Genomic DNA, 50,752 nt, shown 5'->3' on the forward strand with positions numbered 1-50,752 from the left:
TTTTCGGCGACCGGATGCTGATCGCCAACGCCACCGGCTGCTCTTCTATTTATGGCGGCAACCTGCCCACCACCCCGTACTGCAAGCGCGGGGACGGACGCGGCCCGGCCTGGTCGAACTCGCTCTTTGAGGACAACGCCGAGTACGGTTTCGGCATGAGGCAGAGCGTCAACAAGCTGGCCATGCAGGCCGCCGAGCTGCTGGCGCAGGCCGCTGCCGAAGGCTTGGTGAATCAGGAGCTTGCCGACGCGCTGCTCACGGCATCGCAGAAGACGCAGGATGAGATCGAGGCCCAGCGCGGCAGAGCACAGGCCACACCGCCAGGCCGAGGAAGGGGCTGTTCTGCACAGCCGGATAGCTGCTCCAGCTGCTCTTACTCGTAGGTCACGACTAACTGCGCCGCCTGGCTGGCCGCGCCTTCATACGCTTCAGCGGTGCGCTCGCCGGTGCCCGTGATGATGATCGCCATGCCGTTGTTGGCTGACCAGCCGCTGCGGTTGACGATCTCCTGCACGATGTCCTTCAGGTCAGGGGTGCGCTGATCCGCGCCTGCTGCGCCGACAGTGTTCCAAGCCGCCGGTGTCCACGACACGGAAGCCGTGGTGGTCGGACGGCTGCTGACGTTGTTGGAGGCCGTGGTGAAGGTGGCCGCATTGTCAGCAGCCTGGCCTTTGATGGTCAGCGTGGTTGCGCCGGAGTTCTTCTCATCCACGGTGAACTGAATGTAGGCGTTGGTGATGGTCGCGCCCTGCGGAATGCCGAGGTTGGCGAAGCGCATCCCCACGTACTGATTGCCGGTGGTGGTTGTGTCATAGACCAGCTCCAGATCAGAGCTGTTCAGCGTCACCACGCCGTCGGTCTGCTGCTGCTCGGCATCGTCGCTGCCGGTTGCCACCCGTGCGGAAACAGTAGTGCTGCCGCCGCCCGCCGCGCCGTTCATGGAGATCGGCGAGGAGATGGCCTCGTCGCCGTCCTGCTGCGTGACCTTCACATAATAGTAGTCGCCTGCGGCGGCGGTCACGTTGCCGGTGATGACCGGGTGCGCCTGATTGGGATTCCACGTCTGGGCAACCGCGCCGTTCTTGATCAGCTGGACAGTGGTGAAGACCTCGTTGTTGCCGTCATTGGCCTCGATGCGCAGGGCGTGGGTGCCGGGATCCAGCACTGAACCCATCTCCGCGCCAGCCAGCGTGAAGGAGAGGGTCAGGTTCTTGTCGAGCGTGGAGAACATCCGGCGGGCCTGCAAGGCCTCCATGATTGCGGCGCGGGTCTTGGCGGTGGCCAGCACGGCCAGACGGTAGTCGGTGTCCGTGCCCCAGGTGGCCGTATGGTTGTCGTCGCCGCCTGCCGCGCCGATGTCCCAGCCACGGGAAATGGCCTCGTCAAAGAAGCTTTTGCTGCCGTCGTTGGTGTAGTAGCCGTCGTTGTAGTAGTAGGTGTCGAAGTCGTCGGCCTTGTTGAACAGCTCCATGCCCACGAACTTGTCGGACGGCGTGGTGGCGAAGTGGCTGAACTCCCGGCTCTGGCCGTCCTCGCGGCCTGGATGGTTGAAGAAGGCCACGCCGCTGCGGGCATTCAGCCAGGTCACCAGCTCCGGGAAGGTGTCGGTGGCTGTGCTGCCAGATGTGCAGTAGTCGTCCGTGCCGATCACGGTCACATGGCCGTAGTTGCCGCTGGACGACCACTCAAAGCCCCACAGGGCGACAAAGCTGCCGTCATTGTTGTACGAGTTAGCCGTGCTCTTCAGGTCAGTCCATTCGGTTGAGCTGATGCCGGAGTCATGATCAGCCAGGCTGAAAAAGTCCAGCCCGGCGGTGTCCCGCGCATAGGCATACGCCTGAGCAGGCGTGCCGGTGCCGTCCGAGACGTTGGAATGGTTGTGCAGGTGGCCGTAATAGACGTTGTACGCCGCCATTGCCGATGACCCGCCGAACAACACGCCCATGCAGGCACCCGCCAGAACAGAAATCCCCAGTTTGCTGCAGCTCTTTTGCATAGCCTTGTCCTCTCTGAATGATTGAAGCCGTCTGCTGCCTGATCGCAGCAATGCCGAATCTAAAAAGGACAGGTTCGCCTTTGATAAAGAATCCATGAGATTTTGATGAGGGACGCAATCACCCGCCAATCCGCGACATCCGTCCGTGGCAGCCGCCTTCCTGCTCGCGCAGCCGCTCTTCCATGCGGTGGCCCTGCGGCTTGCTGCGGACAGCGGCCAGCAAGGTTTCGCAGATATCCTCATCCGAGCAGCCCCGGCGCAGGACAGCGCGGAGATCAGTTTCCGCATCGTGGAGCAAACAGGCGCGGAGCCGTCCTTCCGAGGTCAGGCGGAGGCGGTTGCAGCGGTCGCAGAAATGATGGCTGATCGGGCTGATGAAGCCGATTTTGCCCTTCGCGTTTTCGCCCAGCCGAAACATGCTGGCCGGGCCGTCCGTCTCGCTGCGCGGCACCGGAATCAGCTCGCCCAGATGGCTGATCCGCTCCTTGATTTTGTCAGAGCAGAGATAGGTGTCGCGGTTCCAGCGCGATTGGGAGCCGACCGGCATGAATTCGATGAAACGCACATGCAGGCTGGTGTCGCGGGAAAGGCGGGCGAACTCTTCCAGCTCGTCGTCGTTCACGCCGCGCATCACCACCATGTTCAGCTTGACCGGCGCGAAACCGACGGCCTGCGCCTTTTCAATCCCCCGCCAAACTTGGGCGAAGGAGTCTGCGCCGGTGATTGCCGCAAACCGCTCTGGCTTCAGGCTGTCCAAGCTGATGTTGATCTTGCTGATTCCGGCGGCCTTCAGTCCTTCCGCGTATTGTTCCAGCAGCACGCCGTTGGTGGTGATGCGGATGTCCCGCAGGCCGTCAATTTCGCCCAGCCGCTCGACAAAGCCCATGATGCCCTTGCGCACTAACGGCTCGCCGCCGGTCAGGCGCAGCTTAGTCATGCCAAGGCTGACCGCCGCCCGCACCACCCGCAGCAGCTCTTCGTAAGTGAGCAGCGCGTCGTGGGCAAGGCAGGGCGGCTGGCCCTCCGGCGGCACGCAGTAGATGCAGCGCAGATTGCAGCGGTCAGTGAGCGAAAGCCGCAGATAGGAGATGGTGCGGCTGAAGAGGTCGGCAGGAGCGGCAACGCTTTTTTGCGAGGACATGGCTGGTTTCAGTTGACCTTGATTTGTGTGTCACGACCCGGATGATTGCACTCCGGTTTTTTAAACAATTCTGGAGATCAGATTTTAAATTCCGTGCCGTCTCATGCAGCGGTCAAGAGCGGAGCGCAACATCTTCGGATATAAGAATTTACGCGTAACAACAAGGAGATCATCGATTAGAAGCAGCAGGGATGTCCGCAAGTTAATCACAACCGCCTCCTGACAAGATGTGAGGATCGTGTTCCAATATACGGCGCAGGCGAATAATTTTCAAAAATTCTAAGGCGTTTCCACTCGCGGACTGTGTCCTTGCTGATGCTGTATTTTACCGCCATATTTTATTCAGATAGCTTTTCCTGTTGAATTTATTTGCAAATATACGAATTCGTCCGCGCTCATTTGTGCAGGCTGATGTTCATGATGGCAAACCGGACTGTTCATGTTCTGATAAAATGCCGCTGTTCCGCTCCCAAGCTCTGAATAACGGCCAGCTCTTTTCTGGTATATTATCATCCGGGTCTTCAGCAGTGCCAGTGCAAAAAAGAAAAAGGACGGAACCAGCTCGGCTCCGTCCTTTTGATGCGGGACGAACAGATGTTACAGCAACAGCAGTTTAGCGGCTTTTTTTCTTAGGCGGCTTCATGCCGCTGCCGTGGCAGCGGGCGCAGCTACCTTGATCAGTGGCAGCAAAAGCGGTGAGGCCGTCGTGGCAGGTGCCGCAGTATTTGCCTTTCTCAAAGCTGCTCATGGTGAAATCGCCCGCCGCTTTGGCCGAGCCGCCTGCCTGCTCAAACAAGCTGGTGTGGCAGTCAGCGCAGCCGAAACCCACTTTGTTGACATGAAAGTCATGACTGAAGCGGGAAACATCAGAAGTTGGCATGGCTGCGGGCGGAGCAGCAGCTTGCTGTTGCTCCGCTGAGGCAGGTGCGCAGGCTGCGAGTTCAAGGGCCAGTACTCCCCTGAAAACCAAGCTCTTTGCTGCCATGCCGAGCTTCTTATTCGTGCTTGCTGCTGATTTCATTGCTGCTCATGCCGCGTGGCAGATCCGGCGGCAGTTCAGGCTTGACGGGATTAAAGCGGCGCACCTGAACGGTATGGGGATTATGACACTCGGTGCAGGTCCACCACCGTTTTTTCCCACCCACTTTCCATTCGCCCGTGCGCTTGCCGTGGAGACCCGTCCGCCATTTGCTGTAGGTGTCGCCGTGGCAGCTGCCGCAGAGCTTTTGGGATTCATCAAAGCTGACCTCTTTCTTACGGCGGTCAACAAGGGTGTCGCGGTTGGCGGTGTTATGGCAGTCCAAACACCAGATTGCGCCCCGGCCATGCTGCAATTTTGTGGCATCACTGACGATGTCCTGATGCATTTGGAGCTGGCGCGGCTCATTCGGTGGAGCGGAGGCTTGATCTGCGCTGGGATGACAGCCGCTGCACTGCATGGTTGTTTTGAAGTGCTTCATGCGGGGCCGGATGACCGCTTGGGCAAAGTCGCCGTCCGTCTCATCGCCGAACTTCGGCATTTCCCCCATAGGCACAGTATCCGTGTAGGGATCGCCGTACCACAGCACCGCGCCGGTGGTCGGTGAGCACTTCACATTGGGATAGCCGAACTTAGGGTTCGCGTTCTCCACCTTTGCAAGATTGGTGGAGTCTTTGATGCTCTCATAGCACTCAACTGATGCAGTGCTGGGCTGGCCTTGTTGCTGTTGCGCTGCTGCCGCCTCAGGCTTGCCTTCTTCCGCCGCCGCCGTGTGAAGCGTCAGCACAACCAAAAGGCCGCAGTACGCCGCTGCTTTTACGTAACTCATTTCGCACCTCCACTTGCTGCTACGGTTTTGGTGTCACGCACCTCGCCGGTCAACACACCAACCGTTCCCTTGAGTACCATGGTCAGCAGTATAAAGCCGGTCGCCCAGACGAACAGGACGTTGAAGATTTCAATCAAGGTCGGATGATATACGGCATACTCACCCAAGGGGGTCGGGCTGAAGGCCGGAAAGATCAAGATAGAGGGTTTTTCTATCAGGACGCTCAGGAAGACTGACAGGCAGATCAGCGGCAGCAGGAAGTTGTAGCTCTTCCGCACCTTGCTGTTGAGCAGCAGGAAGAACTGTAGCACAAACACGGTCATAACTGCCCAAAACCACGGCACATAGGGTTCCATACCGTTGTGCCCCATAATCGCATACTTCAGGGGAGCGGCATGATGGGTGTCTGGATAGAGTTCCGTAAAGAACTCCACCGCAAACATCAGGATGAGGACACCCAAACCCCAGATAATGACTTGGGAAAAGAAGTCAATTACGGAGTCTGCAATTTCCAGTTTGGTGAACTTGCGGATCACCAAAAATATTATGATCACCAAGGCTGGTCCAGCTGAAGCTGCCATGGCTAAAAAGGAAAAGGGCATGAGCGCGGTATGCCATACAGCGAGCCGCGCATTGCTGCTGAGGATGAAGGCGGTGATGATGTGAATGAACGGTCCCCATGCCACGGCAAAGTAGATCAGCGGAGTATAGAACGTGGTGTTTATCGGCTGGTCGACATAGTGTTTGTACAGATAATAGAAGACCGCCACAGCGTTAAGAACGAGGTACACGTTCAGCACGATGATGTCATAGGTAAGCACCGAACTGGGAAAGTTGAAGATGCCTATCCCAGGAACCGCGTGCCACGACCGGTCTGGCCGACCCATGTGGTAGAGGATGAAGTTGATGCCGATAATCACGAAGACCATGGCGATGGCCTCGCCGATGACGGCCAGCTGCTTCATATCTTTACGCTTGTAGATATAAGCAGGGGTCACCACCAGCACTGCCGCCGACGCTATGGATGGACAGTGGATAAAATTGGAAACGAACAGCTCCCAAGAGATTTGGTCTGTGGCTCCGGTGACGATAAGGCCGGTTGTCATCTGTATGTAGGTGGTGACAAGGCCGACAATCGCAAAAAAGGAAAGGAAGAGCAACCAGCCGTAATAGAGTTTTCCTCCTTTGACGGCATAAAGACAGAAGTCGCGGGTGAAGGCTATGGGCTTCTGGGAAGAAGAAGCGATTTGCTGTTTCATGGTCATTATCAATACCTCTCTAATCCATGTAATAGAAAAATTTTGGATAGGTGCTGAACTCTTCCTTGAACCGGAACACCTTCTTGGTTGCCAAAACCTTCCTCACTTCGCTTTCAGGATCAAGCAGGTTGCCGAACTTTCTTGCACCCACAGGGCAGGCTTCCACACAGGCCGGATAGCGTCCATCTCTCACCCGCTGCAAACAGAAGGTGCATTTTTCCATGACCCCGCGCATACGCGGACGGTTGCCCAGATAATGGGTCTTGGGATTCATGTCCTCGTTCGGCAGCACCGGCTCGCCCCAGTTGAAACGGCGCGCCCAGTATGGACAGGCCAGCTGGCACATCCGGCAGCCAATGCACCAGTTGTAATCAATCACAACGATGCCGTTGGGATCCCGATATGTTGCCCGCACTGGACAGGCTCTGACGCAAGCCGGTTTTTCGCATTGCTGGCACTGCACCGGAAAATAAAAGGCATTGTCTTCCGGCACCAGCTCCGGGTTGTAGTAATGCTCGGCATCGCCGGAAATGCCGACAGGTTTATCGGCATGGCCGCCGGCTTGGATGCCGTAGTCTCCCAAGGGACTGCTGTCGGGAAAACCCTTGTTCCAATTTCCCAATTCAAAGGTTTCAGTGCCTCGCTCCATCCGCAAGACCCGAATCCACTGAATTTTGGGGTCACGGGATTGATTGTTTTCTCGAACGCAGGCTTCAACACAGCGGCGGCAGCCTATACATTTGGCAATGTTGAGCGCATAACCAAAGAGCACGCCCTCTGGGGCAGGCGTGTTAGCCACTGTGACTTCCTTGCCGAACTGTTCTTTGTAGCGTTCTTCCAAGCGGGCAATGGCCTCTTGCTTTTGCTCGTCACTCATCAGCTCAAAGTGCCCTTGCAAATGCTCGGCTATGCTTGCGGCCTTGGCCGCAGCTGCCGGGGCTGCTGCTGTCGCAGCGGCGGCAATGCCCAGCTTTTTCAGGAAATCGCGGCGGGATTCTTTCACCGTACCGTCGTCCTGTTCATCAACTATCGTTGTTTTATCTTCTGACATTGTGCATCGCCTCCGTTATGGAATAGGAATATCCTCAAGACACCGTCTGATGATGGTTGCGCAGGAGATTGTCCAGCATCTGCTGCTTCTCTTCCTCGGTCATGATGAGCAACTCTTTGCCGCTCATGGTCTGCTGCTGCCGCAAATCCTCCTCGGCGGCGTGGCTGCGGACGTTCGACCCTTCGGCTTTTTGAGCGGATTTCACAACCGCCGCTCCAGTCAGACCGGCAGCCGCCACGACACCCAGCGCAGCCGCAGCCCGCTGGAAAAAGACCCGTTTGGCGGCAACCACCTCGTCCTGCTTTTTCCCACTCACCATCTGCTCTTCAGCCATAACAGCCTCCTTATTTTGTGTTGCAAATTACGTTGAAAAACAATTTTTTAATGTATATCAGCGCAAATACCGTCACGGTGTTCACAGGCACAGAATTAACAACGTCAAAAAAGGGGAGATTAAACTGCAAACCACGCGAGCCGTCAAGGAAAAAAGCTGCCGTCGCAGGAAAAAGAAGAACTTGGCAGCAGAGTCCGCTGCATGTTGGAGGGGCCTAACTGACAACGGGCTGCGGGAGGAGCCTGACCAAACAACAGGGTGGGAAGAAAAGTGATGGGGAAACTGAAAGTAAAAAACGAAGAAACAATTTTGTTTCTTCGTTTTTGTCGCGGAGCGAATGCAGGAACTTTTCAGTACGAAAAGCTGATGGACATGCCGCCGTAGAAGGTGTTTGGATTTTTGTCGCCCAGTTCACTGCTCCGGGCCGCCGCGTCAGTCTCTAAGGCATGAGACCATTGCAGCTCTGGTGTCACCTTCAGGAAATTGCCATACGAAACCGGCAGATTGAAGGACATGCAAACGGCCTGCCCATTGTTGTTCTTGTCCTCATTCTGCAAAGCAGGTGCGGCGACCAGCATGGTTCTGGAATCAACGCCTAAGGCAACGCTGTCGCTGACCTTGAAATCCTTGGCCAGATTGAACGTGACATACCACGGCTTTTCACCGCTCTCGTGCAGGAGATTTTTGTTGTGCTGACCGTCCAATCCGTCGAGCAGAACTGCTCCAGATTCCGGGCTGTTTTCCGGGGCGGTGTACAGATAACCGGCAGAAAAGCCAAGCCGCCCTTCAGAGCCGTTGTAGGACAAGGTGATGTCCTGCCCGTCAATCTGACCTTGCTCGGCGAAGATACCTTTGAAGTTCTTGGCCGATTCATTCAGCGACAAATCAACGCCGCCCGCAGAAGTGCTGTTCAATCTGCCATACATGTCAGCCGCCAACAGCAGGCTGCTGACCGCCGCGCCGCTGTCGCTGCACTCAGCGATGCAGACCGACGACGGCTGGGCCGCCAAAGCCGGACTGCTGCTGACCAAAGCCGCAAGCAGATAAACGCAGTGTGTTCGAGTCATGTTCTTCATCTCAAAAGAATTAAGACCTTCCCCTGCCAAAAACAGATGCAGGTCTTCTGCATTTAGTATAGCTTTGGCCAGCGGAAATGACAATGCAAAAAGCTGTACCTGCCGCAAAATATTTTATACCACGATGACGGCAAACTTCAGCCCAAGCGGCCCTGCGCAGCGATTGCGGCGGCCAAATCGTCAATCGTGTACCGCTCCGGCTGGATGTCCACCTTCAGGCCTCGCTTGCGCACCGTCTCCGCCGTGACCGGGCCGATGACCGCGATTTTGACCGGATCAAGGAGCTGATGCAGTTCCGCCTCGTCCTGCGCGTCCACCATGTCGAGAAAGTTGGTGACGGCGGAGGAGCTGGCGAAAGTGACCACATCAATACCGCGCTCCAGCAGGCGTTTGCGCAGCTCATCCTTGCGGCCCTGCGGCGGCACGTTCTGATACACCGGCGCGACCGTGACAGAACCGCCCGCGTCTTCCAGCAGCTCCGGCAGCGTCTCCATCGCCTTGAGAGCGCGGGGAAGCAGGAAGCGTTTTCCCTGCGCTTCGCCAGCGGCAATCAAAGCTTCGGCCAAGCCTTCGCCGGTGAATTTTTCCGGGATCATATCCGCCCGCAGGCCGTATTTGCCGATTTCATCCGCCGTGGTTTTGCCCACCGCGCCGATTTTGCAAGGCGCAAGGGCGCGGCTGTCCAAACCTTTCTCGTGCAGCCGCTTGAAGAAATACGTCACCGCATTCAGGCTGGTGAACAGCAGCCAGTGGTATGCGGCCATGTTTTCCAACGCCGCATCTATGATGCTGCAATCCGCCACCGGCTCGATGTGAATGGTCGGATATTCAAGGCATTCCGCGCCGTATTCCTCCAGCTTGGAAACTAATTCGCTGGCCTGCTCGCGGGTGCGGGTGACAGCGATCCGCTTGCCGAAGAGCGGACGGTGCTCGTACCAGTCAATGATGCCGCGCAGTTTGACCACCTCGCCGACAATCACCAAGGCGGGCGGAGTGATTTTCGCCTGCGCCACCACCTCGCTGATCGTCGCCAGCGTGCCGACCACCGACCGCTGCTGCGGAGTTGAAGCCCAGCGCACCACAGCCACCGGCGTGTCCGGCGAGCGACCATTTTCGATCAGCTTCTGGCTGATAAGCGGCAGATTTTTGATCCCCATATAAATAATGATCGTGCCCGCGCCGGTCGCCAGTTTGTCCCAAGCGATATTCGATTCCTCCTTCCCGTCCGCCTCGTGGCCAGTGACAAAGGCCACCGAAGCCGTGTAATCGCGGTGGGTTATCGGAATGCCCGCATAGGTGGCAGCAGCAGTGGCCGAGGTCACGCCCGGCACCACTTCAAAGGGAATGCCCGCCTTGACCAATTCTTCAATCTCCTCCGCGCCCCGGCCAAAAATGAAGGGATCGCCGCCCTTGAGCCGCACCACCCGCTTTCCGGCCAAACCCAGTTCGACCAGCAGCCGGTTGATGCCCTCCTGCGGCAGGGTGTGCTGATTGCTTTTTTTGCCGACATAGATCAGCTCGGCCTCGGCAGGCGCATGAGCGAGCAGCTTGACGTTGGCCAAGTGATCATAAACCACCGCTTCGGCCCGTTCGAGGAGGAATTTGCCGCGCAGCGTGATCAAACCAGGGTCGCCCGGCCCTGCGCCGACGAGATAAACTTTGCCTTTTTGGGATGCAGATTGCGTATTTTTCACGGTTTGTTTTCTTCTGTAGTTACTGATTTTAAAGTTTTTTCGGGAAGTTTTTTAATTTCAGGAAGCATTTCTTCAATGTTATTTTTTGAAAAATCAGGCAATTTATTTTTAATTTCACTTGGAGATGTTGATGAGGGGAAAAATTTTAGACCTTTGTCGATAAGGACGTTCAGTTCATTGATGCAGAATTTGACTCGTGAGATATACTCTTGATTGTTTTTTTCCGCGCCTGCTTCAAAAGCTATTTTAGCTGCCTGTTCTTCTAATAATCTTCCATTTTCATCAAGAAGTTGTTTGCTGAGATTTTCGTATATGTCGTTTGAAATCCTTCTGTTCCTGATAACTTCAAGAGCCTCTTTGTTTTTGATGTATTCACGATGTAAGTAAATAACAGAATATACAACTGACACAACAACACTTGCTGCTTTTGCTGAATTAAATACAACCTCTAACCATTCTGACCCAGTGTCAAAATTTTGCAGGCGTGTTTCACCTTGGATAAAATCATTCACAAGCAGCTGATCAAATATTTTTCCTAACTTCTCTGATATATAGGCTGTATCTTTCAAATCATTAATCTTTGGAAGTTTAATGCTTATGGAATTTTGATCTTGAACAGGAAGTACCGCCGAAAGAACCGCTGTGGCAATATTTAATTTGTTCTGTAGCTTGATAGACAATGAGTTAAGCCTGCTAGATATATCTTTACTTAAAGCAACAGAATCATCATGAGTTATAAAAATAGTTCTGTTAATATTTTTAATATCTTCAATCTCACTCTTGAATGCTCCTGTATTCTCTATCTGTTGTATTGCTATACGGAAACGAGATATCCCTTCAACACGTCTGTTGTTACTATCGTTTGTAATTCCAGATTCTACTAAAGCAATGTCTTTTGAATATTGTGAAAACACCGCAAGAATGTCCCTCAGTCTCATTGCTATTTCCTCTGAAAATGAATAATTTGTTATAAATAAGGCGAGCTATTAAAACTCGCACTTCCTTCCTGTATGCGGGCTAAATAATTTTCACCCCGCATACACCTCATCCAAAACCGCTTTTCCGCCTGCTGCAAGCAACTTCTCAGCCAAAATTTTGCCGATCTTCGCCGCCTCTGCAACCGGCCCGGCAAGCTGCTCTTTAAACACCTTCTCGCCATCTAAGGAAGCAATAAGCCCGGTCAATGTCACCGTATTGCCTGCAACAGTTGCAAAGCCGCCAATCGGAACTTGACAGCCGCCTTCCAAGCGGAGAAGAAAGGCCCGTTCCGCCGCCACAGCCGCTGCCGTGTCCGCATGATGCAGAAACTGAAGTCCGGCCAGCAAATCGTTGTCCGCTTCGCGCAGCTCAATGCCCAACGCGCCTTGGCCAATGGCCGGGAGCATTTGCTCCGGGGTAAACAGGGCCGTGATTCGCTGCTGCATTCCTAGCCTGTTCAATCCCGCGCCTGCAAGGATGATCGCATCATACGCGCCCTCATCTAATTTGCGCAAACGAGTGTCCAAGTTGCCGCGAAGATCATGAATTTGCAAATCAGGGCGGATTGCCGCAAGCTGCGATTTGCGCCGCAAACTGGAGGTGCCAATAGCCGCGCCGTTAGGAACTTCTGCCAGAGTCTTATATTTCACCGAAATAAAGGCATCAAAAGGCACCTCACGTTCCGGCACAATCGCCACATGCAAACCAGCAGGCAGCTCGGCAGGCACATCTTTCATCGAATGCACAGCCAAATCAACTCGTCCGTCCAAGAGCGCATCTTCAATCTCTTTGACAAACAGCCCTTTGCCGCCAACTTTCGCCAGCGGCACATCAAGAATCTTGTCGCCTTTGGTGATAATCTTCACCAGCTCCACTGTGGTTCCAGGATGCTGCCGTTCAATTTGCTTTTTCACCCAAGTGGATTGCGTGACAGCCAGCAAACTGGCGCGGGTGCCGATGCGGATATGTTGTTTCATAGCAAGATGGTTTATGAAATTGGCTTATTTCAGCCAGAAGATGAAATCGTCCGCGTTGCGCTGCTCCCGCGCCGCCGGAACATGTTTGGGAATGCCGACAACGCAGCCGGACAAAGCCCATTTATTGGGCGGCAGGCCGAGCAGCTGCATGAATTGTTTGTTGTTCGCCAGTCCGCCGGTGAGAGAAAGGAGCTGCAAGCCGACTCCGTGCGCGGCTGCGGTCAGCCACATGTTTTGCATCACGTGCGCCAGGGACTGCGCTTCAACGGCAGGAAAGCCTTTCTGTTCTGCGGCCACAATCAGCGAACCTTCGCACAAACTTGGAATGCCTTTCTCTGCCGAAGCCTGAACCCGCCCGGCCAAGGTGCGCATTTTCTTGCTGAAGACCGCCGCAAGCCGCAGTTTGAACGCGCTGCGGCGAAGATGCTCCTGAATGATTTCCTGCGCCTGCGTCATGGCCGCTGTTTGCTGCCGGAAGATGAAAATCCGTCGTATCTCCTTGAACGGAATGCCGGTTCCGGCAGCATACGGCGCATATAAAGCAGATTCCACGATCTTCCGCAAGGTTTCATCCGAAACTTGGCCGGAAAAGCTGCGGATCGAACGGCGGGCGCGGATGATGTGCTCAAGGCTGGAGATTTGTTCTATATCAGACATGCTTCTGGCCCGAAACCTGTGTACGGTCTTTTGTACGGCGGATGATAAGCAAGAACAATGTCTTCTTTTGGAACACCAATCTCTGCCAACTCATCCGCAATGCCGGTTTCCGTGCCGTCATATTGAATCCAGATTTTTCCATCCTTGATATCCAGATGCAGAGTGCAGCCATATATTCGTTCCTTATCGTGCCAGCCAGCATGAACAAGCTGGTAATGATCGTGTTCCGTGTCAAAAATCTGCTGCACTTCAGTGTCGCCGTATGCCGAAGGCGTGCTGTGGCGGTTTATCACCTCTTTGATGCATTGACGATAACGGTCTATCTTTTCCGCGCCTTTTTCTGCTGCAATCAGATTTTCGGCTCCCAAGTCAATCTCCATGCCAATTCCGCCGACCTTGATGGTTAATGGATCATGAGTGACTGCCCAGCCTTCTTTCTTGAGGGCATTTTTTACGGACTGATGAAATAAATCTTTTGCTGCCATTTTTATATTATTGTTATGAAAATCAATCTGCCGCACCAGCCGCCAGCTCCATCATTTGATACACAGCACCAAACACCGCCGCAACATCGTCAATCAGGGCGCGGCTCAGGTTCCGCGTGAAGATGTTCTTTGTCAATTTGCCGAATTGCCAGACTTCCGCATCCGTGACAATGCCAAACACCGGCTGTTCTCGGCAGCTATTCAGATTTTGCGCAGCCACCAGCTCGGCAAGGCATTGGCCCCAGCCTTTGGTGAAATTATTTTGCTTGGCTTCTGCAATGAGAACAAGAGGAAAGCCGAGGACATTCTTGCCGAGTTCAGAGCGGCGGGCGATGATGTAATCCGGGATGCCGGAAAGCCGCGCATCTGTGGCCACAGCAATGGCTTTGTGGCTCCAGAGCGCGTAATCCGCGACAAAGGCTTTGCAGGCTTCCCGCAGCAAAGGAAAAATCACCGCTTCGCAGCGGGAAGCTTCAGAGCTGAAAATATCAAAGTTGGTCCGGCTGAATTCAAAATCCTGAAGAAATGCGTCTGACGGCATTCTGGGCGCAGCGTGCAGAAATTTCTCCTCAGTATACATGATGCTGTATGCTTTCTGCACTTCATCTGGCGAGTTAAAATCTGTAAAGGACATTTTTATTTAACTATTTCTTCGTTGTTATCTATTATTGCCTTTTTCTTGCCTTTCATAAGCCAACCTGCTATTGGTATCACGATAGCAGTCCAAAGCCACTGATAATTTTCTTTTAAAAAATTGTATATTTTTCTAAAAAATAAAAATGACATCTTTTGGTCTTTTTCCTCTCCGCCGGAAATTCTATATGCTATTTTATCTGAAAGCACAGCTATTGATTCTGACACATTAACAATATTTGTATTTACATCTATTATCTGTATAGAAATTGAAATTAAATCATCAGCATATTCAGTTTTACCAACAAAAAGATATTCACTGCTGGCAATTTTTCCAACTTTTAGTGCCTGCGCTGGTTCCATGAGCATGGTTTCTTGCAGCTTAAATTCATTCAGGGTTAACCTAATATGCCTTCTGTCAACAATTTTAATATTTTTATTCTTCAAGAGAAATGGCAAGAGTCTCTGTGCGGCATAATTACCAAGATTTGTTTCTTTTCCTTGGAAGTCAGTGAAATTTTAAAAGGCTACTGTTTTGTTTCCAATTTTTTTATATATTTCATCCGATAGTTTATCGGCAAAAAATCTTAAACCTTCTTCAAAAGGTTGAATTTCATTTTCTTTATTTAAAGAGAAAAGGTATACGATAAGAAAAATTGCTGTTATCCATCCTGAGATAGCAAAAACAATCAGCAACCATCTTTTTTTAGAATCGGTTAGTTCGAACTTCATTGATATGCCCAAATGGTATCTTTTTTTTGTGAAACACCAAAATATATCAAACATCCCCCAGCCTGTCCACAACCGCCGCCGCCAGCAACGGAATCATCAGCTCATGGTGGCCGGTGAAATTGAAGCCCTTGCCGCCTTCGAGCGTGGGCCGATGCACCACGTTGGTTGCGGGCCGATAAGCGCGGATAAAATCAAAATTCGCAGTGGTGAAACGCTGCACCAAATGACCAAGATTGCGTACGACAGTCAGGGCCTTGAGGAAGACCTCTGGCAGCAGCACCGCTGAACCGAGATTGAGATACACGCCGCCTTCCAGCCCGCTAACTAAGCGGCAGAACACGCGGAAATCGTGGTGGCTGCACTGGCCGATGGCCGCGCCGTCCGCCGCCGGATGAATATGAATGATATCCGTGCCCATCGCCACATGCACGGTCACAGGAATGCCAAGCCGCCGCGCTTGCGCCAGCAAACTCTGGTCGTTGAAAGGAAAATTCTGCTGAAGCAGGGCATTGCCCACCGCTTCGCCCAGACCAATGCCTTCTTTCGCCCCTTGGTTGATCGCCTGATTGAGAACTTCGCCGGTTTCCCGCGCTGCGCCAAAGGCACCAGCGCCAAGCACATTGGCAACTTCCTCGGAAGTGCGGCCAACCATTGCAATTTCCGCATCATGGATGATACCCGCCCCGTTCAAGGCCAGCGCAGAGATAATCCCGCGCTCCATCAAATCAATCAAAATTGGTGCCAAGCCGACCTTGATCACATGTGCGCCCATGCCGACCAACACAGGCCGCTTCTGCGTCACCGCTGCGGCGATACGCTCCACCAGCTCTGGAAAATCCTTGCCTGCCAGCTGCTTGGGCAAATTAGCGATCAATTCCCGCACCGTCATGCCCGGTTTTACAGGCTGGGCAAAATCCGCCACGGTCACTTTGGAGTGCCGCCCGTGCAAGGAATAGGTGTTGAGGCCGCTGAAGTCGAGAGGAGGAACTGAAGGCATGATTTTTTCCGGGTCAGACTGCGCCGAACAGCGTTTTTTCAACGATCTCGCAGAGCAGATGCTCAATCCACAGGTGCGCTTCCTGAATGCGCGGCGTGGAGGGAGACGGCACATTCAACAGCACATCGCAATATTGCACCACGCCATTTGGCTTGACGCTCAGGCCGCCGGTCAGCCCTGCGGTCTTCAGGCCCAGCTCTTTGGCAGCGGCCAAGGCCTTGACCACATTCGGCGAAGTGCCGGACGTGGTGATGCCGAGAGCGACATCGCCGGGCTTGCCAAGTGCCTGCACTTGCTTGACAAATATTTGTTCATACGAAAAATCATTGCCCACCGCCGTAAGAATGGACGTGTCAGTGGTCAGGGCGATGGCGGGCAGCGGCGCACGATTGATCAAGAAGCGGTTGACGAATTCCGCCGCCATGTGCTGGGCATCTGCCGCGCTGCCGCCGTTGCCGAAAATCAGCAGCTTGCCGCCGCTGCGGAAACAGGCGGTTATCATATCCGCCAGCTCGATCAGCTTGCCGGAGGATTCTGCGGCAAAGGCATCTTTAGCCCGTTTATTTTCCGCAAGGCTGCTTTGAATTAAGGCTGCTGCGTCCATGTTTGCTCCCTGTCAGTTTTGTTATTCTTCTCACTTCGCGGAATCAATCATCTGGATAATCTTCGCTTCAACCTCGCTGGAGATGTGCGTTAAAGCTGCTTCCTGCGAAAGCATTGCCAGCATGTGCGACGGCCTGATGGTGCCAATCTTCGTCGTTCCGTTTTCAGTGAAAACAGAAATGCGGCAGGGCAATGCCATGTTCAGGCGCATGTCCGTGGCGAGCACCTTGCCAGCTTGCACAGGATTGCAAACTTCAAAGATTTTACAGTTCTGGTCAAAGGCAATGCCCTTACTGCGGAGCGTGCTGCCCAAATCGTGGACATGCAGCACACCAAAGCCATGCTGCTTGACTGTCGCTTCAAGGTCTGCGGCAGCTTGGTCGAAGGGTTTGGTTGTTTCGGTTATGTAGTACATGTAATACCTCCATTTTATGGAAAACACACAACGCCTTGCTCACTGGAAAATTAGAAGTACAGCGAATAAATTATCCGAAGATAATGATGCATATTACGGTTTTTTATACTTATCAAAGTAGTTTATTAGCCTGTTTGATTGTTTAGCGAACAATATAGCTTGGTCAATCGTAATTGTGGAGTCTGGTTCATGTACCGCCCTATTTCTTATTTTCCTTAGCTCATTAAATATTTTCATTCCCTCAGCATTCAAAACACGTTTCTTGGCTAAAAAATCATTGATTGCCATATGATCATCACTATTTAAATAGAAATCGCTAAATTGATCTTCATGAAGCTTCTTCGCAGATCTAAGGATATCAATCCAGTACTCAATAATTATCGCTTTAGGAGAACTATCTTTCTTATTAATTTTTGGCTCAAAATCTTTTTGGTCTGAACCAAAAGCTTTTGGAGAAGCTCTGTCAATTTCAAGGGTTTTTCTAGAAAACTCCATTTCAAAGCCTCCATTTTTAACCTTGTTTAGATTGTTAAGTATCGAAGATAGACTTTCAAGTATCGGAATTAATGAGTGTTTGAACCTAAAAGCCAACAAAACGACTACTGCTGGCCAGGCCAAAGAATCAACTATTTTTGATATAAGCTCTATCAAGTTCACGGTTATCTCCAATCATAAAATTAACCAGCTTTGCCTATCCTGCAAAATTGCGTGATAAGCAGAAAGTTGGTTCAACCAATCGATCACACCAAAGGGCGAAGCAACCCAGCCCGCCCCTTGCAACAACCCGCCCTTACACCAACTTGCCCAATATCTCCGCCGACACCTCCTTAATCGCCTTGGAGCCATCTACGGAAATCACCTTAGCCTTGCCGCTCTGCTTGAAGTAGTTCACCGCCGCCATCGTGCCGGTCTTGTCGTCGTAGTAGATGTCATGCCGCTTGCCGATGGCCGCTTCATCCTGATCATCAGCGCGGGCACTCAGCTCGCCGCCGCAGACCCGGCAGACCAGCCTGCCGTCCTTCTCCACCGGCTTGATCGCCGCAAAGGCAATGTGATTCGGGTGGTTGTTGTCATTGGCGCAGAGGCGGCGGCCCATGATACGCTCCTTGGCAATCTGCCGCTCCAGCGTGATTTCCACCACATAATCCAAAGCCATGCCGGATTCAGTCAACGCCTTGTCGAGGGCTTTCGCCTGCTCCAGCGAGCGCGGAAAACCATCCAACAGCCAGCCTTTGTCCTTGGATTTTGCCAAAGTCTCCAGCACCATCGGCACGGTGATCTCGTCCGGCACGAGGTCGCCCCGGTCAATGTAGGCTTTGGCCTTCTTGCCCAGCTCGGTGCCGCCTTTGATGTGCTCGCGGAAGATCGCGCCGGACTCAATGTGATCTAAGCCGTACTTCTCTTTGACGATTGCGCCTTGAGTGCCTTTGCCGCTGCCGTTGGGTCCGAAGGTGAGAATGTTCATGACTGCCCTCTCTATATAAGGATGAATATGGGATGAAGGGAGGCGCGCTCCCTGTCTGCGCGTGTTCGTGGCGGAACTCAACTATACTCCAGCCCTGTCGCCAACGCCAGCGGAAATGCGGCGCATCCTTTTGACAACTGCGGGCAAACAGGGTACAAACAGGGGCGACATGCTCTTCATTCCCCTTTCGCACGAGACTCTGCATCATGAACAATGTGAACGTCGGCCTGATCGGCTTCGGCACCGTAGGCAAGGGTTTGGCCGAGGCCCTGCGCCGTCAGCAGGAGCGCATCGCCCAGCGCAGCGGCCTGCGCATCCAGCTGACTAAAATATACGCCCGCTCCTTGGCCGCGCTGCCGCCTGCATACGCCGCCGCCGAACTGACCAAAGACGCGGACGCAGTCCTCAATGACCCGGACATCCAGATAGCAGTGGAGCTGATCGGCGGCATAGAGCCAGCCAAGACCTTCATCCTCAAGGCGATTGCTGCGGGCAAGCATGTGGTCACGGCCAACAAGGCTCTGCTCTCGCAGCATGGCAGGGAGATTTTCGCCGCAGCAGCAGCCAAGGGTGTGGAGATCGGCTTTGAAGGCAGCGTGGGCGGCGGCATCCCGCTGATCAAGACCCTGAAAGAAGGGCTGGCCGCCAACGAGCTGCTTTCAGTCACCGGCATCCTCAACGGCACGGCCAACTACATCCTCACCCGCATGACCGACGAGCGGCTGCCCTTTGCCGAGGTGCTGCGGGAGGCGCAACGGCTGGGCTTTGCTGAAGCTGACCCGACCTACGACGTAGAGGGCATCGACACCGCCCACAAGCTGGCGATTTTGATGAGCATCGCCTACGGCATGAACATCAGCCCGGAGCAGATCGCCACTGAGGGCATCAGCAGGATTGAGCCGGTGGATATTGAGTTCGCCCGTGAGTTCGGCTGCCGGATCAAGCTGCTGGCCGTGAGCCGCAGCGTCGGCGGGGCGGTGGAGGCGCGGGTGCATCCGACGATGGTGCCGGAGTCGCACCTGCTCGCCTCAATCAGCGGGGCGAACAACGCGGCGGAGTTCTGCGGTGACCTCTGCGGCAGCATCATCCTCAGCGGGGCGGGAGCAGGCAGCCTGCCCACCGGCTCGGCTGTGGCGGCGGATGTGATCGATATCGCCCGCAACATCGCCGCCGGAGCTGTCGGGCGTGCGCCTGCGCTCGCGTGGTTGCCGGAGCACATCATTGACCGGCCTATTGCGCCGCTCTCAGCCCTGACGTGCCCCTGCTACCTGCGCATCACTGCCCTTGATCAGCCCGGCGTGCTGGCCAGCATCGCCAGCATCCTCAGCCAGCACAGCATCAGCATTGAGTCGGTGCTGCAAAAGGGCCGCAAGGAGAATGAGCCGGTGGCCGTGGTCATCCTCACGCACACGGCCAAGGAAGAGGCCGTGGCCGCCGCTCTGCGGGAGATTGACGCGCTCGACACCGTGGCTGCGCCGACGGTGCGGATCAGGATGCTGGAGGAGTGACAACCTTAACCTGCTGAGGCAACAGCATGGCATCATTGTCTATCCATTTACCAGCAGAGCAGGGAGCTTCCTCAAACACAGGCGCAGAGTGTGCCCGATTTCATTGAGTTCCTCATGGAGAAGCTGCGCCGGAACGATTGCTATGACCGGCCTGCGTTTAGCTGACACCAACATCGTCCTGTACAGCATCGGCAAGGACAGCAGCAAGAAGGAAGCAGCGCGCCCGCTGGCTGCGGCACGCTCTGCTCAGAGGACAGGCAGCATGGTCAGGTGATTGACGGCAGCCTGACCATCGTCAATCCGTTGGAGCTTGCCGCGCTGCTTAATTTCAAAAAAAGTAAATAAGCCTTGACTTCTTTCTTGCAGGATGGTTTTGTATGCCCATTGGAGGCAGTTTTTTTAATTTTTTTCTCTGGAGGGAAATATGAAGTCGTTTTTAGGTCTTGCCGTCGCAATGCTGCTGGCGGTCTCTGTGCTTTTTGTCGCCGCGCCCGATGCCGCGCAAGCTAAGGGAGTCAGCCGCAGCAAAATGGAAGCCATCAAGATCAAAGCGGATAACGCGCTGATCGTGGTGGTAAAGCAGAAAGAAAAAGAAGCGCACAAGCTGCATTGGAAGCATCTGCACAAATATGCGATGGACAACGCGCTGCTGGCTGCATATTATCTTCAAGTGCTTCAGCAGGGTGAAGAGGTTTTTGAGGATGACGCAAATGCCTGCGATTCTGTTGCCGGAATGCTGCTCAATGCGGTCAGCCTGATCAGCGCAGGGCATATAGACAGAGCAAATGGCGTGATTGGCAGAATTGAGGTGAGGATGGGAAATCTGCCTATCGCCCGCGCCGCTGCGGTGATCCAGATCAAATTAGATGTCAAGCATGGTTCCCTCAATCAAAATGACATCCAGATCATTGTGATCAATACGCGCAAGAATGACGGTAAAGTCATCATTGTAGTTACCGGTGGCGGCAATGGTAATAATAACGGTGGTGGAAATGACAACGGCAATGGCGGTGGAAATGGCGGTAATAATGACGGCGGCGACAATCAAGATGTAGATTGCAAGGAAACGGCTAAAGTAGAAATCAGCCGTGCCTGTGTTGCTGGAAAGCAGACTGCCAGCATTGAGGTTACTGTCACCTGCAAGAACAGAACCTACAAGAAGAGCATCACCCGTGATGTTGGAACCTGCTGCATGATAAATGCCGATTGTCATGAATTCGATGATCTCTGCATGACTGGCGAGTGCAGACAAGGTGTTTGCTGGTATACCAAGATTATCAATCCAAGTCCAGCTACTCCGAAGTGCATGAAGTAATGGCTGATGCTTACAGCCGCTGAGAGAACTGAGCGGCGCAACGCAAAAGGGGCGGAAAATAAATTCCGCCCCTTTTGTATTTTAGACCAGCTCCGCCATCACGGTGTTGGCCAGCAGCAGGCCTTGCGCGGTCAGGCGCAGATGGCCTTGTGTAATTTCCAGCATTCTCAGTCTGATAAGCCGGGCCAGCGTTGCGCCGTAGTATGCTTCGGCATCAATTCCGAAACGGCGGCGCAGCTCCGTCAGCGACACGCCTTCTGTCATCCGCAGGCCGATCACCACGCTTTCCCGGAAGGAGGCTTCCGGTTCCAAGCGTTCCTCTTCCTGCCAGACGCTCTGCCCGCTTTCCATCCGGCGGCAGAATTCCGCCACATCAGCCACTGCCGTGCGGCGGATTCCTGCGATTGAGGAAACCGCGCTCGGCCCTAAGCCGAACCATTCGCCGTTCCGCCAGTAATTGAGATTGTGGCGGCATTCGCAGCCGGGCTGGGCATAGTTGGAAATCTCATAGCGATGCAAACCGGCTTGGCTGACCATTTGCTGTGTTATTTCGAGCATCCGCAGCACGGTGTCTTCATCCGGCAAATGCAGCCCGCCGCGCTCCTGCTGCCGGGCAAAGGGCGTTCCTTCCTCAATCGTCAGCTCGTAGATGGACAGATGCTGCGGGGCCAAGGCTAATGCTTGCGCTAAGGTGCCCTGCCACGTTTGCAGCGTCTGACCGGGCAAGCCGTACATCAAATCCAAGCCGATGTTGCTGAAACCAGCCTCGCGGGCCAAGCGGACGGTCTGCGCCGCATCCGCCGCTGTGTGCGGTCGGCCAAGCTGTTGCAATTCGTTATCTTGAAACGACTGCGCCCCGATGGACAAGCGGTTAAAACCTGCCTGCCAGATGGTTTTTAAGGCAGACAAATCAACCGTGGCCGGATTGACCTCAATGGAAATTTCCGCGTCTTCAGTGCAAGAAAATTGCTGGCGGCATTCAATCAGCAGGTGCCGCAACGATTCCGGCGGCAGCATAGTTGGCGTTCCTCCGCCAAAGAAGATGCTGGTCAGAGGGCGTTCAGAGGAAGATTGGCGCAGTTGCAGGGCGACAGCGGCCAGATAGCGGTCAAGATGCTGGCGGCCCGGCAGCGAATAGAAGCTGCAATAGGCGCATTTTTTTAAACAGAAGGGGATGTGAAGATAGAGACCGATATCGCTCATGCCCCTATTGTTGGAAAAAATTAAACAGGTTCAAAGGCATGAAGAGCTAAACTGGGGAAGCGGCATCTTCCCCAGTGTGAAAGGCGGTTCAGCGGCGCAGGGTCAGCATTTCCTGTCTGAGCTGCCGGAATTCTTCCCGCATCTCTTGTCTGAGCTGGGCCAGAGTTTGCGGCGGAACGTGGCCGTCAGCATCTTCCTCATGCTGCCCGCCGTGCAATATTTGGCTGAAAAAGTTTTTCTGCCATGACGTGTACTGGCTGATCAGTTCTGCCAGCGCGGACGGCTCTTCCGCCTTGTTCAATCCGGCAGCCAGCTCCTGCACGATTGCCGCGCTGGCTGCCGTCTGCGGTGCCTTGGCAAGCAAAGCCGAAGACGTGTCGAGCAAGTCGAGCACGATCGCTTGGTGCGGCGGCAAAGACGACGAGCTGCGGGCTGCGGCAGCCAGCTCAGATACTTGGCGGAGATGATGCTGAGAAGGAGTGGACGGCAGCGCGGCAGCCACAGCAGCGAGCGAGGAGAATATCTCGGCCACATCAACCTCGTCGGCACGTTCTTCCGGCCCAACGATGTTGTCAGCTTCATCTTTCTCCTCAACACTGGCAAAAGGATCTGCCAAACTGTCTTGGCCGAACAGCAGCGCAGTCCCGCTCTGCTCCTCATATTCCTCCCCCAGCAGGAGATCGTCTTCCGGCTCGCTTCCGCCTGCTGCCTCCTCGGCAGGTTCTTCCTCCATTTTCAAGCTGAACAGCTCATCCTGCTCATCATCGGCAAGAAGTGCGGCGGACGTTGCTTCTTCCTCAGCCGCAGGCAGCTCTTCCTCAGATTCTGTGTCGCTGAAGGCAAAAAATTCCTCCTGCGGTTCGTCAGATTTGCTGTCAGCAGCAGCCAGTAAATCGGCATCAGCTTCTTCTGCAAAAAGTGCGCTGTCCTCATCATCCGCAGCCACAGGCTCTTCTTCTTCCGCTTCTGGGTCTAAATTGCCGTCAAAGCCAAAGAAGGCATCATGCTGCTCGTCTGCATCCGCCAGCGCATCATCAGACTCCTCTTCTGATTCCTCAGCAAAAGCACCTGGCAACGCGGCGGCAGTCTCATCGTCTGCATCTGAACTGCCGAAAGCGAAGAATTCTTCGTCTTGTTGCTGCGCATCAGCTTTGCTGTCAGCAGCATCAGCTCCGAACAACGTGTCGCCGCTGCCCGGAGCATCATCATCCAAGGGGGTGATCAGCTCATCAGCCAGCTCTGGCAGTTCTTCCGTAAAGCTCTCACCTGCTGCTTGCTCGTCTTCTGCGCTCGGAACCTCATTTTCAAAGCTGAATAACGTGTCAAGTTTATTTTTGATTTCAGCTGCCCGCGCCGTGTCAATGTCCGCTTCGGCATCCTCAATGGCGACGGCGGGTTCGTTCCGCTCTTCCATGCTGAGGAGACCTGCGCTCAAGCTGAGAGGACTTTCCTCCTCGTCGTCAGCCAAGGCAGGTTCGGAAACGGCAGGCTGGGCAGCCGGAGAATCTGCCTTTTCGTCGTCCTCATCAAAGCTGAAGAAGGAGTCCAGCCCGTCAGCAATTTCATCGCTGTCAGCCGCTTCGTCGCCCGGTTCTTCATCCTCATCAGCCAGAGCAGGTTGAGTATCGTCGGCCTGTTCCAGCTCTGGCCCGTCCTCGTCCACGCCGCCGAAGAGGCCTGCGCTCCGGCTGAGAGGACTTTCCTCCTCGTCGTCAGCCAAGGCAGGTTCGGAAACGGAAGGCTGGGCAGCCAGAGAATCTGCCTTTTTGTCGTCCTCATCATCAAAGCTGAAGAAGGAGTCCAAGCCGTCAGAAATTTCATCACTGTCAGCTACTTCGTTGTCCGTCTCTTCATCCTCATCAGCCAGAGCAGGTTGAGTGTCATCGGCCTGTTCCAGCTCAGGCCCGTCCTCATCTACGCCGCCGAAGAGGCCTGCGCTTAGACTGAGAGGATTTTCCTCTTCGTCTGCCAAAGCAGGTTCGGAAACGGCAGGCTGGGCAGCCGGAGAATCTGCCTTCTTGTCGTCCTCATCATCAAAGCTGAAGAAGGAGTCCAGCCCGTCAGAAATTTCATCGCTGTCAGCCACGTCAGCCGCTTCGTCGTCCGGCTCTTCATCCTCATCAGCCAGAGCAGGTTGAGTATCGTCGGCCTGTTCCAGCTCTGGCCCGTCCTCGTCCACGCCGCCGAAGATATTTGCGCTCAGGCCGAGCGGGCTTTCCTCTTCGTCTGCCAAGGCGGCAGCGACAGGCCGGGCGGACGGAGGAGCTGCTTTGTCATCTAATTCATCGTCAAAATTAAAGAACGCATCAAGCTCATCATCATTATCTTCTTCCTCTTCCTTCGAGACAGCGGCCAGACCTTGATTTTCCTCCTCATCCGCCGAGACCGCCTGTTTTGTCGGGCCGTCAAACAATTCATCATCAAAATGCAGCGAATCCGCAGCAGCGGCAGCAGTTGCGCCTGCTACGCCAGATGATTCATCATCGTCTGTAAAATTGAAGAACGAAGAATCAATATCATCGTCCTCTTCTTCCTCCGCATCCTCATCTTTATCATCAGTCTCCAATAAATTGTCCAACGACAATTTTTCTGGTTTCTTCACCTCAGCCGCAGGCTTTTTCTCTTCTGGCTGAACCGGAACTTTAGCAGCTTTAACGGATTTCTGAGGTTGTTCTTCTTCGTCGCCGAAATTGAAGAAGGAATCAAGTTTTTCATCCAGCTCCACCGCTTTATCGCCGCTGAGTTCTTCTGAAGTCAAACTGCCGGCAAAACTTCCATCCTCGTCTTCATCGGCCAGCGCAGGCTTGACTCCGCCGCCATCTTGGGCAAACAGATCGTCATCAAATTCATCGTCCTCCTCCGAACTGGTCTCCGTTGGCTGGAGGCTCGCCAATGGCATTGCCGCCTTTGGCTTCGCCGCAGGGGCAGCAACGGGCGCAGATGCTTCTTCGGCCTTAACGGAGAAATCATCCTCTTCCTCATCGCCGAAAGCGAACTCCTCAGGCTCCTCATCCGCCTCTGCCGCAGGAGCTGGGACTTCCTCGTCCTCCGGTTCTTCTTCCTGCTCGTCCTCGCCTTCTTCCGCAGGTTTGCTGGCCGCCGACCGGGCGATGACCTCTTTCAGGCTGTTCAGGCTGCTGATCTGCTCAATCAGTATCTGCCGCCGCTGCGCCGCGCCCAAGTCCGGGCTGTCGAGCAGCATTTTCAGGGCATCATAAAACGAGTGCAGAATGGTGAAGGCATCTGGGTGGGATTCTATTTTCTCCGCGCGGATATAGGCGCCCAACGCTTGCAGACCTTGTATCAGCACCTGCGCCTCTTTGTTGTCGCTCAGATGCTTGCGCAGCTCCGCCGCTTCGGTGCTGAATTTTTCCAACCCTTCGTCGGTGACTTCCCATTCCAATCCCAGAATGGTGGCTTCCATGCTGCGCAGCGGCACGGACATCCCGCTTTCCTTTTTTTTCGCAGGCGGAGGAGGTGGCGCGGCAGCGGCTCCGCTTTTCGCAGTTTTTTTCTCCTTGGCCGCTTGGGGCGGGACAGACTTGCTCTCCTGCTGGACTTCTTCGTCTTCGGCAACAGGCGGCTCTTGATCGCCCTTGGCTTTTTTCAGCGCACTGATTTGATACTGGAGCACCTTGAATTTGCGAATGTCCGCCTTCAGCATTGAGGTGACGCTTTCGCCGCTGATATTGGCCGAAGAAATGATTTTCTCAAAATTGTGATAGAGCGTGAGCAGGAGCTTGATAGCGTTGGGATGAGCGTAGGCTCCTTCTGTCCGCATGTATTTGCCAACGTTCTCCATGCCTTGGAGATAAATTTGCGCCACCTTGTCGTCTTTCCACAAGTTGCGCAGGCTGGCCAGCTCCTCGTTCAGCTCGTTGAGAATTTCCTCGGTGATGTCCCAGTCCAGCGACAGGACGATTGATTTCAGACGGAGCAGCGGCGAATCCTCATCATCTGCAAATTCAAAAAGATCCACTTCTCCAGTGTCGAATGACTCATCTGCAAACTGAGTGAGGTCTTCAAATTCGTCGATTGAGGGAGCCATAGTCTTATCCGTCTTATCCGCACTGGTCAGAGGCGCTCTACCAGCCGCCCGTCATCTCAGAGGAGCTTTTTCTGCACCGACACCACAGTGAGCGATATAATTTTCTTCAAGGTCTCCGGCACATTGTATCCTGTCAGCGCGCTGGCTTCAAAATACGGCACCTTCAATTTGCTGTTCAGATCCTGCTCCAGCACAGTGGTGGGAAGAATAGGAATGCCCTGATCGCGCAAATCCACCTTGTTGTACTGCATGACTAAAGGAATTTTGAAAATGGACTCTTTGTATTCCTTCAGATTTTCATGCAGCTGATTGAGGGAGCGGATATTTTTCTCCCGCATCGCCTCTTGCGCGTCAGCAACGAAAACAATGCCGTCAACACCCTTCAGCACCAGTTTGCGGGTGGCGTTGTACTTGACCTGACCGGGCACGGTGTAGAGCTGAATCTTCAGATCGTAGCCCTTGATTTTACCCATGTCAAAGGGCAGAAAGTCAAAGAAGAGGGTACGGTCGCCGTGCGTCTTCAGACTGACCATCTCAGACTGAATCTGCTTGCTGAATTTCCGGTTGATATACTCCAAGTTGGAGGTCTTGCCGCCCCGGCCCGGCCCGTAATATACGATTTTGACTTGAACGATTTTTTCCCGCAGATTTATGAAGCTCAAGGCAGTCTCCCGCTGTATGAATTGATGCTGTCGGCGAATGCAGTGTGAAGCCGAGAATCCTTTATTTGCCGCTTCCCCAGAGCTTGCGTATCTGCTCCAGCGCTTTCACCACATTCAGCCTGAGGAAGCCCAAGGATATGTGCTTGCCGAACATGGTGATCAGCAGCAGCTCCTCATCAATTTTCGAGAAATGGATGTTGCAGTCTGTGCCCTTGTGAAAAAGGAGCGAGAACTCCTGCTCGCCGACCAGTTTGGCCATTGCGTCAACCGTGGCGAAGTTGCCGGCTGCCAGAGCGGCGAAGGAATAGACATCATATTTCGCGGCGCCGTTGTCCTTCGCGGTGATGATGTTCCCGGCCATATCAATGATGATAACACAGTCCACACCGATCTTGATGAGCTGCTCGGACAGTATTTCATCAATCTTTTCAAGCTGTTCTTGGCTGACTACACCGTAGTTCATCTGATACCCTCATTCGCTGTGCTTTGGTTGTCCGGCAGGTCGCTGCGGCCGGTCTGTCTCCATCTGTTGACTATACGCCAGATAATCCGGGATATGAAGCTGTTTTTAAATCGCTTTGCCGATTTCTGCTGTTTCGCCGCAGCCTGCTGAAGCGGGCAGGTCTCAACGGAATTTTCCGGCCTGCCCGCAATTTTGTCAAGCCCCGTCTTCGTCAGCGAAAAACAGCCACGCTTCTCTTCCGTCTTATTTGGCCGTGCCGCGTTGAGGCAGCCTGCGTATCCGGGAAATTGTGCCGAGATAGATCTTTTCCGAAACATCGTCCAGGATATGCTTGACCGCCTCATCCTCTGAACTCGCCTTCTGCGCGACCGTGTTGTAGTCCTCAGTCCAGATTTGGTTTGGCTCTTCCCAGAGGATTTTGTTGTTTTGCAGGTCTTTCAGCACGTACCGCAAGGTCAGCTCCACCTTGACATTTGTCGCGGTGGATGCGCTGTTCCAGCCAATGCTGGGCAGATGGATGGAGACTATCTCGCCAGCTAAAATCAGGTCTGCGCCGGTCTTTTCTTTGGTCAGCTTGATTGTATCCGATTTGAGGAACCATTCAGATAACGAATTGTACATCGTGCTGTCAATGCCGAGTTTGTCGGTGCGGTTTTTCCAGGTCGGCATGTAGATGGACACTGCTGGCCCGTCATAGACGGCAGGAAAATAGTAGCCTGAACAGCCGCCGAGCAGCAGGGCAAGGCAGGCTAACGACAGCAGGATTGCAGATAGTTTGCTCACAGTCAGCTCCGTTGGAAGTTTGCGCCTGATCATCTGATGACAATATTAACCAGTTTGCCTTTGACCACAATGATTTTTTGAACCGTCTTGTCCGCGATGAAGCTGGCCACTTTTTCATCAGTCAGAGCCTGCGCCTTCAGCTCCTCCTCGCCGGTGGCCGCCGGAACCGTCAGGCGGCCCCGCAGCTTGCCGTTGACCTGCACAACAATGGTCAACTCATCCTCCTCAGCCGCCGCCGGGTCGAATCTCGGCCAAGCCTGCGTCTGCAAGGTCTGGCTGTGGCCGGTGATTTGCCACAGTTCCTCGCAGAAATGCGGCACCATCGGGAAGAGCAGGAGCAGCACGGTTTCGAGAGCCTCGCGCAGCACACTGCGGTCAGCAGGCTGGGCGGTCTCCGCCGTGATTTGGTTGACCAACTCCATCACCCCAGAAATGGCGGTGTTGAAATGAAAATCTTTTTCGATGCTCTCTGTCACCCGGCGGATGGTCTGATGGGTCTTGCGGTGCAATTGCCGGTCAGCAAGCGAAAGGCTGCCGATGTCAACCGCGCCCGCATTTTCCGGGGCGAAGCAGTCCAAGCTGGCGTGAATCAGGCGGAAAACCCGGCTGAGGAAGCGGAAGCAGCCTTCCACGCCCTGACTGTTCCATTCCAGATCGCGCTCCGGCGGGGCGGCGAAGAGGGCGAAAAGCCGCACCGTGTCCGCGCCGTACTGCTGAATCAGATTGTCGGGGTCAACCACGTTGCCCTTGGATTTCGACATCTTGGCCCCGTCTTTGATCACCATGCCCTGCGTGAGCAGATTGGTGAACGGCTCGTCAATGTTCAAATAACCAAGATCGCGCAGAGCTTTAGTGAAGAAGCGTGAATAGAGCAGATGCAGAATCGCGTGTTCCACGCCGCCGATATACTGATCCACCGGCAGCCAGTATTTCGCCGCCTCCTGATCCAAGATGCCGTCCTCTTTGCGTGCGCTGGTGTAGCGGGCAAAGTACCACGACGACTCCATAAAGGTGTCCATGGTGTCGGTCTCGCGCTTGGCGGGCTGGCCGCATTTCGGGCAGGTCGTGGCATAAAACGCCTCCTGCTGATGCAGCGGGGCATGGCTGCCGTAAGGCGACTCAGTGCCGGGCAGCACCACCGGCAGCTGCTCCGCCGGAACCGGCACTGCGCCGCAGCTCTCGCAATGAATGACCGGAATCGGCGCGCCCCAGTAGCGCTGGCGGGAAATGCCCCAGTCGCGCAGCCGCCACGTGATGTGCGCCTTGCCGAAGCCCTGCTTTTCCGCTTCGGCAATCACCGCTTTCTTGGCTTCTCCTGAAGGCAGTCCGTTGAATTTACCGGAATTGATCAGCACACCATCGCCTTCCCAAGCCGCCTCCATGCTTGCGCCGTCTAACGGCTCGCCCGTCGGCTGCACCACTAGACGCACCGGCAGACCGTATTTGCGGGCGAATTCAAAGTCGCGCTGATCGTGGGCAGGCACGGCCATGACCGCGCCGGTGCCGTATTCCATCAGGACAAAGTTGGCGACATAAATCGGCACCTTGTCGCCGGTGAATGGATTGAGGCAGTATTTGCCGGTGAAAATGCCGTGCTTCTCCGGCTCCTGATCCAAAGCCATGCGCTGCTTTTCCAGCAAAGTCTGCTCGATGAAGCCGCGCACCGCCGCTTCCTGCTCCGTGCCCGCAATCAACGAGTCAATCAGCGGATGCTCCGGGGCCAAGGACATGAAGGTCACGCCGAAAATGGTGTCCGGGCGGGTGGTGAAAATGGTGATTTTCTCATCGCGGCCTTCAACTTGAAAATCGCAGGCCAAGCCTTGGCTTTTGCCGATCCAGTTGCGCTGCATGGTCACGACTTTTTCCGGCCAGCCGCCCAGCTTGTCCAAATCAGCGAGCAGCTCCTCGGCGTAGTCAGTGATCTTGAGGAACCAGCCGTGCATGATTTTCGGCACCACCTGCTGATCGCAGCGCCAGCAGCAGCCGTTGATAACCTGCTCGCGGGCCAGAACCGTGGCGCAGCCCTCGCACCAGTTGAGGGTGGTCTTTTTGCGATAGACCAGACCTTTTTCTAAAAGTTGCAGGAATACGAGCTGCTCCCAGCGGTAGTACTCCGGGCGGCAGGTGGCGATTTCCCGGTCCCAGTCGTAGCTGAGGCCCATCGCCTTGAGCTGGCCGCGCATATAGGCGATATTGCTGTAGGTCCACTGCGCCGGATGCACGCCGGACTTGATGGCCGCGTTCTCGGCGGGCAGACCGAAAGCGTCCCAGCCCATCGGGTGCAGGACGTTGAAGCCGCGCATCCGCTTGTAGCGGGCCACCACATCGCCGATGGAGTAGTTGCGGGCATGTCCCATGTGAATGCGCCCGGACGGATATGGGAACATCTCCAGAACGTAATATTTAGGCCGCTGCGGATCCGCGCTGACTTTGTACGGTTTTTCCGTCAGCCACCTCTGCTGCCATTTGGTTTCAATGCTCTTGAAGTCGTATCTCAAAGGTTCCTGTCTGCTGGTGTCCATGATCGCTTGTCCTGCCGAATTGAAAAATTGCGCTGCCCGGAGCAGCATACAACGCGGCGTTTTTTCTGCACAGCAAAAAATGCGCGGCGGCCCCTTTCAGCCGTAGGAGGCCTCATGCGGAGGATTCAAGTCGCTGTAATTCTCGAACGAGGTGTATTCGCCAAGGAAGGTCAGCCGGACTGTGCCGGTCGGCCCGTTGCGCTGCTTGCCGATGATCACTTCGGCGATGCCTTTGTTCGGGTTCTCCGGCGACTTGTTATAGACCTCATCTCGGTAAATAAACATAATAACATCAGCATCCTGTTCTATTGCTCCGCTTTCACGCAAATCCGACATCATGGGCCGTTTGTCGGTGCGGCCCTCCAAGCTGCGGTTGAGCTGGGACAAGGCAAGCACCGGCACGTCCAGCTCTTTGGCCATCGCCTTGAGCGAGCGCGAGATTTCGCTGATTTCCTGATTGCGGTTCTCAGAGCCGGAGCGGCCCTGCATGAGCTGGAGATAATCCACCACCACCAACCCAAGACCGTGCTCGGATTTCAGCCGCCGGGCCTTGGCCCGCATCTCCAGCACCGTGAGACCGGCGGTGTCATCAATATAAATCGGCGACTCGGTGAGCATCCCAGTTGCTCTGGTCAGCTTGGCCCAGTCCTCTTTAAAAAGATGGCCGGTGCGGATGCGCTGCGCATCTAACTTGCCCACTGAACAGAGCATCCGCAGGGCAAGCTGCTCTGATGACATTTCTAGACTGAACACAGCGGTCGGCACCTTGCCGGACACAGTGGCGTGCTGAACGATGTTCATGGCCAAGGCAGTGTTGTGCGTGACCACGTAATCGTCGGTGACATAGAGCTGCGACGGATGGCTGACCGCGATGCACTGCGTTTCCGTCACCCGCGACGGGACAATGCTGCGGAGATTCAGCCGCCGGATGCGCTTGTTTCTCTTCCTCGCTGACGCAGGAATGCGCAGCTTGCAGAAACAAACAGTCTGCCCAGCATGTGCTCCACGCTTGGGCATGGCTGCTGCAAAGCAGGCTGAACCGCCGAGAGAGCGGACAAGCCGCACTACGTTTTCTGCTAGCTGCCTGCTGATCGTGCGGAAGCGGACTGCTCTGGATTTTGTCCGGCATTTTTTGCCGAGAAGGCTGGCAAGCAGGCGGAGGCGGTCGGCACGAGGCGTGTTCAGGCAAGCCGGAAAAATAACTTTTTCCTCTGCTTGCCAAGGTGCTGCCGCCGTGCCAAATTCGCCGCTGAAGGTGTCAATCCATATCCGGTTCTGATACCGTTTCCGCTCCAGCATATCCAGCAGTTTGGCGGTGCTGACAACGCGGGGGGCGGGCCAGTTTCTGTAATGAATCCGCCAAAGATGCTCGGCGCAGCATTCAGCGGAGCGGCCATCGGCAAAGGTGAGCCGGTATATCTGCCGCCTGCCCTGCGGATAGATGCCTGTCACTTCCGATGGCTTGCCATCAATGGATGCCAGCGACTCGCCAAGGCGGAGTTCGTCCATGCGCTTGAAGCCTTCGGCGGTCAGCACGCGGGCATCCAGCGGCTGCGCTTTGCCCATTGAGGGCCGCGCTGCCAGAATAACCAAGTCCGAGGGCTGCAACCCGGCGGTCATGCGGTCCAATTCCGTGTAGCCGGTGGCCACGCCGGTGATGTGCTCTTTGCGTTCGGCAAGGCGCGTCACCCGGTCAAAGGCTTTGGGCACAATCCGGCTCATCGGCTCGAAGCCCTGTTTTTTGCGCGACTGGGCGACTTCAAAAATGGTCTGCTCGGCCCGGTCAACCAGCATGTCAATATCACCCTGGGCATCGTAGCAGCGGGCGGCCAGCTCGCTGCTGGTCTGGATCAGCCGCCGCAGCACCGCCTTCTGCCGGATGATGTTGGCATGATGCACCAGCATTCCGGTGAAGGGAATGACTTGAGTCAGCTCGCTCAGGTATGTCGCTCCGCCCGCTTTTTCCAGCCGGTTGCGATCGCGGAGAAAATCAGTGACAGAAAGTGAGTCGTGCGGAGCCTGCAATTCAAAGAGCGTCACCAAGGCATCGTAGATAACCTTGTGGCGTTCCAGATAAAAATCTTCCGGCTGGAGCAGCTCCACCACTTTGAGCAGAGCTTTGTCCTGAATCAGAATGATTCCGAGCAGGGAACGTTCAACCTCGATATTTTGCGGCGGCACCTTCCCAAGGCCTGATGACGGCTGGGAAGGAAAAGGAAAAACGGCTGGTTGCTGGTCAGGCAGCGGAGACATCACTCAAGAAGCGGTGTTTTTGAACTGCCGCCTGCCTGGACAAAAAAGGCAGAGCAAAAAAAACGACTGCGGCGCATGGCTGATGCGCCGCAATATTTGCGGAACAACAAAAAAAACGGGGAAAAACTACGCAGCAGCTATCTCCGCCGTCACCTGCACGGTGATATCCGAAGTCATCTGATAGCCGACTTTGATTGCAACTCTGAACTCGCCGATGCTTTTGATTGCGTCTTTGATCAAGATGGCTTTGCGATCCACCGCGATGCCCAGCTTGGCGAGCTGCTCGGCGATGTCGCCGTTGGTGACGGAGCCGAACAGACGGCCTTCATTGCCCGTCTTGCGAGCCAAGGAAACCGTCAGGTTCTCCAGTTTGGCAGCCAAGGCTTCGGCATTTTTCTTTTCCTCGGCAAGCCGCTTGGCAATCGCCGCTTGCTCCTTCTGAAGCCGCGCCATGCTGGCCTTGTTCATTGCCACGGCAAAATCGTTCGGAATCAGATAATTGCGGGCGTAGCCGGGCTTGACATTGACCACCTCGCCTTCACGGCCCAGGGTGTCGATGGTTTTTCTCAGTATAATTTCCATAATCTATGCCTCATCGGTTGATGGCTGGCCGCCGGGCGGCTGCGCCGTTAGCTGCTCAGGAGGAACTGTCCGCTTGCTGCCCGTGCTGGGCGAGCTTGCGGAAATCAGCCCAAGTGTCTGCCACGCCGGTCACGGCCAGCAGCAGCATTCCATATCCTTGGGCTGCAACAAAAAAATACAAAATTGCCCGCCAGAAAGTTGGAACATGCCAGCGGTGCAGAAGATGGGCGAAAATCGCTAACCCTTGAAAAAAATACAGCAGACCAGCTACTGCAGCCAGCGTGTATCCGGCCTGCGCCGCCCAGCCGCTGCCGAACAGCGACAGACCGACGGCAATGATCAGCAGCCAGATCAGCGGCTCCGGCAGCCGCCAGCAGCGGTATTCCGGCCAAACCGCCTTGTCCGGGCGGAACCTGCGCAGCAAGCCGCTGCCGAGCACCAGATTCAGCCAGACGGTCAGCAGCGCACCGCCTGCCAGCAGGCCGGGAAGAAGTTTGGCCACCAGCCCGCTGCTGCGGATATCTGCCACAAGAGCCACAATTTGCTGGCTGACTTCTTCAGGCAGCTCCGCGCTGCGGCGGGCTTCCTCAACAAGCTGGAGCAGTGATGTATCCAGCAAGGCCAGCAGGTTGCCATATGGCTGATCGCCTGTCAGCACGCTCTGAAGCAGCCAGAAGGCCAGCCAGAGCAAACTGAACACGGCCAGTCCTGCGCCGCCTGCCTCGACTGGAGACAGCGTCTTGCTTGCGCTGTGGTGCAGGCTCCAGCCCAAGGGCAGCATCGCCAAAGAAAATACAAACAATGCAGGCTCGCCTGCCAGCAGCACACCACCTGCCGCCAACAGCAGGCCGTTCCGCAGCTGCGCAAGGGCTGTCCGTTCATCCTGCCCAGTCCGCAGCAGCAGGAAAACCGGCACAGCCAGCAGCATGTCCAGCCATGCAAACAGCGGGCTGGCGGCGGGCAGAAAAAAACAGCCCGCGATCAGCAGGGTCTGGACGGATACCGGCAGCCGCCCGCTGTCGCCACGCCCGGCCATTGCCGCCGGATTAAAGCTGCACGATGCCGGAATACGGCAGCAGAGCCAGATGACGGGCGCGTTTGACCGCTTCAGTAAGCTGGCGCTGATGGCGGGCGCAGGTGCCGAAAATCCGCTTCGGCACAATTTTGCCGCGCTCGGTGACAAAAGCCTTCAAGGTTTTGATATCCTTGTAGTCAACTTCCTGCTGCTTGTCAGCGCAGAATTTGCAAACCTTGCGGCGGTGGAAGACTTTCTTGGTCTTGGTAGTGGGAGCAGTCATGATCAATATCTCCTATGCATGAATAGTCAGGCGGGCGGCTCAGGACAGCTCGTCTTCCAGTTCCGGGGCGATGCTGCTTTCCGCATCGCCGCTCTCTCTGCCTTCCGCCTCAGCGGCACGGGCCGCCGCCAGCGCGGCAATCCGCTCCTTCACCTGCTCAATGCCTGCCGCGTCAATGGTGTCGGCCAGCTTGATGGTCAAATAGCGCAGGATGCGGTCGTCAATGCGGAAAATGCGCTCAAGCTCTTTGACCGTGCTGCCGGGCGCGGCGAAATTCATGCAGACATAGCAGCCCTGCGATTCTTTTTTGATATCGTAGGCCAGCTTTTTAATGCCCCAGCGGCTGATGTCAATCACCGTGCCGCTGTCGCCGGTGATGATTGCGGCAGTGCGGTCAGTTATTTCCGCAAACTGCGCCTCGCCCAAGCTGGGGCGCATGATCCAAGTCACTTCGTAATGACGCATGATTCCTCCTCGTGGTCATAGATGGCCCTCGCTGATTCCTGTGGGAGAGCGAGAAGGGACAGTAAATACAAACAGGCCGGAACTGTTCCGGCGGGATTGAACCGGAAAATATAGCGTGGATGCCGCCGCAGTGTCAACAGAAATAAAAAATCAGGCGGAATGCTGCCGCAGATCGGCGGCGATCAGGTCGGCATAAAGACCCTGCCGGGCCAGCAGCTCCGCATGGCTGCCCAGCTCGGCCAATCTGCCCTGATGAAAGACGGCGATCCGGTCGGCCTGCCGGACCGTGGAGAGCCGATGGGCGATCACCAGCAGGGTGCGGCCCGTGAAGCCGTTGCGCAAAGCCTGCTCCAAGAGCTGTTCCGCCTCGCTGTCCACCGAGGAAGTTGCCTCGTCGAGAATCAGCACCGCCGGGTCACGGCAGAGGACGCGGGCAAAGGCGACGAGCTGCTTTTCTCCGGCGGACAGGTCAAGCCCGCCTTCGCCGATGCGGGTGTCCAGCCCTTGCGGCAGCTTGGCGGCAAAGACATCCAAGCCGGTGCGGACAAGAAGTTGATACACGTGCGAACGGGTTAAGCCGGTGTCTTGGCGGATGTTGGCCAGCAGGCTGTCCGGCTCGATGAGCGGGTCTTGCAGCACCAAGCCGATCTTGCGGCGCAGGAGCTGCGGAGCGAATTCGCGCAAGTCGTGACCGTCCAGCAAAATCCGCCCGGCGGTCGGATCATAAAAGCGGACAAGGAGGCTGACCAACGTGGATTTGCCTGCGCCGGTCGGGCCGGTGATGGCCAGCGTTTCTCCGGCCTGAATATGCAGGCTGATGTCATGCAGCACCGCCTTGCTCTCTTCGTGGGCTTGGGGCTGGCCTTCGCTGTCTTCCTCCTGCTGATAGGCAAAGCTGACCTGCTCAAAGCGGATGTCGCCACGGATGCGCCCGCTGTCCAAATGCAGGGGGTGCGTCGGGGCAATGATGCTGCTGGAGATGTCTAGCAGCTCGAAAATCCGCTCCGCTGAAGCCAAGGCGGACTGCACCACCGAATATTTGCGGGCAATTTCCTGCATGGGCTGAAAAAACAGGCGCATGTAGGCGAGAAACGCGGTCAGCTCGCCCAAGGTCAGCCGCTGCTGAAGCGCTTCGCCGCCGCCATGCCAGAGAATCAAGGCCATCGCCAACGAGGACAGCACTTCGGTCAGCGGCATGAAGGTGCCGAACCGCCGGATCAGACTCAGGTTGCGCTCTAAATAAATGCTGTTCAGCTGGCGGAATCTGACCAGACTGTCCGCCTCCCGGCCATAAATTTGCAGCACCCCGACAGCGGACAGCACTTCGCTGAGAAAGGCGTTCAGCACAGCCAGTTGGCTGCGGATGGCCCGGAAACCGTCGCGGGCGATGCGGGAGAAAAATTGGGTGAGGAGCAGGGAAATCGGCAGAAAAACCGTCATCAGCAGGGCGAGGCGGACATTGAGCAGATACAGGGCTGCGAGAATGCCGACGAGCTTGAGCAGGTCGTTGAACAGTGTCACCATGACCAAGCTGAACATATCATTCATGTTCTGGATGTCGTTGGTCAAACGGGTGACTAAACGGCCTGCCGGATGAGCGTGAAAAAAAGCGAGGTCCAGCGAGAGCAGGTGCTGATACAGGCGGCTGCGGAGCTGGTGCATGACGGACTGGCCGACATACTCCATCGCCACCACTTGGCCGAAGCCTGCGGCAAAGGCCAAGGCTGAGGCCAAGCCATAGAGCAGAGCGGCATCCATGAGGCCGTCCAGCCGCTCTGCGCCCCCGCCTGTAGCCATGCAGGAGTCAATCGCGTGCTGAATCAGTTTCGGCTGCAACACTGTCGCCCCGGTGGCCAGCAGCGAGAGCAAAATGCTCACGCCGATGCTGATCCGTTTGACGCGGCAAAGGCTGAAGATGCGCCGCCACAGGCGGAAATCGGAAACCCGTCCGGCCTTGCCTTCTTCAAAATAACCGAATCCGCGCATCAGCATCCTCCTTGCCCTGCTGCCTGCGGGCGGCATCCTGATAATAGACATTGCGGGCCATGAGCAGGGCATGGCTGCCCTGCGCGGCAACGCTGCCCTGATCTAAAAGCAGGATGTGATCGGCATGGGCCAGCAGCTGCACATGATGCGAGACAACGAGCAGGGTTCTGCTCCGCTGCCGGGCGCAGAGGCGGGCGAAAACCGCTGTGGCGGTCTCAGCATCCAAGGCGGAAAGGGCATCGTCAAGAATCAGAATAGGCCGATCCGCCAGCAGGGCGCGGGCGATGGCGAAGCGCTGCTTCTGGCCGCCGGAAAGGCGCAGCCCTTTTTCGCCAATCCGGGTCTGATAGCCTTCCGGCATGGCCATAATTTCATCATGCACTGCCGCCAGCTTGGCTGCCGCCATAATTTCCTCCAACGGTGCGTCCGGCTTGGCTAAACTGATGTTTTCCGCTGCCGTGCCGGAAAACAGCGCGGTGTTCCGGTCAACCCAGCTGACATGCCGCCAGATCAGGGCGGTGTCGAGCTGGTTCACGTCATGGCCAGCGAACAAATAGCTGCCGTCCGCAACCGGATACTGCCGGAGAAGCAGGCGGCAGAGAGTGGATTTGCCGGAGCCAGTTCTGCCGGTGATGCCGAACACGCCGGGGCCGATTTCCAGATCAATGTCGCGCAGTGCCGGAGTGATGGTGCCGGGATAGGAAAAGCTCAGGCGGCGCAACGAAATATGCGGACGGCTTTGCAGGATGACCGGCTGCGTCGTTGTGCGCAGGCTGGCGTTGACAGCCGAGCCAGCCTCCAGCAGGCGGGAGATGCGGGCCAGCGAGGTCAGCCCTCGGCGGATGAGACTGGTTGACCAGCCCACCGTGGCTAACGGCAGGGACAGCATGGCGAAATAGGTGATGAAGGCAACAAAATCACCCAAGGTGATTTCCTGCCTGATCACCATGCCGCCGCCAGAATAAAGCACCAGCAGAGTGCCGAGGCTGCCGGTCAGCATGGCAAGGGGCATGAGCAGGCCATGAACCATCGCCGCCCGGATGTTGCTGCTGACGTATTCTTGGCCAAGCTGCCCGAACTCGCGGATTTGCTGCTCCTCTCTGGTGCAGCTTTTGATCAGCCGAATTGAAATCAAGGTGTTGCGGGCGGATTCCGTCAGCAGGCTGAATTGAGATTGCACCCGCTCAAAGCGGCGGTGCAGCTCGCGGGAAAGAAAAAACGTGCTGAAGGCCAGCAGCGGCAGCGGCAGCGCGGCAATCACGGTCAGAGGCGGGCTGATGTGGAGCATGAAAAAAACAGCGATGGCGGCCATAACCCCGACATCAATGGCAGCAGCCAAACCCATGCCAAAGGCGAGCTGCACCGCGCTGAGATCATTGCTGGCATGAGCCATGATTTCGCCCGGCGGATGGCGGTCAAGATAGGTTTGATCCATGCCGAGAACATGGGCGATGAGCTGGTCGCGCAGGGCAGTTTCCAAGTGCCGGGAAAAACCAACCAGCAGGGTGCGCCAGACATAGCGGAGCAGGCCGACGGCGACTGCGGTCAGCGTCATATAGAGGGCAAGCATGAGCAGCCGCTGTTGGTCAGCAATGCCTTGCGTCAGCTCGTCCACGCCGGTTTTCAAATAGCGGGGCAGAGAAAGATGGAGCAGATCGCTGGCCAGCAGGGCAAGAACAACGAAGAGCAGGCGGCGGCGGAAACGGCGGAACAACGGGCAGAGCAGAGCGGTCAGAACGCCCGCCGCACCAGCGGTCGGCTCAGGCTTGCGGGACATATTGCGCATCTGGAAAGAAAAAACCGGGCCGACGGAATGCGGCCCAGCAGGCTCACTGCTCTTCGCCGAGCAGCTTTCTGATGGCGGAGAGCAGCACTTCCATTGGGAACGGTTTGGCGAGCACTTCGTCTGCGCCCAGCTCCTTGGCCGCAGGCAGGTAGGTTTCCGGCCCGATCCGTCCGCCGCCGGAAATGGCGATGATCTTCATCGCCGGAAAATTTTTCTTGATGTAGCTTATCGTTTCCATGCCTTCTTTTTCCGGCATGATCAAATCAGTGACGACCAAGTCGAAAGGCTGCTTATCGAGCAGCCGCTGCCCTTCCCGGCCATTCAGGGCGGAGGCGACGGCAAAGCCCGCCATCTCAACCCCACGGACCAATGCTGGCAGCAGCTGCTCGTCATCGTCCATAATGAGTATTTTCCGCATGTTCTCCCCCTTTTTTCCTCTAACAGAACGCGGCGATTGCGTTTCGTGGCAAGTTTCCTTTATTCATTATACTGCATCGCTTACGGAATCCGGCTGCGAAAAACATGCTCGCGGAAAAAAGCGACCAGCCGCTCCTGCCGCCGCACCGTCTCGGCCTGCTTGGCGACTAAGGCCGAGGGGCCGCTTTTCATCATCTCCATCATGTGGTCGATGCTGGGGGCAAAGCGGTTGTCCAAATACCAGGCGAAAAGCAGGCCGAAGAGCAGGCCCGGCGGCAGAAAGCCGTCCTCGCCGTTGACTGTGCGGGCGTAGAGCCGCTTGCGCCGGTCAGGGCGGGACATTTTGGCAAGCTGGAGATATGCGTCAAGCTGCTCGATGCTGAGGAAGCCGTTCAAGTCGTGCTGGTCGCGGACGGTCAGCCAGTAGATCCGGCCCACCTGGTGCTCATGGAAGAGCACTGGCTCGATCTGTTTCTCGGCGCAATAGTTGCCGAGCAGCGACTGACCGACAGCCACGAGCAGCGGCATCTCCAATTTGGCCGCATTATCGGCTAAATCCTCGCGCAGCGTCAGGCAGCCGTCCTCTGGATTGTAGTAGGAGAAGACGTTGTCCCACTGCTGGCTGCGGCTCCAGCGGGCCGGGCTGACGAGGCAGATGCCCCGCACCGCGCTGAGGTGGCCGGGGTGGATGTCCGGGTGCCGCCAGAGGATTTCGCAGACCGCCGCTGACAGCCGTTCCCGCTCGGCAGGCTCCACGTCCTTGCTCTGCTCGGTGAGGAGGCTGACCTGGCGGAAGCTCAGGCCGCTGATGATGCGGCTGATCTCCTCATGGCGGATGCAGGGCAGGATGCGGTCAGGGCAAATGCTCGGCGGGCCGGGCTGCGGCGGCTTGCGGCGCACGGTCGGCGGCGGGGGATCAGCGAGGAAGCCGCAGGCCCGCAGGCCCCAGAGGGCGCGGACTGCCAAGGCCAAAGCCGCCGGGTCGTGCTGAACTACATTTTCCTGCCGGAGCAGCTCGCGGGAGAATATCCGCGCCTGCACCGGCTCGAAGCCCAGCGTGCGCACTTGCTCGCTGTCCACATAGATCGGCTCTTTTTTCTCGATGGCGTAGCTTTGCAGCACCGAGCCAGGGATGTCCGCCATGTCCAAGGTGAGGACGTGCGAGAAGAGGCCCTCGATGCCGCCGGGGATGTTGTGATTGTACGCCCGGATGAGGTCGGAGACATGAAAACGCTTCTCCGGCGCGTCCAGCGTGGCATCGGTCTCGCCCTGCTGCACCCAGATGTTGGCCATGAGGAGCTTCATCGCCTTGCTGCTGCGGATCAAGTCTGCCAGACCAGGCACTTGCAGGATCGGGATGATGGATGTGTAGAGGCTGCCGGGCGCAAAAATGATGATGTCAGCCCGCCGGAGCTGTTCGGCGGCCTCTTCCGGCATGACCGGCGCTTCGGCGAAGCGCGCGCTGACCCGCTCGACCGGCCAGCCGCGCTCGGCCAAGCCTGCTTTAGACTCGCCGGTGACCAGCACGCCGCTGCTGTACAGCACTTGTAGCTGGGCCGGTGTCACCGTGCAGGGGAGCGCCGCCTTCCGTCCTGCGCCGATGGCCAGCGACAGTTCAGCTATGCCGTCCAGCGTGGCGGCTTGCAGCCTTTTTTGATTGGCGATCAGCTCGGCGGTGCGGAAAAAAGCTGGCAGCTTGCCGTACACCGCTGCCGCGATCAGCAGATTGCCAAGACATTGAGGCCGTTGCAGGGCGGCCTTCATGCGCTGGTCGTTGAACAGCCGCCGCATCAGGTCGGAGAGATAGCCTGTCAGCGGCGCGGGCAGCCGTTCCGGGGCTGCGCCGCTGCGTTTCCAGAGCTGGTCGGGCGATTCCGGCGGCGCGGTGAAGCGGAGATTGAAGATGCCGTGCAGCATTCCCGCCACGTCGGCAGCTTCCTTGTCATTCAGGCGGTACTGATTCTTCAGATTGCCGCTGCGCACCGACGAAAGCAGGACGTGACGCAGGTCACCGAGGCCGATGAGCGGGAAATCCTTGAGCATCTCCCCGGTCGAGCCGCCGTCGTCGGTCACGCAGACAAGGGAGCTGAGGTTCGGGAAGACCTCCTTCAGGCCGCTGAAGGGGTTCAGCCGCCATTCAGGCCGCCGCGAGTCCCCGCCGACAGCGCGGGACAGCCCGGTGCCGCCGCCCAAGGCCACCACGCGCAGGCTGCTGACATCAAAAGTGCGCAGCGATTCCGCCAGCTGCTGCCATTCCCTGTCGCAGCCATGCACGCCCGGCGGCGGCTCTTCGCCCAAGGCCAAAGCGAGCACGCGCTCCGGCAGGCTGCCTTTGCCGAGGAAATCCAAAGGGGCAAACCGCTTCGTGCTGAGTCCCTGCAAGACCTCTTGCAGGAAGCTGATCCTGTTCTCCGCCATCTTTCATCCCATAGTTCAGTGATTATTCCTGTCTGGCGAGCCGCTTTTCCGATCCGGCGACACGTCGAACGTATGGCTGCAATGCGTTCATCGTATCAAAAGAGCGGTTGAACGTATAGCAAGGATACGTTCAATGTATCCAGCCTCTATGTTCTGCGTATTCGGCGATGCGTTCTCTCGCCAGGGCGGGGCTTGAACTGCGTTCGTATTATGACCATCAGTTGCCTGCGCTGCAACTCTTTTCAAAATTTTGGCGATCAGATGGCGTGAAGATCAGGCCAGCCGTGCCTGCGCGGCGCGGGGCCTGCCCGCCCAGTCTGGCAGCACGCTGATCTGCTCATACACGCCCTCGCGGCGCAGGGCGGACTCGGTTTCTGCGGCGATGTCCGCGCCGATCTCCAGGAACAGCCAGCCGCCGGGCCGCAGGAGCCGGGTTGCGCCTGTGCAGATGGCCTCAATAATCTCCATGCCGGACGGCCCGCCGGACAGAGCCAGATGCGGCTCCCAGTCGCGCACTTCCGGCTGCAAGCGCGGAATATCGTCCGCTTTGATGTAGGGCGGATTGCTGACAATGAGATCAAAAAGCGGCGTAGGCTTGAATGCCGCAAGCAGGTCGGCGCAGAGCAGACGGACGCGCTCTTCCAGCCCGTGGCGGCGGAGATTGGCTTGGGCAACAGCCAATGCAGCCAAGGAGCAGTCCGAAGCCGTCACATCTGCTTCAGGCAGCTCTTTGGCCAGCACAGCGGCAATCACTCCGCTGCCGGTGCAGAGATCAAGTGCTTGGCGCGGACGGAAGTTTTCTCGGTTCAGCGTCGAAAGAACATGCTCCAGCAGGAATTCGGTTTCCGGGCGGGGAATAAGAACTGCGGGACTGACGAGGAACTTCATGCCCCAGAATTCGCAGCGACCGATGATGTGCTGAAGCGGCTCACGCTGGCATCTGCGGCGGAGGAAATCGTGCAGGCGGGCGGCCTGTTCCGGCGGCATCTCTTCATTCTGCCGGAGAAAGAGACCGCTGCGCGACAGACCGAGACAGTGCCGCAGGAGCAGCTCGGCTTCCAACGCGCTGTCTTCAACGCCAGCCTCGGCAAGGGCGGCGGCAGTTTCTTTGAGAACTTGGTAAACAGTAGCAGGGGCGAAAAATTTTTCGCCCCTGCAAACCTTGCCGCTCAATCCAAGCCCTTGAGGGCTTCAGTCTGGTAATGGGTGACGAGCGGCATGATCACTTCCTCCAGTGCGCCGGACATGATCTGATCAATTTTGTAAATCGTCAGACCGATGCGGTGGTCTGTGACCCGGCCCTGCGGGAAATTGTAGGTGCGGATGCGCTCGCTGCGGTCGCCGCTGCCGATCTGGCCTTTGCGGTCAGCGGAGATTTTGTCGCTGCGCTCCTGCTCCATGCTGTCCAAGAGCCGCGCCCGCAGGATTTGCAACGCCTTGGCTTTGTTCTTGAGCTGCGAACGTTCGTCCTGGCAGGTGACAACCAAGCCGGTGGGCAGATGCGTGATCCGCACCGCCGAATCCGTGGTGTTGACCGACTGGCCGCCCGCGCCGGATGAGCGGTACACATCAACCTTCAGCTCGTGCGGGGCGATGTTCAGCTCCACTTCCTCGGCTTCGGGCAAAATAGCTACGGTCACCGCCGAAGTGTGTATGCGGCCTTGGGTTTCAGTCTCCGGCACCCGCTGCACCCGGTGCGTGCCCGACTCATACTTGAGCTTGGAATAGACCTGATGCCCAGCTATCAGGGCGATCAGCTCCTTAAAACCGCCGATGCCAATGGGATTGGAACTCATCACCTCGACACGCCAGCCCTGCGTTTCCGCATAACGCGAATACATGCGGAAGAGATCGGCGACAAAGAGCGCGGCCTCGTCGCCGCCTGTGCCGGCCCGGATTTCCAAGAAGATGTTCTTTTTGTCGTTGGGATCAGGCGGCAGAAGCATGATTCTGATTTCCCGCTGCAAGTCCTCCTGCCGCCGGGTCAGCTCATCCACTTCGGCCCGCGCCAGCTCGGCCAGCTCCGGGTCTTGATCAGCGTTGCGGAGCAGCTCGCGGCTTTCAGCCAAATCACGCCCGGCCTTCTCGTAGTCCTCATGCAACGTGCAGAGCCGCGCCACTCGCGAATGGTCGCGCACCACCTCCTGATATTTCTTCTGATCCTGCACCAGCTCAGGTTCGGAGAGCTGCCGCTCCAAGGCGGAGAGCTTTTCGTGAATGTCAGTCAGGCGGTCAAACATGAGTGTTGCGATGCGAAAGAGGAGAATGCGGCGGCAGAAAAAAACAACTGCATGACCGTGTTGCCGCAGTCATGCAGTTATTGGAGAAATTACGCGGTCTTCTGCTCGAAGTGTTTGGCGTATTTCTTCTTGAATTTCTCAATCCGGCCTGCGGTGTCGATCAGCTTCTGCTTGCCGGTGAAGAAGGGATGGCAGGCGGCGCAGATTTCCACGTTGAGGGACGCGTTGACGGAGCCGGTGGCGATCTCGTTGCCGCAGGCGCATTTGGCGTTGATTTTGTGGTATGCAGGATGAATGTCTGGTTTCATGGCGTTCTCAGCCTCCGGGAAACGCCGCGCAGGGCGGCAGCAAAATTTAGCAGTTGACAGAAGGGGCATTATACCCGTTCCGCCCTGTTTGAAAAGCAAAAACTGGCAAAGACCGCTGCCTCAGCTGTTCATGGAGGCGAAAAACTCGGCGTTGCTCTTGGTGTGCTTGATTTTCTCCAAGAGAAATTCCATCGCGTCCGCCGGATTCATTGACGAGAGCAGCTTGCGCAGTATCCACATCCGGTTCAGCTCGTCCGCCGACAGGAGCAGGTCTTCCTTGCGGGTGCCGGATTTCTGAATATTGATCGAGGGATAGATGCGGCGGTCGGAGAGCTTGCGGTCCAGGACGATCTCCATGTTGCCGGTGCCTTTGAACTCCTCGAAAATAACTTCGTCCATCTTGCTGCCGGTTTCCACCAAGGCCGTAGCGAGGATGGTCAGGCTGCCGCCCTCCTCAATGTTCCGCGCCGAGCCGAAGAAGCGCTTGGGCCGGTGCAGGGCGTTGGCCTCCACGCCGCCGGAGAGAATCTTGCCCGAAGCCGGGGTGACGGTGTTGTAGGCGCGGGCCAGACGGGTGATCGAATCCAGGAGGATGACCACGTCCTTGCGGTGCTCGACCAAGCGGCGTGCCTTCTCAATCACCATTTCGGCCACTTGAATATGCCGCTGCGGCGGCTCGTCAAAGGTCGAGCTGACCACTTCCGCGTCCACGCCGCGCTGCATGTCGGTGACCTCCTCAGGCCGCTCGTCAATCAGCAGGACAATGAGGATGATTTCCGGGTGATTTTTGACAATGGAGCGGGCGATCTGCTGCATGAGCACGGTCTTGCCGGTGCGCGGCGGGGCGACGATCAGGCCGCGCTGTCCTTTACCCAGCGGCGAGACGATATTCATGATCCGGGTCGAGTAGTTGTCCGGTTCAGACTCCAGATTGATCGGCTCGTTGGGATGCAGCGGGGTCAGGTTGACGAAAAGGGTCTTGTCGTTGGTCTTTTCGGGCGGATCGTAGTTGACGCTGTCCACCTTGAGCAGGGCGAAGTAGCGCTCATTTTCTTTCGGCGCGCGCACCTCGCCTTCAACGGTGTCGCCGGTGTTCAAGTTCAGGCGGCGGATCTGCGAAGGAGAAACATAGATGTCATCCGGGCCGGGCAGATAGTTGTAGTCCGGTGCCCGCAGGAAGCCGAAGCCGTCTTGCAGCACCTCCAGAACCCCGCTGCCCCGCAGCTTGCCGTCTTCATCGGACTGCGATTTGAGGATGGCGAAAATCAGATCCTGCTTGCGCATGGCGCTGTAGCCTTCAATCTTCAAATCGGCGGCCAACGCGACCAGCTCTTTGATTTTTTTGTGTTTCAAATCATTGGGATTGATCATCAGGGGTTCCTTCCTCCTCAATGGGCAGGTGCGGTGAACAAGAAAAGATTCCGGCAGCAGGGCCGGAGCGGACAGTCAGCAAGCAATGGATGCGGAACGGCAAGGAATGGCAAAAATCGTCAGGAAGACGGTTTAAAAAGAGGCTGTTTGCAGTCGGCTAACGGAAATAAAAATGAAAAAATTCTGGCCCGGCAGGCGGAAGCTGGTGCTGCTGTATTGAACGGAAAATAACAGAACGACAGGAATTGAACGGCTGCTGAACTTTATTGTTTTACTGGGCCGCTGTCAAGATTTTTTCCCGGCAGCGGCGGAAAAAACTGCGGCAACTTGAGGCAGCTTGATCAAATAATGGCAAGTTATGAGTGATGAACCGGAACATACTTAAAAATATATTGAATTTATTTGAAAAAAATAATATAACAGCAAGATGTTCCGGCTTGATGTGATGTTTGCTGCCGACCTTCCAATTGGTGAATGCAGGTAAAAAAATATTTCTATATTTTTTAAAACTATGGAGAAAAAATTTGCGTGATGGCAAAAAATGCGGTTATTTTAACCTTTGCTAAACAATTTTTTATAAAAAAATATATTATGTGGTCGTAAGAGTAGTATATAATATTAAAAAATGAAATATATTTATATATTGATAGCGCAATGCGGACTTTTACAAAACTTACTCCTAAACTATCAGCAAATTTAACCGTATGGAGTTCAGTTGAAATACACTACGGTATTACATGTGAATATTGGTGATACATCTGAATATTGGTGATACATCTGAATATTGGTGATACATCTGAGTTATTGTAAAAAATATTTTTTGTATGAATGCATCTTCGGTAAACTCATGTGAAATCCCTCCTCCGCATCCACGCCATTTTCACCAAAGAGCTGCGCCAGCTCCGCCGCGACCGCATGACCTTTGGCATGGTGGTGATGATTCCCTTCATTCAGCTCATGCTCTTCGGCTACGCGATCAACACCAACATCCGCAATATTCCTGCCGGGCTGGTGGATCAGAGCCGCAGCAGCCTCAGCCGCCAGCTTGTCCAGACGATCAGCGCAAGCCAAGTGCTCAAATTCATTGCCCAGTATCCTGATGTCCGGCAAGCGGAGGCGGCCATCGCCAGCGCAAAGGTGCGGGCGGTGCTGGTCATCCCGCCTGATCTTGCCGGACGGCTGGTCAGTCATCCTGCCGCCGGGCTGCCGTCTGCGGACAGAAAAAGCAGCCGTCCGCTGGCGCAATGGCTGGTTGACGGCGCAGACCCGGTGATTGCCGGAGCGGTGAAAAGTCTGCGCAACATGCCGCTGACGGAGCTGCTGCGCACCCCAGTTCAGTCCAGCCCGCCAACCTTTGAAGTAACGCTGCTCTACAACCCGGAGCAGCGCACTGCCGTCAACACCGTGCCGGGCATTGTCGCAGTGATTTTGACCATGACCATGATCATGTTCACTTCTGCCGCGATTGTCCGCGAGAGCGAGCGCGGCAACATGGAAATGCTGATCACCACGCCGGTGCGCCCGCTTGAGCTGATGCTGGGCAAGATTGTGCCGTACATGTTCATCGGCGGGTTGCAGGTGACGATCATTCTCGGTCTTGGTCATTTGATCTTCAAAGTGCCGATCAACGGCAGTCTGCTTCAGCTTGCCGGGGCTACATTGCTCTTCATTGCCGCCAGTCTGACGCTGGGCCTGGTTATCTCCACCATTGCCAAAAATCAGTTGCAATCCATGCAGATGACGATATTTGTCCTCCTGCCATCCATTCTTCTCTCCGGCTTCATGTTTCCTTACGAGGGAATGCCGCTGCCCGCCCAGCGCATTGCCGAAATCCTGCCAGCCACTCATTTCATCCGCCTGATTCGGGGCGTGGTGCTGCGCGATGTGCAGCTCATCAACATGCCGTATGACATCGCCTTTTTCGCCTGCTTCATCGTCGTTGGCCTGACTGCGGCCTCGCTGCGTTTCAAAAAGCGGCTGGATTAGGGCTGGTGGTATTTTGCCAAAAAAGTGTTTCAGCCAGTTCTGGCGTATACGATGAATTCCATCCGTTCGTTTTTAGAACACACCTGCCAGCAAGGCGAACTTCGCCTGCTTGATCTGCATCTTGGCTTATTTTTAGAAAAACAGGCGGGCCGCGCCAGCCAAGGCGGGAAGAACAGCGGTCTGCTGCTGGCCGCGACGCTGACCAGCGCGGCGGCAGGCGGTGGCCATGTTTGCTGGCCGCTGGCGGAGCGCGAGGCACTGCCCTTCCAACTGCCGCCCGCCATTCTGCCTGAACCTGACCGCTGGCGGCGCAGCCTCTTGACCAGCGGCGTGGTCGGTCAGCCGGGTGAAATTGCCCCGTTGATTCTTGATCAGCAGAATCGGCTTTACCTGCACCGCTTTCATCAAGCTGAAGAGCAGATTGCCCGTGAACTGCTCCGCCGGGCCAAAGCGGACACGCCGATTGACTTGGAAACACCCCGGCCTCTTTTGCAGCAACTTTTCCCCGGCCAAACCAGCGGCCCGGACTGGCAGCAGGCGGCGGCAGCAATGGCCTTGCTCAAGCCGCTATTGGTGATTTCCGGCGGGCCAGGCACGGGCAAGACCTACACCGCCGCCCGCATCATCGCCCTGCTCCAGAGTCTGCACAACGGCAACAGGCCCTTGCGTGTAGCCTTGGCCGCGCCCACCGGCAAGGCGGCGGCCCGCTTGGATGAATCCATCCGCGCCGCCCGCCGGAGCCTGCCTGAAGGCTTGGGCCGCGCTCTGCCCGATCAGGCCCAGACCCTGCATCGCCTGCTGGGAGCGCGGCCCGGCAGCGAGGATTTTCGCTATAACCGCGACAACCCGCTGCCGCTTGATCTGCTGTTGGTGGATGAGGCCTCAATGATTGATCTGCTGCTGATGGCCGCCCTGCTGGATGCCCTGCCGTCTGATGCCCGGCTGATCCTGCTCGGCGACCGCAGTCAGCTCGCTTCGGTGGAGGCGGGCAGCCTCTTCGCCGACCTCTGCGGCAGCGGCGAACCAGCGTGGTCAAAATTACTCCGCACCCAGCTTGGTCAGCTCACCGGCCAAAATTTTCCGTCCGCCATTGGCCAGAGCGGCCCGCTGGCAGACTCCTGCGTCTTGCTCCGCACCGGCCACCGTTTTCAGGGTGGAAGCGGCATTGGCAGCTTGGCGGCGGCGGTGAACAGCGGCTCGGTTGAGTTGGCAGAAGAGATTTTGGCCGCCAGCCTGCCGGATTTGGAATATGCTGAATGTGCTGGCCGCGAGCGAGAGGCTTGGCTGCGGACGCAGCTCCTGCGCGGCTTCCGGGGCATTGCCGAAGCGGCCTCGCTGGAGCAGGCCTTTGCGGCGATGGAGCAGTTCCGCCTGCTTTGTGCGGTGCATAAAGGGCCGAACGGCACTGAGACTATCAACAGCCTTGCCGCCGCCGTGCTGCGGCAGGCCGGGCTGATCAGCCGCCGGGAGACGGAATGGCAGCAAGGCAGGCCTCTGATCATCCTTCGCAATCAGTACGACCTCCAGCTTTTCAACGGCGACACCGGCCTGCTCTGGCATGACTCTGCCGGGCGGCTGAAGGCCTGGTTCCGCCGGGCGGACGGCAGCCTGCATCCGGTTTCACCCTCGCTGCTGCCGGAGCACGAGACCGCCTATGCCGTCACTGTCCATAAAGCCCAAGGCTCGGAGTTCGAGCAGGTGCTGCTCCTCCTGCCGGAGGAGGAGAGCCGCGTCCTCAGCCGCGAGCTGCTCTACACCGGCATAACCCGCGCCCGCCGCAGGCTGATCCTCTGCGCTGACCGCGAGCGGCTGGCCGCAGCCATGCGCACGTGCACCAAGCGGCACTCAGGGCTGGCGGAGAAGCTGCAACCCGAAACTGCTGTAAAAATACTTCTGGCAGCGGATGAAGTAACCAGCGATGATGAAACGAAATTGGCAGGCGGCAACGATTATGGCCTATATTAGACCTCTTGCATAAGTCGTAATTATTTGATAATAAACAGCTATGAAAAACGAAAACGTGTGTGTCCTCAGCGATGCAGATTTCAAAAGAGCAGTCGGTGTCCAACGTGACATTTTTAGTGTCATGCTGGAAGAAATAAAGAAGAATATAAGAGATTTTGGCCGTCCGCCAAAATTGAGCCGGGCTGATCAGCTTCTGATGACTCTGATGTATTGGCGTGAATACCGAACTGAGTTCCATATTGGAGTTTCTTATGGAATTAGTGAGTCGGCTGTCAGCAGGACAATCAAAAAAATTGTAGATGCTCTGATTGAATCAGAAATTTTTCATCTTCCAAGCGGAAAAAGAATATCATGCCGTTCCGTAAAAACAGTGCTGATTGACGCTTCCGAGCAGCCTGTCGAGCGTCCAAAAAAAGAGCCGACTCAGTTACAGCGGAAAGAAAAAATGCTTCAGTCAAAAAGTTCAAATAATCGCAGATTTTGAGACTGGAGAAATTCTTTCTTCTGATTTTTGCGATGGAAAAACGCATGATTTCAGACTGTTCAAGGAAAGCGGCGTTGCTGTGCAGCCTCATGTTCTTATTCTTGCAGATGCAGGATATCAGGGTATTTCAAAAATTCACAAGAACAGCAGAACTCCGTTTAAAAGGAAAAAGAACCGTCCACTGAGCGAAGAGCAAAAGAAGGAGAACAGAGACCTCTCAAAACAGCGGATAATAGTTGAGCATGTATTCAGAAAATTGAAAATATTCCGTATTCTTCGAGAGAAATACAGAAACAGGAGGAAAAGGTTCGGTCTCAGATTCAATCTTATTGCCGCCTGCTGCAATCTTGCAATTAGATTATCAAGTTAGAACTTATGCAAGAGGTCT

The 50,752-nt window shown here is 56.0% G+C and carries 49 protein-coding genes and 1 pseudogene; 9 read left to right on the top strand and 41 right to left on the bottom strand.

Going from position 1 to position 50,752, the window contains the following annotated elements:
- Positions 1 to 383, top strand: a 383-nt coding sequence (locus ACNKH6_RS03005) for a hypothetical protein (protein ID WP_417914068.1), incomplete at its 5' end; no start/stop codon positions are given.
- Here ACNKH6_RS03005 and ACNKH6_RS03010 read toward each other — a convergent pair.
- The 22 genes and pseudogenes from ACNKH6_RS03010 to ACNKH6_RS03115 all read right to left on the bottom strand — a co-directional run bounded on the left by ACNKH6_RS03010 (position 374) and on the right by ACNKH6_RS03115 (position 18,301).
- On the bottom strand, positions 374 to 1,996 hold the full coding sequence (locus ACNKH6_RS03010; protein ID WP_417914069.1) for a CehA/McbA family metallohydrolase: 1,623 nt from the start codon (positions 1,994 to 1,996) through the stop codon (positions 374 to 376). The genes ACNKH6_RS03005 and ACNKH6_RS03010 overlap by 10 nt on opposite strands.
- A 118-nt stretch (positions 1,997 to 2,114) precedes the next feature.
- Complete coding sequence (gene moaA / locus ACNKH6_RS03015; RefSeq protein WP_417914070.1) at positions 2,115 to 3,137, bottom strand: GTP 3',8-cyclase MoaA; 1,023 nt, start codon at positions 3,135 to 3,137, stop codon at positions 2,115 to 2,117.
- A gap of 613 nt (positions 3,138 to 3,750) precedes the next feature.
- Positions 3,751 to 4,158 (bottom strand): c(7)-type cytochrome triheme domain-containing protein, encoded by a 408-nt coding sequence (locus tag ACNKH6_RS03020; RefSeq protein ID WP_417914071.1) that lies wholly within the window; start codon positions 4,156 to 4,158, stop codon positions 3,751 to 3,753.
- On the bottom strand, positions 4,133 to 4,945 hold the full coding sequence (locus ACNKH6_RS03025; RefSeq protein WP_417914072.1) for a cytochrome c3 family protein: 813 nt from the start codon (positions 4,943 to 4,945) through the stop codon (positions 4,133 to 4,135). The genes ACNKH6_RS03020 and ACNKH6_RS03025 overlap by 26 nt, the downstream gene beginning before the upstream one ends.
- Entirely contained in the window at positions 4,942 to 6,204 is a 1,263-nt protein-coding gene (nrfD, locus tag ACNKH6_RS03030; RefSeq protein ID WP_417914073.1) for an NrfD/PsrC family molybdoenzyme membrane anchor subunit, read from the bottom strand. Before nrfD ends, ACNKH6_RS03025 begins: the two co-directional genes overlap by 4 nt.
- A 19-nt stretch (positions 6,205 to 6,223) precedes the next feature.
- Positions 6,224 to 7,255 (bottom strand): 4Fe-4S dicluster domain-containing protein, encoded by a 1,032-nt coding sequence (locus ACNKH6_RS03035; RefSeq protein ID WP_417914074.1) that lies wholly within the window; start codon positions 7,253 to 7,255, stop codon positions 6,224 to 6,226.
- A 34-nt stretch (positions 7,256 to 7,289) separates the two neighbouring features.
- Positions 7,290 to 7,589 carry a hypothetical protein gene (locus tag ACNKH6_RS03040; protein ID WP_417914075.1) on the bottom strand — a complete coding sequence of 100 codons (300 nt, stop codon included), beginning with the start codon at positions 7,587 to 7,589 and terminating at the stop codon, positions 7,290 to 7,292.
- Positions 7,590 to 7,939: 350 nt separating this feature from the next.
- Entirely contained in the window at positions 7,940 to 8,656 is a 717-nt protein-coding gene (locus ACNKH6_RS03045; RefSeq protein ID WP_417914076.1) for a hypothetical protein, read from the bottom strand.
- 146 nt (positions 8,657 to 8,802) lie between these two features.
- Positions 8,803 to 10,359, bottom strand: coding sequence for a uroporphyrinogen-III C-methyltransferase (cobA, locus tag ACNKH6_RS03050; RefSeq protein WP_417914077.1), 1,557 nt, complete (start codon positions 10,357 to 10,359; stop codon positions 8,803 to 8,805).
- Positions 10,356 to 11,297: a hypothetical protein gene (locus tag ACNKH6_RS03055; protein ID WP_417914078.1), complete on the bottom strand. Its 942-nt coding sequence runs from the start codon at positions 11,295 to 11,297 to the stop codon at positions 10,356 to 10,358. The genes cobA and ACNKH6_RS03055 overlap by 4 nt, the downstream gene beginning before the upstream one ends.
- 90 nt (positions 11,298 to 11,387) lie before the next feature.
- Positions 11,388 to 12,314 (bottom strand): hydroxymethylbilane synthase, encoded by a 927-nt coding sequence (hemC, locus tag ACNKH6_RS03060; protein WP_417914079.1) that lies wholly within the window; start codon positions 12,312 to 12,314, stop codon positions 11,388 to 11,390.
- 24 nt (positions 12,315 to 12,338) lie between these two features.
- On the bottom strand, positions 12,339 to 12,971 hold the full coding sequence (locus ACNKH6_RS03065; protein ID WP_417914080.1) for a nitroreductase family protein: 633 nt from the start codon (positions 12,969 to 12,971) through the stop codon (positions 12,339 to 12,341).
- Positions 12,959 to 13,324: a XisI protein gene (locus tag ACNKH6_RS03070; RefSeq protein WP_417914113.1), complete on the bottom strand. Its 366-nt coding sequence runs from the start codon at positions 13,322 to 13,324 to the stop codon at positions 12,959 to 12,961. The genes ACNKH6_RS03065 and ACNKH6_RS03070 overlap by 13 nt, the downstream gene beginning before the upstream one ends.
- Positions 13,304 to 13,456, bottom strand: a pseudogene (locus ACNKH6_RS03075) (element excision factor XisH family protein); the annotation flags it as partial. The gene ACNKH6_RS03070 and the pseudogene ACNKH6_RS03075, both read right to left, overlap by 21 nt.
- Positions 13,457 to 13,478: 22 nt before the next feature.
- The gene (locus ACNKH6_RS03080; RefSeq protein WP_417914081.1) at positions 13,479 to 14,036 is read right to left on the bottom strand and encodes a hypothetical protein; all 558 of its coding nucleotides are present in this window, start codon (positions 14,034 to 14,036) and stop codon (positions 13,479 to 13,481) included.
- 56 nt (positions 14,037 to 14,092) lie between these two features.
- Positions 14,093 to 14,452 (bottom strand): hypothetical protein, encoded by a 360-nt coding sequence (locus ACNKH6_RS03085; protein WP_417914082.1) that lies wholly within the window; start codon positions 14,450 to 14,452, stop codon positions 14,093 to 14,095.
- Between the two features lie 156 nt (positions 14,453 to 14,608).
- Positions 14,609 to 14,821, bottom strand: a complete 213-nt coding sequence (locus ACNKH6_RS03090; RefSeq protein WP_417914083.1) for a hypothetical protein — start codon at positions 14,819 to 14,821, stop codon at positions 14,609 to 14,611.
- A 46-nt stretch (positions 14,822 to 14,867) separates the two neighbouring features.
- On the bottom strand, positions 14,868 to 15,818 hold the full coding sequence (locus ACNKH6_RS03095; protein WP_417914084.1) for a hypothetical protein: 951 nt from the start codon (positions 15,816 to 15,818) through the stop codon (positions 14,868 to 14,870).
- A gap of 13 nt (positions 15,819 to 15,831) precedes the next feature.
- Positions 15,832 to 16,422, bottom strand: coding sequence for a D-sedoheptulose 7-phosphate isomerase (locus ACNKH6_RS03100; protein WP_417914085.1), 591 nt, complete (start codon positions 16,420 to 16,422; stop codon positions 15,832 to 15,834).
- Positions 16,423 to 16,452: 30 nt separating this feature from the next.
- Positions 16,453 to 16,836: a DUF302 domain-containing protein gene (locus ACNKH6_RS03105; RefSeq protein WP_417914086.1), complete on the bottom strand. Its 384-nt coding sequence runs from the start codon at positions 16,834 to 16,836 to the stop codon at positions 16,453 to 16,455.
- 93 nt (positions 16,837 to 16,929) lie between these two features.
- Positions 16,930 to 17,493: a hypothetical protein gene (locus ACNKH6_RS03110; RefSeq protein ID WP_417914087.1), complete on the bottom strand. Its 564-nt coding sequence runs from the start codon at positions 17,491 to 17,493 to the stop codon at positions 16,930 to 16,932.
- Positions 17,494 to 17,626: 133 nt separating this feature from the next.
- Positions 17,627 to 18,301 carry an adenylate kinase gene (locus tag ACNKH6_RS03115; protein ID WP_417909411.1) on the bottom strand — a complete coding sequence of 225 codons (675 nt, stop codon included), beginning with the start codon at positions 18,299 to 18,301 and terminating at the stop codon, positions 17,627 to 17,629.
- A 206-nt stretch (positions 18,302 to 18,507) separates the two neighbouring features.
- On the opposite strand from ACNKH6_RS03115, the gene ACNKH6_RS03120 reads away from it, so the two are divergent.
- The 3 genes from ACNKH6_RS03120 (at position 18,508) to ACNKH6_RS03130 (ending at position 21,124) form a co-directional block, all read left to right on the top strand.
- Positions 18,508 to 19,809, top strand: a complete 1,302-nt coding sequence (locus tag ACNKH6_RS03120; RefSeq protein ID WP_417914088.1) for a homoserine dehydrogenase — start codon at positions 18,508 to 18,510, stop codon at positions 19,807 to 19,809.
- Positions 19,810 to 19,951: 142 nt separating this feature from the next.
- The gene (locus ACNKH6_RS03125) at positions 19,952 to 20,083 is read left to right on the top strand and encodes a hypothetical protein (protein WP_417914089.1); all 132 of its coding nucleotides are present in this window, start codon (positions 19,952 to 19,954) and stop codon (positions 20,081 to 20,083) included.
- A 198-nt stretch (positions 20,084 to 20,281) separates the two neighbouring features.
- Positions 20,282 to 21,124 carry a hypothetical protein gene (locus ACNKH6_RS03130; RefSeq protein ID WP_417914090.1) on the top strand — a complete coding sequence of 281 codons (843 nt, stop codon included), beginning with the start codon at positions 20,282 to 20,284 and terminating at the stop codon, positions 21,122 to 21,124.
- An 81-nt stretch (positions 21,125 to 21,205) separates the two neighbouring features.
- On the opposite strand, the gene hemW is transcribed toward ACNKH6_RS03130, so the two are convergent.
- The 19 genes from hemW to rho form a co-directional block, all read right to left on the bottom strand.
- Positions 21,206 to 22,327, bottom strand: a complete 1,122-nt coding sequence (hemW, locus tag ACNKH6_RS03135) for a radical SAM family heme chaperone HemW (protein WP_417914091.1) — start codon at positions 22,325 to 22,327, stop codon at positions 21,206 to 21,208.
- Between the two features lie 88 nt (positions 22,328 to 22,415).
- A complete protein-coding gene (locus ACNKH6_RS03140) occupies positions 22,416 to 26,375 on the bottom strand; it encodes a hypothetical protein (RefSeq protein WP_417914092.1) in 3,960 nt (1,319 codons plus the stop codon).
- 56 nt (positions 26,376 to 26,431) lie between these two features.
- Positions 26,432 to 27,037: a GTP-binding protein gene (locus tag ACNKH6_RS03145; RefSeq protein WP_417914093.1), complete on the bottom strand. Its 606-nt coding sequence runs from the start codon at positions 27,035 to 27,037 to the stop codon at positions 26,432 to 26,434.
- 61 nt (positions 27,038 to 27,098) lie between these two features.
- Positions 27,099 to 27,500 (bottom strand): roadblock/LC7 domain-containing protein, encoded by a 402-nt coding sequence (locus ACNKH6_RS03150; protein WP_417914094.1) that lies wholly within the window; start codon positions 27,498 to 27,500, stop codon positions 27,099 to 27,101.
- A gap of 243 nt (positions 27,501 to 27,743) precedes the next feature.
- On the bottom strand, positions 27,744 to 28,283 hold the full coding sequence (gene lptE / locus ACNKH6_RS03155; RefSeq protein ID WP_417914095.1) for an LPS assembly lipoprotein LptE: 540 nt from the start codon (positions 28,281 to 28,283) through the stop codon (positions 27,744 to 27,746).
- A gap of 29 nt (positions 28,284 to 28,312) precedes the next feature.
- The gene (gene leuS / locus ACNKH6_RS03160; RefSeq protein ID WP_417914114.1) at positions 28,313 to 30,781 is read right to left on the bottom strand and encodes a leucine--tRNA ligase; all 2,469 of its coding nucleotides are present in this window, start codon (positions 30,779 to 30,781) and stop codon (positions 28,313 to 28,315) included.
- 120 nt (positions 30,782 to 30,901) lie between these two features.
- A complete protein-coding gene (dnaB, locus tag ACNKH6_RS03165) occupies positions 30,902 to 32,986 on the bottom strand; it encodes a replicative DNA helicase (RefSeq protein ID WP_417914096.1) in 2,085 nt (694 codons plus the stop codon).
- A gap of 198 nt (positions 32,987 to 33,184) precedes the next feature.
- The gene (rplI, locus tag ACNKH6_RS03170) at positions 33,185 to 33,640 is read right to left on the bottom strand and encodes a 50S ribosomal protein L9 (RefSeq protein WP_417914097.1); all 456 of its coding nucleotides are present in this window, start codon (positions 33,638 to 33,640) and stop codon (positions 33,185 to 33,187) included.
- Between the two features lie 55 nt (positions 33,641 to 33,695).
- The gene (locus ACNKH6_RS03175) at positions 33,696 to 34,676 is read right to left on the bottom strand and encodes a DUF2232 domain-containing protein (RefSeq protein WP_417914098.1); all 981 of its coding nucleotides are present in this window, start codon (positions 34,674 to 34,676) and stop codon (positions 33,696 to 33,698) included.
- Positions 34,677 to 34,686: 10 nt separating this feature from the next.
- A complete protein-coding gene (gene rpsR / locus ACNKH6_RS03180) occupies positions 34,687 to 34,938 on the bottom strand; it encodes a 30S ribosomal protein S18 (protein ID WP_417914099.1) in 252 nt (83 codons plus the stop codon).
- Positions 34,939 to 34,977: 39 nt separating this feature from the next.
- Positions 34,978 to 35,403 carry a 30S ribosomal protein S6 gene (rpsF, locus tag ACNKH6_RS03185; protein ID WP_417914100.1) on the bottom strand — a complete coding sequence of 142 codons (426 nt, stop codon included), beginning with the start codon at positions 35,401 to 35,403 and terminating at the stop codon, positions 34,978 to 34,980.
- A 150-nt stretch (positions 35,404 to 35,553) separates the two neighbouring features.
- Positions 35,554 to 37,389 (bottom strand): ABC transporter ATP-binding protein, encoded by a 1,836-nt coding sequence (locus tag ACNKH6_RS03190; protein WP_417914101.1) that lies wholly within the window; start codon positions 37,387 to 37,389, stop codon positions 35,554 to 35,556.
- Positions 37,367 to 39,166 carry an ABC transporter ATP-binding protein gene (locus ACNKH6_RS03195; RefSeq protein ID WP_417914102.1) on the bottom strand — a complete coding sequence of 600 codons (1,800 nt, stop codon included), beginning with the start codon at positions 39,164 to 39,166 and terminating at the stop codon, positions 37,367 to 37,369. Before ACNKH6_RS03195 ends, ACNKH6_RS03190 begins: the two co-directional genes overlap by 23 nt.
- Before the next feature lie 52 nt (positions 39,167 to 39,218).
- Positions 39,219 to 39,593 carry a response regulator gene (locus ACNKH6_RS03200; protein WP_417914103.1) on the bottom strand — a complete coding sequence of 125 codons (375 nt, stop codon included), beginning with the start codon at positions 39,591 to 39,593 and terminating at the stop codon, positions 39,219 to 39,221.
- Between the two features lie 80 nt (positions 39,594 to 39,673).
- On the bottom strand, positions 39,674 to 42,010 hold the full coding sequence (locus tag ACNKH6_RS03205; protein ID WP_417914104.1) for a gluconeogenesis factor YvcK family protein: 2,337 nt from the start codon (positions 42,008 to 42,010) through the stop codon (positions 39,674 to 39,676).
- A 273-nt stretch (positions 42,011 to 42,283) separates the two neighbouring features.
- Positions 42,284 to 43,183, bottom strand: coding sequence for a peptide chain release factor N(5)-glutamine methyltransferase (gene prmC, locus ACNKH6_RS03210; protein WP_417914105.1), 900 nt, complete (start codon positions 43,181 to 43,183; stop codon positions 42,284 to 42,286).
- Positions 43,180 to 44,250 carry a peptide chain release factor 1 gene (prfA, locus tag ACNKH6_RS03215; protein WP_417914106.1) on the bottom strand — a complete coding sequence of 357 codons (1,071 nt, stop codon included), beginning with the start codon at positions 44,248 to 44,250 and terminating at the stop codon, positions 43,180 to 43,182. Before prfA ends, prmC begins: the two co-directional genes overlap by 4 nt.
- Positions 44,251 to 44,339: 89 nt before the next feature.
- Positions 44,340 to 44,558, bottom strand: a complete 219-nt coding sequence (gene rpmE / locus ACNKH6_RS03220; RefSeq protein ID WP_417914107.1) for a 50S ribosomal protein L31 — start codon at positions 44,556 to 44,558, stop codon at positions 44,340 to 44,342.
- A 120-nt stretch (positions 44,559 to 44,678) separates the two neighbouring features.
- Positions 44,679 to 45,926 (bottom strand): transcription termination factor Rho, encoded by a 1,248-nt coding sequence (rho, locus tag ACNKH6_RS03225; protein WP_417914115.1) that lies wholly within the window; start codon positions 45,924 to 45,926, stop codon positions 44,679 to 44,681.
- A 36-nt stretch (positions 45,927 to 45,962) separates the two neighbouring features.
- Between rho and ACNKH6_RS03230 the strand changes: the two genes are divergently transcribed.
- The 5 genes from ACNKH6_RS03230 (at position 45,963) to ACNKH6_RS03250 (ending at position 50,734) form a co-directional block, all read left to right on the top strand.
- Complete coding sequence (locus ACNKH6_RS03230; RefSeq protein WP_417914108.1) at positions 45,963 to 46,160, top strand: hypothetical protein; 198 nt, start codon at positions 45,963 to 45,965, stop codon at positions 46,158 to 46,160.
- Between the two features lie 618 nt (positions 46,161 to 46,778).
- Positions 46,779 to 47,915, top strand: coding sequence for an ABC transporter permease (locus ACNKH6_RS03235; RefSeq protein WP_417914109.1), 1,137 nt, complete (start codon positions 46,779 to 46,781; stop codon positions 47,913 to 47,915).
- A gap of 51 nt (positions 47,916 to 47,966) precedes the next feature.
- Positions 47,967 to 49,880 carry an exodeoxyribonuclease V subunit alpha gene (gene recD / locus ACNKH6_RS03240; protein WP_417914110.1) on the top strand — a complete coding sequence of 638 codons (1,914 nt, stop codon included), beginning with the start codon at positions 47,967 to 47,969 and terminating at the stop codon, positions 49,878 to 49,880.
- Positions 49,881 to 49,920: 40 nt separating this feature from the next.
- Positions 49,921 to 50,364 carry a helix-turn-helix domain-containing protein gene (locus ACNKH6_RS03245; protein WP_417914111.1) on the top strand — a complete coding sequence of 148 codons (444 nt, stop codon included), beginning with the start codon at positions 49,921 to 49,923 and terminating at the stop codon, positions 50,362 to 50,364.
- Entirely contained in the window at positions 50,258 to 50,734 is a 477-nt protein-coding gene (locus ACNKH6_RS03250) for a transposase family protein (protein WP_417914112.1), read from the top strand. Before ACNKH6_RS03245 ends, ACNKH6_RS03250 begins: the two co-directional genes overlap by 107 nt.
- Positions 50,735 to 50,752: the final 18 nt, after the last annotated feature.

The sequence above is a fragment of the Candidatus Electronema sp. JM genome (assembly GCF_048287415.1).
GTDB lineage: Bacteria > Desulfobacterota > Desulfobulbia > Desulfobulbales > Desulfobulbaceae > Electronema.

What these genes read in the sequence shown, in the direction of transcription:
- ACNKH6_RS03080 (WP_417914081.1), bottom strand. Translation starts at nt 14,036, where the DNA reads ATGTATACTGAGGAGAAATTTCTGCACGCTGCGCCCAGAATGCCGTCA.
- ACNKH6_RS03085 (WP_417914082.1), bottom strand. Translation starts at nt 14,452, where the DNA reads ATGGAACCAGCGCAGGCACTAAAAGTTGGAAAAATTGCCAGCAGTGAA.
- ACNKH6_RS03035 (WP_417914074.1), bottom strand. Translation starts at nt 7,255, where the DNA reads ATGTCAGAAGATAAAACAACGATAGTTGATGAACAGGACGACGGTACG.
- ACNKH6_RS03040 (WP_417914075.1), bottom strand. Translation starts at nt 7,589, where the DNA reads ATGGCTGAAGAGCAGATGGTGAGTGGGAAAAAGCAGGACGAGGTGGTT.
- ACNKH6_RS03020 (WP_417914071.1), bottom strand. Translation starts at nt 4,158, where the DNA reads ATGAAATCAGCAGCAAGCACGAATAAGAAGCTCGGCATGGCAGCAAAG.
- ACNKH6_RS03045 (WP_417914076.1), bottom strand. Translation starts at nt 8,656, where the DNA reads ATGACTCGAACACACTGCGTTTATCTGCTTGCGGCTTTGGTCAGCAGC.
- prfA (WP_417914106.1), bottom strand. Translation starts at nt 44,250, where the DNA reads ATGTTTGACCGCCTGACTGACATTCACGAAAAGCTCTCCGCCTTGGAG.
- ACNKH6_RS03150 (WP_417914094.1), bottom strand. Translation starts at nt 27,500, where the DNA reads ATGAACTACGGTGTAGTCAGCCAAGAACAGCTTGAAAAGATTGATGAA.
- ACNKH6_RS03140 (WP_417914092.1), bottom strand. Translation starts at nt 26,375, where the DNA reads ATGGCTCCCTCAATCGACGAATTTGAAGACCTCACTCAGTTTGCAGAT.
- ACNKH6_RS03195 (WP_417914102.1), bottom strand. Translation starts at nt 39,166, where the DNA reads ATGTCCCGCAAGCCTGAGCCGACCGCTGGTGCGGCGGGCGTTCTGACC.
- ACNKH6_RS03245 (WP_417914111.1), top strand. Translation starts at nt 49,921, where the DNA reads ATGAAAAACGAAAACGTGTGTGTCCTCAGCGATGCAGATTTCAAAAGA.
- ACNKH6_RS03115 (WP_417909411.1), bottom strand. Translation starts at nt 18,301, where the DNA reads ATGAACATTCTCACCTTCGGACCCAACGGCAGCGGCAAAGGCACTCAA.
- ACNKH6_RS03190 (WP_417914101.1), bottom strand. Translation starts at nt 37,389, where the DNA reads ATGCGCGGATTCGGTTATTTTGAAGAAGGCAAGGCCGGACGGGTTTCC.
- rpsR (WP_417914099.1), bottom strand. Translation starts at nt 34,938, where the DNA reads ATGACTGCTCCCACTACCAAGACCAAGAAAGTCTTCCACCGCCGCAAG.
- nrfD (WP_417914073.1), bottom strand. Translation starts at nt 6,204, where the DNA reads ATGAAACAGCAAATCGCTTCTTCTTCCCAGAAGCCCATAGCCTTCACC.
- recD (WP_417914110.1), top strand. Translation starts at nt 47,967, where the DNA reads ATGAATTCCATCCGTTCGTTTTTAGAACACACCTGCCAGCAAGGCGAA.
- ACNKH6_RS03065 (WP_417914080.1), bottom strand. Translation starts at nt 12,971, where the DNA reads ATGTCTGATATAGAACAAATCTCCAGCCTTGAGCACATCATCCGCGCC.
- ACNKH6_RS03105 (WP_417914086.1), bottom strand. Translation starts at nt 16,836, where the DNA reads ATGTACTACATAACCGAAACAACCAAACCCTTCGACCAAGCTGCCGCA.
- ACNKH6_RS03090 (WP_417914083.1), bottom strand. Translation starts at nt 14,821, where the DNA reads ATGAAGTTCGAACTAACCGATTCTAAAAAAAGATGGTTGCTGATTGTT.
- moaA (WP_417914070.1), bottom strand. Translation starts at nt 3,137, where the DNA reads ATGTCCTCGCAAAAAAGCGTTGCCGCTCCTGCCGACCTCTTCAGCCGC.
- rplI (WP_417914097.1), bottom strand. Translation starts at nt 33,640, where the DNA reads ATGGAAATTATACTGAGAAAAACCATCGACACCCTGGGCCGTGAAGGC.
- hemC (WP_417914079.1), bottom strand. Translation starts at nt 12,314, where the DNA reads ATGAAACAACATATCCGCATCGGCACCCGCGCCAGTTTGCTGGCTGTC.
- ACNKH6_RS03100 (WP_417914085.1), bottom strand. Translation starts at nt 16,422, where the DNA reads ATGGACGCAGCAGCCTTAATTCAAAGCAGCCTTGCGGAAAATAAACGG.
- ACNKH6_RS03205 (WP_417914104.1), bottom strand. Translation starts at nt 42,010, where the DNA reads ATGGCGGAGAACAGGATCAGCTTCCTGCAAGAGGTCTTGCAGGGACTC.
- hemW (WP_417914091.1), bottom strand. Translation starts at nt 22,327, where the DNA reads ATGAGCGATATCGGTCTCTATCTTCACATCCCCTTCTGTTTAAAAAAA.
- rpsF (WP_417914100.1), bottom strand. Translation starts at nt 35,403, where the DNA reads ATGCGTCATTACGAAGTGACTTGGATCATGCGCCCCAGCTTGGGCGAG.
- rpmE (WP_417914107.1), bottom strand. Translation starts at nt 44,558, where the DNA reads ATGAAACCAGACATTCATCCTGCATACCACAAAATCAACGCCAAATGC.
- ACNKH6_RS03120 (WP_417914088.1), top strand. Translation starts at nt 18,508, where the DNA reads ATGAACAATGTGAACGTCGGCCTGATCGGCTTCGGCACCGTAGGCAAG.
- ACNKH6_RS03125 (WP_417914089.1), top strand. Translation starts at nt 19,952, where the DNA reads ATGACCGGCCTGCGTTTAGCTGACACCAACATCGTCCTGTACAGCATC.
- ACNKH6_RS03095 (WP_417914084.1), bottom strand. Translation starts at nt 15,818, where the DNA reads ATGCCTTCAGTTCCTCCTCTCGACTTCAGCGGCCTCAACACCTATTCC.
- ACNKH6_RS03025 (WP_417914072.1), bottom strand. Translation starts at nt 4,945, where the DNA reads ATGAGTTACGTAAAAGCAGCGGCGTACTGCGGCCTTTTGGTTGTGCTG.
- ACNKH6_RS03010 (WP_417914069.1), bottom strand. Translation starts at nt 1,996, where the DNA reads ATGCAAAAGAGCTGCAGCAAACTGGGGATTTCTGTTCTGGCGGGTGCC.
- ACNKH6_RS03055 (WP_417914078.1), bottom strand. Translation starts at nt 11,297, where the DNA reads ATGAGACTGAGGGACATTCTTGCGGTGTTTTCACAATATTCAAAAGAC.
- ACNKH6_RS03175 (WP_417914098.1), bottom strand. Translation starts at nt 34,676, where the DNA reads ATGGCCGGGCGTGGCGACAGCGGGCGGCTGCCGGTATCCGTCCAGACC.
- ACNKH6_RS03200 (WP_417914103.1), bottom strand. Translation starts at nt 39,593, where the DNA reads ATGCGGAAAATACTCATTATGGACGATGACGAGCAGCTGCTGCCAGCA.